Annotated in this window: 54 protein-coding genes (2 of these 54 running past the window's edge); 15 read left to right on the forward strand and 39 right to left on the reverse strand. The window is 72.3% G+C overall.

All coding sequences use genetic code 11. The features are described 5' to 3' along the window. From adhE to OG462_RS11670, 10 genes are all read right to left on the reverse strand, one after another. On the reverse strand, window positions 1–202 hold the 5' portion of the coding sequence (gene adhE, locus OG462_RS11625; RefSeq protein WP_406066479.1) for a bifunctional acetaldehyde-CoA/alcohol dehydrogenase. The gene continues 2378 nt to the left of window position 1, outside the view; only the first 202 of its 2580 coding nucleotides appear in the window; the start codon lies at window positions 200–202; its stop codon lies beyond the left edge, outside the window. A 170-nt stretch (window positions 203–372) separates the two neighbouring features. Beyond that, a complete protein-coding gene (locus OG462_RS11630; protein ID WP_406057054.1) occupies window positions 373–1287 on the reverse strand; it encodes a S1 family peptidase in 915 nt (304 codons plus the stop codon). A 172-nt stretch (window positions 1288–1459) separates the two neighbouring features. Then, complete coding sequence (locus OG462_RS11635) at window positions 1460–2296, reverse strand: DUF1684 domain-containing protein (RefSeq protein WP_406057056.1); 837 nt, start codon at window positions 2294–2296, stop codon at window positions 1460–1462. A gap of 5 nt (window positions 2297–2301) precedes the next feature. Continuing rightward, complete coding sequence (locus OG462_RS11640) at window positions 2302–3609, reverse strand: NtaA/DmoA family FMN-dependent monooxygenase (RefSeq protein WP_406057058.1); 1308 nt, start codon at window positions 3607–3609, stop codon at window positions 2302–2304. Continuing rightward, on the reverse strand, window positions 3606–4673 hold the full coding sequence (locus OG462_RS11645; RefSeq protein ID WP_406057060.1) for an LLM class flavin-dependent oxidoreductase: 1068 nt from the start codon (window positions 4671–4673) through the stop codon (window positions 3606–3608). Before OG462_RS11645 ends, OG462_RS11640 begins: the two co-directional genes overlap by 4 nt. Window positions 4674–4764: 91 nt before the next feature. Next, window positions 4765–5739 (reverse strand): ABC transporter substrate-binding protein, encoded by a 975-nt coding sequence (locus OG462_RS11650; protein ID WP_406057062.1) that lies wholly within the window; start codon window positions 5737–5739, stop codon window positions 4765–4767. A gap of 51 nt (window positions 5740–5790) precedes the next feature. Further along, window positions 5791–6627 carry an amino acid ABC transporter ATP-binding protein gene (locus OG462_RS11655; RefSeq protein WP_406057064.1) on the reverse strand — a complete coding sequence of 279 codons (837 nt, stop codon included), beginning with the start codon at window positions 6625–6627 and terminating at the stop codon, window positions 5791–5793. Continuing rightward, a complete protein-coding gene (locus OG462_RS11660) occupies window positions 6624–7526 on the reverse strand; it encodes an amino acid ABC transporter permease (protein WP_406057066.1) in 903 nt (300 codons plus the stop codon). The genes OG462_RS11655 and OG462_RS11660 overlap by 4 nt, the downstream gene beginning before the upstream one ends. Before the next feature lie 79 nt (window positions 7527–7605). Continuing rightward, window positions 7606–9420, reverse strand: coding sequence for an FAD/NAD(P)-binding protein (locus tag OG462_RS11665; protein WP_406057068.1), 1815 nt, complete (start codon window positions 9418–9420; stop codon window positions 7606–7608). Then, a complete protein-coding gene (locus tag OG462_RS11670; protein ID WP_406057069.1) occupies window positions 9417–10265 on the reverse strand; it encodes an amino acid ABC transporter permease in 849 nt (282 codons plus the stop codon). The genes OG462_RS11665 and OG462_RS11670 overlap by 4 nt, the downstream gene beginning before the upstream one ends. A 432-nt stretch (window positions 10266–10697) precedes the next feature. Here OG462_RS11670 and OG462_RS11675 point away from each other — a divergent pair, with 432 nt between their 5' ends. Continuing rightward, entirely contained in the window at window positions 10698–11177 is a 480-nt protein-coding gene (locus OG462_RS11675) for a GNAT family N-acetyltransferase (RefSeq protein ID WP_187622867.1), read from the forward strand. Beyond that, a complete protein-coding gene (locus OG462_RS11680; protein WP_406057071.1) occupies window positions 11174–12151 on the forward strand; it encodes an ABC transporter substrate-binding protein in 978 nt (325 codons plus the stop codon). The genes OG462_RS11675 and OG462_RS11680 overlap by 4 nt, the downstream gene beginning before the upstream one ends. An 86-nt stretch (window positions 12152–12237) precedes the next feature. Here the strand turns inward: OG462_RS11680 and OG462_RS11685 are convergent, their stop codons facing one another. Further along, complete coding sequence (locus tag OG462_RS11685; RefSeq protein ID WP_406057073.1) at window positions 12238–13476, reverse strand: DUF5685 family protein; 1239 nt, start codon at window positions 13474–13476, stop codon at window positions 12238–12240. A 344-nt stretch (window positions 13477–13820) separates the two neighbouring features. Between OG462_RS11685 and OG462_RS11690 the strand changes: the two genes are divergently transcribed. Continuing rightward, window positions 13821–14255, forward strand: a complete 435-nt coding sequence (locus OG462_RS11690) for a cell division protein SepF (RefSeq protein WP_030315727.1) — start codon at window positions 13821–13823, stop codon at window positions 14253–14255. A 42-nt stretch (window positions 14256–14297) separates the two neighbouring features. Here the strand turns inward: OG462_RS11690 and OG462_RS11695 are convergent, their stop codons facing one another. Continuing rightward, window positions 14298–16007, reverse strand: coding sequence for an MFS transporter (locus OG462_RS11695; RefSeq protein WP_406057075.1), 1710 nt, complete (start codon window positions 16005–16007; stop codon window positions 14298–14300). 471 nt (window positions 16008–16478) lie between these two features. Between OG462_RS11695 and OG462_RS11700 the strand changes: the two genes are divergently transcribed. Continuing rightward, complete coding sequence (locus OG462_RS11700; RefSeq protein ID WP_406057077.1) at window positions 16479–17294, forward strand: phosphatase PAP2 family protein; 816 nt, start codon at window positions 16479–16481, stop codon at window positions 17292–17294. A 106-nt stretch (window positions 17295–17400) separates the two neighbouring features. Here the strand turns inward: OG462_RS11700 and OG462_RS11705 are convergent, their stop codons facing one another. Further along, window positions 17401–17616, reverse strand: a complete 216-nt coding sequence (locus OG462_RS11705; RefSeq protein WP_406057078.1) for an I78 family peptidase inhibitor — start codon at window positions 17614–17616, stop codon at window positions 17401–17403. 311 nt (window positions 17617–17927) lie between these two features. On the opposite strand from OG462_RS11705, the gene ctaD reads away from it, so the two are divergent. Then, window positions 17928–19640 carry a cytochrome c oxidase subunit I gene (gene ctaD, locus OG462_RS11710; protein ID WP_406057080.1) on the forward strand — a complete coding sequence of 571 codons (1713 nt, stop codon included), beginning with the start codon at window positions 17928–17930 and terminating at the stop codon, window positions 19638–19640. Here the strand turns inward: ctaD and OG462_RS11715 are convergent. The 4 genes from OG462_RS11715 to OG462_RS11730 all read right to left on the reverse strand — a co-directional run bounded on the left by OG462_RS11715 (window position 19579) and on the right by OG462_RS11730 (window position 23781). Next, window positions 19579–20565, reverse strand: coding sequence for a helix-turn-helix transcriptional regulator (locus OG462_RS11715; RefSeq protein WP_406057082.1), 987 nt, complete (start codon window positions 20563–20565; stop codon window positions 19579–19581). The two genes, ctaD and OG462_RS11715, sit on opposite strands and share 62 nt — an antisense overlap. Window positions 20566–20632: 67 nt before the next feature. Continuing rightward, window positions 20633–21907, reverse strand: a complete 1275-nt coding sequence (locus tag OG462_RS11720; protein ID WP_406057084.1) for a glycosyltransferase family 4 protein — start codon at window positions 21905–21907, stop codon at window positions 20633–20635. Between the two features lie 91 nt (window positions 21908–21998). Next, window positions 21999–23291, reverse strand: a complete 1293-nt coding sequence (locus OG462_RS11725; RefSeq protein ID WP_406057086.1) for an ABC transporter substrate-binding protein — start codon at window positions 23289–23291, stop codon at window positions 21999–22001. Then, window positions 23269–23781, reverse strand: a complete 513-nt coding sequence (locus OG462_RS11730) for a hypothetical protein (RefSeq protein ID WP_406057088.1) — start codon at window positions 23779–23781, stop codon at window positions 23269–23271. The genes OG462_RS11725 and OG462_RS11730 overlap by 23 nt, the downstream gene beginning before the upstream one ends. A 117-nt stretch (window positions 23782–23898) precedes the next feature. Between OG462_RS11730 and OG462_RS11735 the strand changes: the two genes are divergently transcribed. From OG462_RS11735 to OG462_RS11745, 3 genes are read left to right on the forward strand one after another with little or no spacing between them, the layout of a single operon-like run. After that, complete coding sequence (locus tag OG462_RS11735; protein ID WP_406057090.1) at window positions 23899–24330, forward strand: hypothetical protein; 432 nt, start codon at window positions 23899–23901, stop codon at window positions 24328–24330. After that, window positions 24330–26936 carry an ABC transporter permease subunit gene (locus OG462_RS11740; RefSeq protein WP_406066481.1) on the forward strand — a complete coding sequence of 869 codons (2607 nt, stop codon included), beginning with the start codon at window positions 24330–24332 and terminating at the stop codon, window positions 26934–26936. The genes OG462_RS11735 and OG462_RS11740 overlap by 1 nt, the downstream gene beginning before the upstream one ends. Then, window positions 26933–27589 carry an ATP-binding cassette domain-containing protein gene (locus OG462_RS11745; RefSeq protein ID WP_406057092.1) on the forward strand — a complete coding sequence of 219 codons (657 nt, stop codon included), beginning with the start codon at window positions 26933–26935 and terminating at the stop codon, window positions 27587–27589. The genes OG462_RS11740 and OG462_RS11745 overlap by 4 nt, the downstream gene beginning before the upstream one ends. A gap of 15 nt (window positions 27590–27604) precedes the next feature. Here OG462_RS11745 and OG462_RS11750 read toward each other — a convergent pair whose 3' ends face one another. Then, window positions 27605–28207 (reverse strand): transglycosylase family protein, encoded by a 603-nt coding sequence (locus tag OG462_RS11750; RefSeq protein ID WP_406057093.1) that lies wholly within the window; start codon window positions 28205–28207, stop codon window positions 27605–27607. A gap of 250 nt (window positions 28208–28457) precedes the next feature. Here OG462_RS11750 and OG462_RS11755 point away from each other — a divergent pair, with 250 nt between their 5' ends. Together OG462_RS11755 and OG462_RS11760 are read left to right on the forward strand one after the other, a co-directional pair. Then, the gene (locus OG462_RS11755; RefSeq protein ID WP_406057095.1) at window positions 28458–29240 is read left to right on the forward strand and encodes a hypothetical protein; all 783 of its coding nucleotides are present in this window, start codon (window positions 28458–28460) and stop codon (window positions 29238–29240) included. 164 nt (window positions 29241–29404) lie between these two features. Then, the gene (locus OG462_RS11760) at window positions 29405–29734 is read left to right on the forward strand and encodes a hypothetical protein (protein WP_406057097.1); all 330 of its coding nucleotides are present in this window, start codon (window positions 29405–29407) and stop codon (window positions 29732–29734) included. Between the two features lie 91 nt (window positions 29735–29825). Here the strand turns inward: OG462_RS11760 and der are convergent, their stop codons facing one another. The 6 genes from der to OG462_RS11790 all read right to left on the reverse strand — a co-directional run bounded on the left by der (window position 29826) and on the right by OG462_RS11790 (window position 34826). After that, window positions 29826–31274 (reverse strand): ribosome biogenesis GTPase Der, encoded by a 1449-nt coding sequence (gene der / locus OG462_RS11765; protein ID WP_406057099.1) that lies wholly within the window; start codon window positions 31272–31274, stop codon window positions 29826–29828. Window positions 31275–31344: 70 nt separating this feature from the next. Further along, on the reverse strand, window positions 31345–31989 hold the full coding sequence (locus tag OG462_RS11770) for a lysophospholipid acyltransferase family protein (RefSeq protein WP_406057101.1): 645 nt from the start codon (window positions 31987–31989) through the stop codon (window positions 31345–31347). After that, window positions 31986–32660, reverse strand: coding sequence for a (d)CMP kinase (gene cmk, locus OG462_RS11775; protein WP_406057103.1), 675 nt, complete (start codon window positions 32658–32660; stop codon window positions 31986–31988). Before cmk ends, OG462_RS11770 begins: the two co-directional genes overlap by 4 nt. A 160-nt stretch (window positions 32661–32820) precedes the next feature. Beyond that, window positions 32821–33909, reverse strand: a complete 1089-nt coding sequence (locus tag OG462_RS11780) for a prephenate dehydrogenase (protein ID WP_406057105.1) — start codon at window positions 33907–33909, stop codon at window positions 32821–32823. Further along, window positions 33906–34268 (reverse strand): chorismate mutase, encoded by a 363-nt coding sequence (aroH, locus tag OG462_RS11785; RefSeq protein WP_406057107.1) that lies wholly within the window; start codon window positions 34266–34268, stop codon window positions 33906–33908. The genes OG462_RS11780 and aroH overlap by 4 nt, the downstream gene beginning before the upstream one ends. Window positions 34269–34394: 126 nt before the next feature. Continuing rightward, window positions 34395–34826, reverse strand: a complete 432-nt coding sequence (locus OG462_RS11790) for a YidB family protein (RefSeq protein WP_406057109.1) — start codon at window positions 34824–34826, stop codon at window positions 34395–34397. Between the two features lie 111 nt (window positions 34827–34937). Between OG462_RS11790 and OG462_RS11795 the strand changes: the two genes are divergently transcribed. Genes OG462_RS11795 through OG462_RS11805 form a run of 3 tightly spaced genes read left to right on the forward strand, consistent with a single transcriptional unit; the run spans window position 34938 to window position 36567 of the window. After that, window positions 34938–35273: a DUF952 domain-containing protein gene (locus tag OG462_RS11795; RefSeq protein WP_406057111.1), complete on the forward strand. Its 336-nt coding sequence runs from the start codon at window positions 34938–34940 to the stop codon at window positions 35271–35273. Between the two features lie 44 nt (window positions 35274–35317). Continuing rightward, window positions 35318–35845 (forward strand): Rieske (2Fe-2S) protein, encoded by a 528-nt coding sequence (locus OG462_RS11800; RefSeq protein WP_406057113.1) that lies wholly within the window; start codon window positions 35318–35320, stop codon window positions 35843–35845. A gap of 32 nt (window positions 35846–35877) precedes the next feature. After that, on the forward strand, window positions 35878–36567 hold the full coding sequence (locus OG462_RS11805; protein WP_406057115.1) for a DNA polymerase beta superfamily protein: 690 nt from the start codon (window positions 35878–35880) through the stop codon (window positions 36565–36567). On the opposite strand, the gene OG462_RS11810 is transcribed toward OG462_RS11805, so the two are convergent. From OG462_RS11810 to OG462_RS11835, 6 genes are all read right to left on the reverse strand, one after another. After that, entirely contained in the window at window positions 36564–37334 is a 771-nt protein-coding gene (locus tag OG462_RS11810) for a DNA polymerase beta superfamily protein (RefSeq protein WP_406057117.1), read from the reverse strand. The two genes, OG462_RS11805 and OG462_RS11810, sit on opposite strands and share 4 nt — an antisense overlap. A 3-nt stretch (window positions 37335–37337) precedes the next feature. Next, a complete protein-coding gene (locus OG462_RS11815) occupies window positions 37338–38369 on the reverse strand; it encodes an ADP-ribosylglycohydrolase family protein (RefSeq protein WP_406057119.1) in 1032 nt (343 codons plus the stop codon). Further along, window positions 38366–39100 (reverse strand): NUDIX hydrolase, encoded by a 735-nt coding sequence (locus tag OG462_RS11820; protein ID WP_406066483.1) that lies wholly within the window; start codon window positions 39098–39100, stop codon window positions 38366–38368. The genes OG462_RS11815 and OG462_RS11820 overlap by 4 nt, the downstream gene beginning before the upstream one ends. A gap of 77 nt (window positions 39101–39177) precedes the next feature. After that, window positions 39178–40257 carry an AAA family ATPase gene (locus tag OG462_RS11825; RefSeq protein ID WP_406057121.1) on the reverse strand — a complete coding sequence of 360 codons (1080 nt, stop codon included), beginning with the start codon at window positions 40255–40257 and terminating at the stop codon, window positions 39178–39180. Beyond that, entirely contained in the window at window positions 40254–40907 is a 654-nt protein-coding gene (gene pnuC / locus OG462_RS11830; RefSeq protein ID WP_406057122.1) for a nicotinamide riboside transporter PnuC, read from the reverse strand. The genes OG462_RS11825 and pnuC overlap by 4 nt, the downstream gene beginning before the upstream one ends. 184 nt (window positions 40908–41091) lie before the next feature. Beyond that, window positions 41092–41715 (reverse strand): TetR/AcrR family transcriptional regulator, encoded by a 624-nt coding sequence (locus OG462_RS11835; RefSeq protein WP_406057124.1) that lies wholly within the window; start codon window positions 41713–41715, stop codon window positions 41092–41094. Window positions 41716–41828: 113 nt separating this feature from the next. Between OG462_RS11835 and OG462_RS11840 the strand changes: the two genes are divergently transcribed. Then, entirely contained in the window at window positions 41829–42854 is a 1026-nt protein-coding gene (locus OG462_RS11840) for a hypothetical protein (protein ID WP_406057126.1), read from the forward strand. A 118-nt stretch (window positions 42855–42972) separates the two neighbouring features. Here the strand turns inward: OG462_RS11840 and OG462_RS11845 are convergent, their stop codons facing one another. From OG462_RS11845 to OG462_RS11885, 9 genes are all read right to left on the reverse strand, one after another. Beyond that, a complete protein-coding gene (locus tag OG462_RS11845) occupies window positions 42973–44307 on the reverse strand; it encodes a pseudouridine synthase (protein WP_406057128.1) in 1335 nt (444 codons plus the stop codon). Next, a complete protein-coding gene (gene scpB / locus OG462_RS11850) occupies window positions 44307–44912 on the reverse strand; it encodes an SMC-Scp complex subunit ScpB (protein WP_327161256.1) in 606 nt (201 codons plus the stop codon). The genes OG462_RS11845 and scpB overlap by 1 nt, the downstream gene beginning before the upstream one ends. Continuing rightward, window positions 44909–46237, reverse strand: coding sequence for a segregation and condensation protein A (locus OG462_RS11855; protein WP_406057130.1), 1329 nt, complete (start codon window positions 46235–46237; stop codon window positions 44909–44911). Before OG462_RS11855 ends, scpB begins: the two co-directional genes overlap by 4 nt. A 44-nt stretch (window positions 46238–46281) precedes the next feature. Further along, window positions 46282–46782 carry a hypothetical protein gene (locus OG462_RS11860; protein WP_406057132.1) on the reverse strand — a complete coding sequence of 167 codons (501 nt, stop codon included), beginning with the start codon at window positions 46780–46782 and terminating at the stop codon, window positions 46282–46284. Beyond that, window positions 46767–47792 (reverse strand): ParA family protein, encoded by a 1026-nt coding sequence (locus tag OG462_RS11865; RefSeq protein WP_037631020.1) that lies wholly within the window; start codon window positions 47790–47792, stop codon window positions 46767–46769. The genes OG462_RS11860 and OG462_RS11865 overlap by 16 nt, the downstream gene beginning before the upstream one ends. A gap of 449 nt (window positions 47793–48241) precedes the next feature. Then, window positions 48242–49357, reverse strand: a complete 1116-nt coding sequence (ald, locus tag OG462_RS11870; protein ID WP_406057134.1) for an alanine dehydrogenase — start codon at window positions 49355–49357, stop codon at window positions 48242–48244. Between the two features lie 147 nt (window positions 49358–49504). Further along, window positions 49505–51490: a tetratricopeptide repeat protein gene (locus OG462_RS11875; RefSeq protein WP_406057136.1), complete on the reverse strand. Its 1986-nt coding sequence runs from the start codon at window positions 51488–51490 to the stop codon at window positions 49505–49507. Between the two features lie 590 nt (window positions 51491–52080). Continuing rightward, window positions 52081–52707: an NUDIX domain-containing protein gene (locus tag OG462_RS11880; RefSeq protein WP_406057138.1), complete on the reverse strand. Its 627-nt coding sequence runs from the start codon at window positions 52705–52707 to the stop codon at window positions 52081–52083. 75 nt (window positions 52708–52782) lie between these two features. Continuing rightward, the gene (locus OG462_RS11885; RefSeq protein WP_406057140.1) at window positions 52783–54441 is read right to left on the reverse strand and encodes a CTP synthase; all 1659 of its coding nucleotides are present in this window, start codon (window positions 54439–54441) and stop codon (window positions 52783–52785) included. Between the two features lie 601 nt (window positions 54442–55042). Here OG462_RS11885 and OG462_RS11890 point away from each other — a divergent pair. Then, on the forward strand, window positions 55043–55902 hold the beginning of the coding sequence (locus tag OG462_RS11890) for a glycoside hydrolase family 15 protein (RefSeq protein ID WP_406057142.1). It continues 943 nt past the right edge of the window; 860 of the gene's 1803 nt are visible here — the first part of the coding sequence; the start codon lies at window positions 55043–55045; the stop codon falls past the right edge of the window.

Raw genomic sequence — 55902 nt, forward strand, 5'->3', positions numbered from 1 at the left:
GTTCGCAGGCGAAGAGGTTCTTGACGGCCTTGTCCTCGAAGAGGCCGCGCCCGGTCTCCTCGACGGCGAGCTCGGCCAGGTCGCCGTGCGCGCTCAGTGCGGCGAGCGAGGCCTTCTTGACGATGTGGTCGACCTGCTCCTGGTCGAAGGTCTCGAACCGGTCGAGCGCCCCGAGGGCTTCCCGCACCAGTCCGTCCACCATCTCCTTGGCCTCCACGGCAGGCTCTCCTTCTTCGGTCCCTTTTCTCTGATGTCTCCATTCGACACCCGATGACCTGCGAGAAGGGGCGGAAAAGGGCCTGGAGGGAGGGGCCGGAAGTCCCTTTGTGAACGCATTCACAAAGGGACTCCGGTGCCTGTGACCCGGGTCGGCTAGAAGACGCTGACCCCGTAGGCGCTCAGCGCCTCCGTCACGGGCTGGAAGAAGGTCGTCCCACCCGTGGAGCAGTTGCCGCTGCCGCCCGAGGTGAGGCCGACCGCCCGGCTGCCCGAGTAGAGCGGGCCGCCGGAGTCGCCGGGCTCGGCGCAGACGTTCGTGCGGATCAGGCCGGAGACGATGTCGCCGCCGCCGTAGTTCACGGTGGCGTTGAGGCCCGTCACGGAGCCGCTGTGGATGCCGGTGGTGGAGCCGCGGCGGGTGACGGACATGCCGACCGTGGCGTTGACCGCGCTCGTGATGTCCACGCTGCCGACCGTGCCGGACTTGGTGACGGAGCTGTTGGTGTAGCGCACCAGGCCGTAGTCGTTGCCCGGGAAGCTGGACCCGGCGGTGGTCCCGAGGACGGTGGTCCGGGAGGAGTTGGAGTACCAGGTGCCCGCGCCGTCGGTGCAGTGGCCGGCGGTCAGGAAGAAGTAGTTGCCCGCGCTGTCCCGGACGTTGAAGCCCAGCGAGCAGCGCCAGCTGTCGGCGTAGATCGCGTCACCGCCGGATATCAGCTTGTTGAACGTTCCGGGGGTGCGCTCGACCCGGAGGGCGTCCGCGTTCGCGCCCGCCTGCCGCTTGATCTTGGCGATCTCGGCCGGGGTGACGGTGGAGTCGACGGTGACGACCAGCTTGCCGGTGGCGGTGTCGGCGTGCCAGGCGGTGCCGGCCACGTCGGCGGCGCGGACGGCGTCACCGGTCGCCGAGAGGGCGGCGGCGTCGAAGGTGCGGGTGCTCGGTGCGGTGCCGGCGGTAGCGGTGCCGGCGCTCGCGGTGGGGACGGCGAGCGCCGCGGCGGCGGCGAGGCCTGCCGTGACGGCGAGCAGCCGGACGGTTCTCGTGGGGGTGGTGCGCATGATCCTCACTTCTGTTCCTCCCGAGGGGAATCGGGGGCCCGCCGTGGGGTGCCGGGCCCGTGAGGCGCGGCCTGGGGCCGGCGCTGTGGGGGAGTCTCGGGCCGTACGACTTCACGCCGCAAGGGCGCCTTTCGGCCGTACAGCCCTCAACTACCGCACACATCACACGAGTTGAGAGGGGTCAGATCTCGTTCAGCCGCCGCTCCCCCGCCGCGACGGCGGTGTCGAGCGTGTTTCCCGGCGGCGGGAACGGGCAGATGAAGTGGTCGGCGAAGGCGCACGGCGGCAGCAGCGCGCGGTTGAGGTCGACCGTCACCGAGCCGTCCGCCGCCGGGGCCGCCGGGCGCAGGAAGCGGAAACGGTAGCTGTCCCGGCCGCTGGTGGCGTCCGCGAAGACCGCCCACAGCGAACCGTCGTCCTCGACGGCCACCTGGAGGGTGTGCTCTCCGCCGTGCAGTTCGAAGACCAGCTCCCCGGCGAGCCCGAGACCGCGCTCCCGGCCGTCGGCGTTCTCCACCCGTACGCTGCGCGTCTCCTCGTACGGCCGGAAGACGCCGGGCACCACCCAGCGCTCGTCGTACGGGGTGGCCTCGATGCCCCGGAAGGCGGTACGGGCCGCGGAGCCGGGGTCGAAGTCCCGCACGGCCCAGAGCCCTTCGCGCCGCAGCACCACGAGCCGCCGGCCCGCCGACTCGACCCGGGACTCGTGGATCGGGCCGTGGTCGGCGGACAGCCGGACCGTGCCGGTGAACGGCTTGCCGTCGACGGTGAGCCCGCCCTCGGCTCCCGCACTGAGGAGCACCTCGTCGCCGTCCTCCCGCCACTCCCCCGGAACGGCCGGAATTCGCCCCTCCGGGAAGTCCGAGAGCCAGTGGGTGCCCGTGAGGGAGAGCGGACCGTACGAGGAGGAGACCGCGGCCTCCCGCTGCCCGTGCCAGTGCTGCCACTCCTGCCGGGGGTCCGCACCCGCGTCTGTCCCCGCGCCCGTGCCGCTGTCCGTGTCGTTGTCCGTGCTCATGGTGCTCAACCTTTCCATACGGGCTCGGGAAGCCCGAGGTGCGACCGGAGCGTCGTGCCGGAGTACTCCGTACGGAAGACGCCCCGCTCCTGGAGCAGCGGGACGACCCGGTCGACGAAGTCGTCGAGGCCGCCCGGGGTGAGGTGCGGGACGAGGATGAAGCCGTCGGCGGCGTCCGTGGCGACGAACTCCTCCAGGGCCGCCGCCACCGTCGCCGGGCTGCCGACGAAGGACTGGCGACCGGAGGACTCGATGACCGTCTGACGGATCGACAGGCCCTTGGCCTCGGAGAGCGCCCGCCACTTCCGGGCCACCGCGACCGGGTCGGCGACCCTCACCCGGCCCTGGACGAGCGTCGAGTCGGGGTCGGGGTCGACGTCCGGGAGCGGTCCGTCGGGGTCGTAGCCCGACAGGTCGCGGCCCCAGATCTGCTCCAGGGCGAGGATCGCGTTCTGCGGGGAGACCTGCTGCCGGCGGATCCCGGCCGCGTGCTCCTGCGCCTCGGCGTCGGTGTCCCCGAGGACGTACGTCACTCCGGGCATGATCTTCAGATCGCCCGGCTCCCTCCCGTACCGGGCGAGCCGCCCCTTGACGTCGGCGTAGAACTCCCGGCCGGCCTCCACCGTGGAGTGCCGGGTGAAGATCACGTCGGCGGCCGAGGCGGCGAACTCCCGGCCCTCGGCGGAGTCCCCGGCCTGGATGACGACCGGATGCCCCTGCGGGGAGCGCGGGACGGTGAACTCGCCCTCGATCCCGAACTGCGGCCCGCTGTGGGCGAAGCGATGCCGCTCCCCGTCCGGGGTCCAGGAGTCCCACAGCTCCCGGGCGGTGGCGAGGAACTCGGCGGCCCGCGTGTACCGGTCGGACCGGTCCAGATAGCCGCCGCGCCGGAAGTTCTCGCCGGTGAAGGCGTCCGAGGAGGTGACGACGTTCCAGGCGGCCCGGCCCGCGCTGAGATGGTCGAGCGAGGCGAGCCGCCGGGCCAGTTCGTACGGCTCGTTGAAGGTGGCGTTGACCGTACCGGCCAGGCCGAGCCGGTCGGTGACGGCGGCGAGCGCGTTCAGGACGGTGATCGACTCGGGCCGGCCGACGACGTCGAGGTCGTGGATGCGCCCGTTGTGCTCGCGCAGCCGCAGCCCCTCGGCCAGGAAGAAGAAGTCGAAGAGCCCGCGCTCCGCGGTTCTGGCGAGATGCTCGAAGGAGGAGAAGTCGATCTGCGACCCGGAGCGCGGATCGGCCCAGACGGTGGTGGAGTTGACGCCGGGGAAGTGCGCGGCGAGATGGATCTGCTTGCGGCCCTCGTGGCTGCTCATACGCCCGCTCCCGTCGTCACGCGGGTGGGGGCCGCGTACGTTCCGCGTGCCTGGTCCGCGTACTGGCTGACCGGGCGGGCCAGCCCCAGGTGGTCGCGGAGGGTGGCGCCCTCGTAGGCCGTACGGAAGAGCCCGCGGCCCCGCAGCCGGGTCACGGTGTCGGCGGTGAACCGCTCCAGGTCCCGCTCGGGAACGGCCGGCACGAGGTGGAAGCCGTCGACCGCCCCGCCGCCGTGCCAGCCCGCGATCAGTTCGGCGAGCGCCCCGGGCCCGCCCTCGTACGCGTCGAGGTCGACGGTCGCCGAGAGCAGGACGCGCAGTTGCCCGGGGTCCCGGCCGTGGGCGCGTGCCCCCTGGCGCAGTTCGGCGCGCAGGGCCGCGGCCTCCTCCGCGGAGGAGGCCCGGATCAGGGCCACGTCGGCGTGGTGGGCGGCGGTGTCCCGGGCGGCGGGCCGGGTGGCGTCGACGACGGTCACCGGGTTGCCCTGCGGGGGCCGGGGGACGATCGAGGGACCCTTGACCGAGAAGGTCGCGCCCTGGAAGTTCACGTGGTGCAGCTTGCGACGGTCGATGAACCGCCCGGTCGCCACGTCCCGTATCTCGGCGTCGTCCTCCCAGCTGTCCCACAGCCTGCGGGAGACCTCGGCGACCTCGCCCGCCTCCTGCCACAGCTCGGCGGTGGACGGGGCCGGGCGGCGGCCGAAGAGCCTGGCCTCGGCCCCGGTCGGGGAGACCGCGATCCGCCAGCCCGCCCGGCCCCGGCTCACCCAGTCGAGGGTGGCGACGGCGGCCTGCACGTGGAAGGGCTCGGTGTGGGTGGTGGTCACGGTCGGGACGAGGCCGACGGACCGGGTCTCGGGGGCGACCCGGGCGAGGACGGCGAGCGCGTCGAGGCCGGGCCGGGCGAAGGAGTCGTCGTGGGTGAGGAAGTCGAGCGCGGCGGCCTCGGCGAGCCGGGCGAGCGCGACGGTACGCGAGGCGGCGGAGGACGCGGCGGTGCTCGGGAAGTCGCCCGGGCCCGGCGCGAGTTCGGCTGCCAGGTGGAGGGTTCGGGTGCTGGTCATGCGGTCTCTCTCGGTACGGGTACGGGCGCGGGTACGGGGACGGGTCTCGTTCCGGACCCGGTGCGGCTCTTTCGGTACGGAGCGGGCTCGGTCAGTTCTTGGTGCGGGGCAGCCCGGGCGGGTTGATCTCCGACTTCGTCACGGCCTCGCTGTCGAGGCCCCAGCGCTTGAGGACCTGGGCGTAGGTGCCGTTCTCGACGATGTGGTCGATCGCGGCCGCGTACGCGGCGACGAGGCCGCTGTCCTTCTTCGTGGTGGCCGCGATCTTGCCCTGGAGTCCGGCGCCCGCACCGGAGAACTTGCCGACGATCTCGGTCTGTCCGGCGGAGAGCACGTGGTAGGCGGCGACGGGGTTGGGGCCGAGATAGCCGTCGATCCGGCCGGACTGGAGCGCCAGGTAGTAGTCCGAGGTGTTCTGGTAGTACTTGATGTCGACCGGCTTGCGGCCGGCCTTCTCGTTCTGCGCGGACCAGTCGACGAGGATCTTCTCCTGGTTGGTGCCGGAGCCGACGGCGATCGCCTTCCCCGCCACGTCCTCGGGACCCTTCACCGTCCAGCCGGAGCCCTTCTTCGCCTCGAAGGCGAGGTCGTCCAGGCGGTAGGTGGCGAAGTCGTACTTGTCCTTGCGCTCCTCGGTGACGGTCACGTTGGAGAAGACGGCGTCGTACTTGCCGCTGTCGAGGCCGACGAAGAGGTTCTCCCAGGAGACCGGGTTGAACTCGGGCTTCAGACCGAGGGCGTCGGCGACCAGGGTGGCGAGGTCGACCTCGACGCCGATCAGCGTCCTGTCGTCGGTGGCGTGGAAGGCGAGCGGCGGATTGCTGGTGGCGGAGACACCGAGGACGAGCGTGCCTCTCTTGCGGACGGCCTCGGGCAGCTGGGCCGAGAGGGCGTCGACCTTGGGGGTGTGGACGCGGTTCTGCTCGGGGCTCAGGTTGATGCCGTTGCCCTTCTTCCCCTCCGGCTTGATCGTTTCCGTGGCGGCGTCACCGGCGCCGCAGGCCGTGAGGACCCCGAGGGCGGTGAGCGAGGCGAGGGCGGTGAGAACGGTGCGACGGGTCTTCATGGCAGTACTCCTGAAAGGGAAGGGCAGGGAACGGGAGGGAAGGGGTGGTGGTCAGAGGACCTTGGAGAGGAAGGCGCGGGTGCGTTCGTGGCGCGGGCTGTCGAGCACCTCGGCCGGCGGTCCCTGCTCGACGATCCGGCCCTCGTCCATGAAGACCACGGTGTCGGCGACCTCGCGGGCGAAGCCGATCTCATGGGTGACGACGATCATGGTCGTGCCGGAGGCGGCCAGGTCCTTGATGACGTCGAGGACCTCACCGACCAGCTCGGGGTCGAGCGCGGAGGTCGGCTCGTCGAAGAGGAGCAGGCCGGGTTCGAGGGCGAGCGCGCGGGCGATGGCGACCCGCTGCTGCTGTCCGCCGGAGAGCTGCTTGGGGTACGCCTCCGCCTTGTCGGCGAGGCCGACGCGTTCGAGCAGGCTCCGGGCCGCGGCCTCGGCCTCCTTGCGGGGGCGCTTCAGGGCCGAGACGGGGGCCTCGACGATGTTCTCCAGGACGGTGAGGTGCGGGAAGAGGTGGAAGTTCTGGAAGACGAAGCCGATCCGGGTGCGCTGCTTGAGGATGTCCCGCTCGCGCAGCTCGTAGAGCTTGTTGCCGGAGCGGCGGTAGCCGACGAGGGTGCCGTCGACGCTGACGGTGCCGCTGTCGACCTTCTCCAGGTGGTTGATGGTCCGCAGGAGGGTGGACTTGCCGGAGCCCGAGGGGCCGAGGACGACGGTGACCTCGCCGGCGCGGACGTCGAGGTCGATGCCGCGCAGGACGTGGAGGGGACCGAAGGTCTTGTGGACGGCCCGGATCTCGACCTTGGCGGTGGTCGCGGCGGTGGACCCGGCGGCCTTGGCGGTGGTGGTGCCGGTGGCGGTGCTGTCGGCGGTGGTGACGGAGCTCATCGGACGCTCCCCTTCGCGTAGTGGCGTTCGACGTAGTGCTGGACGACGGAGAGCGCGGTGGTGAGCAGGACGTACCAGGCGGTGGCGACCATCAGGAGCGGGACGACCCGTCCGTTGCGGCCGTAGACGACCTGCACCTGGTAGAAGAGTTCGCCGATCGCCATGACCGAGACGATCGAGGTGCCCTTGAAGAGCGAGATGATCTCGTTGGCGGCGTTGGGCAGGATCGAGCGCATGGCCTGCGGCAGGACGATCCGCCGCACCTGCCGGAGCCTCGGGATGCCGAGGGAGGCGGCGGCCTGCAACTGGCCCTCGTCCACGGCGAGTACACCGCCGCGGACGATCTCCGCCGCGTAGGCCGCCTGGTGCAGGGCGAGCCCGAGAACGGCGGCACTCATCTCGCCGACCAGGCCCATGGTGTCGAAGGAGAGGAAGCTCGGCCCGAAGGGGATGCCGATGCTCAACTCCTTGTAGAGGTAGGCGAGGTTGAACCAGAAGAGCAGCTGGACGATGAGCGGGATCGAGCGGAAGGCCCAGATGTAGCCGAAGGCGACGGACCGCAGGAACGGGCTGGCCGACAGGCGCATGAAGGCGAGCACGATGCCGATCGCGAAGCCGAGCGCGGTGCCGTAGAACGTGAGCTGGAGGGTGACCCAGACGGCCCGGAGGATCGTCTCGGTGGTGAAGAACGCGGCGAAGACGTCCCACTCCCAGCCGGGGTTGGTGACGAGCCCGTGGAGGAACTGCGTGAGGAGCACGGCGGTGACGGCGACGGCCACCCAGCGCCAGGGGTGGCGCACGGGGACGACCACGAGTTCGGCGGGCGCCGACGGCGTGGTGGTGGTGTCCGGTTCCTTCGCGAGGCTCGGTGCGGCGGGCGGATCGCTGGTGAGAGACATGGCGGTTCCTCGGAAAAGGGCAGGAGAGAGGCGGGAGGGGCGCGGGAGGACGCGGGGGCGGCGCGGAAGAGGTGAGGGATCAGGCGCTCAGCGGGGCGGGGATCCGACACGCCAGGTCGCGCAGGAACGTCAGCGCGGCCCGCGCGGTGACGTCGTTCTGCCGGAAGGGAACCCCTCCGGTACGGGGCCGGGTGAAGGCGCTGTCGGTGCGGGCGGCGGTGTGCGGACCGAGCGCGAAGCGGCGCGGGTGCGGGCGTCCGTCGTGCCCCAGGACCCGGCCGTCGACGGGGTCGACGACGAGGAGGCCGCTGGTGGTGGCCCGGGCCCCCTCCTCGTACAGGGCACGGAGCAGCGGGCTGCCGGTGAGTTCGAGGGTCGGGTCGGGGAGTCGGGCCTCGACCAGGGCGCGTGCCTCGGTCCACTCCCCCGGTACGGCGGCGGACGCGGCCCGGAAGAGTCCGCGTGCCTCGTCGGTCTCGACGGTGACCTGGGGGCCGAGGAAGCGGACGACGCCGGCACGGGAGAGGGCGAGGAGCTGGCGCAGCCGGGGTCCGGGCGGCCCGGAGGCGAGGTAGCTGAAGAAGCCGTGCCACCAGTCGCCGGTGTCGATGCGGTTTCCGAGCCGCAGGAGTTGTCCGTAGACGGAGAGCAGGCCGGCGAAGACGGCGGCGTCGGAGCTGTGGGCCGGGTCGTGACGGCGGTCCAGGTCGTCGGTGATGTAGTCGCGCAGACCGTTCTGGAGGGCTTCCGTCGAGGCGAAGCGGATCCCGTCCAGGGGGTGGTCGAGGGCGTCCAGGTCGAGCCGGTCGGCGGGGTCGGGGACGGCCGCGGCGACGACGGCGGCGAGTTCGGCCCCGCGCGGCGGCGCTTGCGCGTAGGCCCGCTCGAAGTCGCTCCAGGCGAGCGCGGTCCGCTCGGGGTGGGTGGAGAAGAGCCGGTGGTAGTGGGCCCAGCCGAGTTCCTTGTCGACGAGGGGCCACACGTCGCGCCGGAAGTCGATCGGCCCGGTCCTCCGCAGCAGGGCGTCGGTCTGCTCGGGACCGAAGAAGCGGGGCAGCGGGGGCCGTTCGCCGTCGAGTGCGTAGCCGATCTTGGAGTGGTACGGGACTCCCCGCCGCGATCCGACGTGCAGCACCGGTTCCTTGCCGGAGGGTACGTAGACGAGCGCGTCGCCCTCGTCCTCGTACCGGCCGCCGCGGCCCTCGGTGAGCAGCACCATGAGGTCGACGAAGGCGAGTCCGAAGCCGCGGACGAGGACGGGTTCGCCGGCGGGCAGGGCGGTGAGGTCGGTGTCGGCGGTGAAGTCGGGCGGCAGGTGGACGAGGCCGTGGCGGGCGGCGAAGCCGGCGAGGGCCCGCTGCTCCGGGTCGGGTTCGGCGTCGAGGTGGCCGACGGTGATGACGACGAGGTCGGCCAGGAGGGGCGCGGCGTCGCCCTCCAGCCAGACCCGCTGGCGTCCCTCGCGGGGGCCGCCGATCCGCAGGGCGCTTGTGCGGTGTTCGTGGACGGTGACGGAGGCGGGCAGGGCGGCGCGGGCCCGCTCGTACACCCAGCGCAGATAGGCGCCCTGCTGGGGGCGGGTGGGGAAGGTCCGGCCGTCGATGCCGGCCCATTCGGCGACCGTGGGTCCGGGGCGGACGGGGCCCGCCAGGTCCACGGTCTCGTCGGTGAACATGGTGACGTCCTCGGCCCGGGAGTTCATCCAGAGCAGCGGGGACTGCGCGGTGCGCCAGATCCGGCCGGGGCCCGGCGGGTGCGGGTCGACGAGGTGGAGGTCGAGGGGGCCGTCGCCGTACAGCTCGGGCAGGTTGGCGGCGAGCCGTTCGAGGAGGCCGGTCCCCCGCGGCCCGGCGCCCACGATCACGAGCGAGGGCGTCGAGGGGTGGGGGCTCATCGCGCACCGGCCGTACCGCGGGCGTAGTGCCGCTCGACGTAGTACTGGCCGAGGCTGAGGACCGAGGTGACGGCGACGTACCAGAGCGTGGCGACGAGGAGCAGCGGGATGACCTCGTACGTGCGGTGGTAGACGAGCTGGGTCGAGTAGAGCAGGTCCTGGACGGCGATCACGGAGACGATGGAGGTGCCCTTGAGGGTGCCGATCAGCATGTTCCCGGCCGGCGGGACGATGGCGCGCATGGCCTGCGGCAGCACGATCCGGGAGAGCCGGCGCCACCGGCCGAGTCCGAGGGACTGGGCGGCCTCGAGCTGGCCCCGGTCGACGGAGAGGATGCCGCCGCGCACGACCTCGGCGGCGTAGGCGGCCTCGTGCAGGGTGAGGCCGATGACGGCGACGGAGACGGGGCCGAGGAGGTTGACCGTGTTCACGCCGAGGATCTGCGGGTAGAGCGCGCCGATGTTGAACCAGAAGAGCAGCTGGACCAGGATCGGGGTGGACCGGAAGAACCAGACGTATCCCCAACTCACCGCGCGCAGCACGGGGTTGGCGGAGAGTCTGAGCACGGCGAGCAGGGTGCCGAGGACGAAGCCGAGCGCCATGACGAGGGCGGTCAGCCACAGGGTGAGGCCGAGTCCGCGCAGGACGGACGCGGAGGTGAAGTACTCGGCGACCACGTCCCACTGGAAGGCCTTGTTGCGGACGACCGAGACGAGGCCGAGCGCGAGCAGGGCGAGGACGAGGCCCGCGGCGGTCCACTGCCCGGCGCGGCGGGCGGGGACGATGCGGGGCGGTGGTTCGGCCGGCGGGGCCGTGGAAGGGGTTTTGACCAGGGTCGCGGACATGCGAAGACTCCGTGGATGCCAGAGGCGGATCGAACACGGGGGTGCGCCTTCACACGCACTGAGCACGGAGCCGGGCCCCTCAGCCCGATCCGCCCTTCGAGGCTATGCGGTCAACACGCCCCACTGTCAAGGGTGTCCGCACTGTGAGCTGTACGTCTCATCGTGGTTGACGCGGGAACGGATGCCTGTTCCACTGAGGCCATGCATTCGCAGCAGCTGGTCACGCGCTCCCACATCGACTTCGGTCGCGTGTGGTCCTCTTCCTGTTGAGCCGACCCTCTGCTCTCTGAGCCGTCCCGCCCGCGTGCTGTTTTCCGCGGCGCCTTCACACACAGGCCCCTCGTGGATGCCTGAGCTCTCCCCTCCCCTCGCTCTGCCGCGCCGCCCTCCTTCGTTCTGAAGGGCTGCCCTCCTTCGCCCTGAAGGACCGTCATGACCTTCGCGTTGTCCGTTCACCGGACCACGACCACCGACCCTTTGGCGCGCCCGCTCCTCGACGAGCTGGCGCACGAGTACACGACCCGGTACGGCTCCGCGCACGATCTGAGCCGCTACCCGGCGGAGGAGTTCGCCCCGCCCCACGGTGCCTTCCTGCTCCTGCTGGAGCAGGGCCGGCCCGTGGCGGGCGGCGCCTACCGCCGTTACGACGACGACACCGCCGAGCTGAAGCGGATCTGGACCCACTCGGCGCACCGCAGGCGCGGACTCGCCCGGCGGGTCCTGACCGTGCTCGAACGGGAGGCCGCCGCCCGCGGCTACTCCCGCCTCTACCTCACGACCGGACCGCGCCAGCCGGAGGCCAGGGGCCTCTATCTGGCGAGCGGCTACCGCCCGCTCTTCGACGTGTCCGCCGATCCCGAGTCGATCGGCCCGCTGCCGTTCGAGAAATTCCTGGAGAACCCGAAGCCATGACCACGCGCACGCGTCCCGGCACCGCACGCACCACCATCGCCTTCGCCCTCATCACCGGCGCCGCACTCGCCCTCACCGCCTGCGCGGGAGGCGATCCCGCGACCGCCCCGGCGGGTGCCTCGGGTGCGCCGGGCGCCGCGAAGGGCGCGCTCCCGACCGAGGACGTGGTGTCGGCGGTGAAGAGGAACGAGGCCGCGGCGAAGCTCCTCCCCGCCGACGTACGGCAGCGGGGCAGCTTCACGATCGCCTCCTCCGTCGCCACCCCGCCCAGCTCGGCGTATCTGGCCGACGGCAGGACCGTCGTGGGGGTCGACGCCGACTTCGCCGCGGCCGTGGCGAAGGCCCTCGGCCTGGAGCTGAAGCGCGAGGTGGTGGGGTTCGAGGCGATCCTGCCGGCACTCGGCAGCGGCAAGTACGACGTGGGCACCGGGAACTTCGGCGTGACCGAGGAGCGGCGCAAGGCCATCGACTTCGTGACGTACATCAACGACGGCCAGGGCTTCGCGAGCCGGGCGGACAGCCCGCTGAAGGCGGTCACCGACCTCACCCAGCTGTGCGGCCTGAAGGTGGCCGTGAACGCGGGCACCACCTTCGAACGGACCCTGGAGCAGAACAAGGGCCGGTGCGCGGAGGCCGGCAAGGAGCCGTACGAGGTGAACGTCTACAGCGAGACCGGGGCGATCTGGATGTCGCTCCAGCAGGGCCGCAGCGATGTCGTGATGAACACGATCAACGGGGTGCGGTACGCGGTGACGCAGCAGAAGAACGTGAAGTTCCTCAACGAGTACCGGCGGCTCGACGTCGGCTTCGCCTTCAAGAAGGGCACCCCGCTCGCGCCCGCCTTCCAGGCCGCGGTGAACGGCCTGAAGGCGGACGGGACGTACGACCGGATCCTGAAGAAGTGGGGGGTGACGGGGTCGGGCATCGCCACGTCGCAGATCTCCCCGCCGGAGCTCCCGGCGCCCAAGAAGTAGCGGCGCGGGGGATCTCCGGCGGTCCGTCCGGCGCGGGTCCCCCGCCCGGTGCGCTCCGGCGATCGGGGGCGGGGGCCGACGGGTCGTCAGCAGCCGTCGCAGGGGCAGCAGCAGTCGCAGCCGGAGCAGTCGGGGCAGTCGCAGTCCCGGCAGCAGCCCTCGCGCTTCTTGCGGGACCAGGGGCCCTCGTACTCCTTGGCGCAGCAGATCTGGCAGGTGCAGAACAGCCAGGTGAAGGCGGCACACCCCGCGAGGAAACCGCGCGGCTTGGGCGCCTGCGGGGCGCCGCCGCCGAACTGCGGCGGCAGCCCGCCAGGCCCTCCGGGACCCATGGGTCCGCCCGGCCCTCCCGGTCCGCCACCGTAGGGGTTCCCGCCGCCCCCATAGGGGTTGTACGGGCCCGAGGCCCCGCCCGCGTACGGATTGCCCGGCACCGGACCCTGGCCGGGTCCCGGCGTCCCGTGGGCGCAGGTCACGCCGAAGGCGCGGTCCACCGAGCTGCGCAGCTCGTGGGCGAGGAGGACGTGGACCAGCCTGCCGTCCGTGAACTCGGCGTCCCGCAGGGCGAGGCGGATGCCGTGCAGGGCGTCGTCGGCGAGCCGGCGGGCCTCCTCGCGGGAGGTGCCGGTCGCGGTGAGCGGATTCCAGGCGCCGCTCGCCGCGTCGGCGGTCTGGTCCTCGACGGCGTCGAGGAGGTGGGCGAGCCGGCCGAAGAGCCGGCCCGCCTCGGCGAGCGGCCCCGCGTTGTCCGGCCGTCCGGCGAGGACGGCGGTGTGCGCGAAGGCGGCGGCGGTCGCGGTCTCGGTCGGTTCGGTGACGGCGAGCAGGGAGGTACCGGGTCCGGCGAGGGCCTCGATCCCGGTCTGGCGGTCGACGGCGTCGACGAGGACGGCGGTGTCGAAGCCGAGGGCGCGGCCGGTCCTGGCCCCGGCCTTGTCCCAGGAGCGGGCGACCCGGCGGGCCGCGGCGGCGACGGGTCGCCGGGCCAACAGCCCGTCCCGGTCGGCGACGTGGTCCCGGACCTTCGCGGAGGCGAGGACGAGCGAGACGGCTGCGGCGAGCCGGGCGCCCTCGCCCCGCGCCACGGGTGCGGTCCGCATCCCGCGCAGCGGGCAGGGGCCCGCGGTGCGTCGGCCGCTCGCCACCGCACCGGTCTGAGCCTCCGTCAGAACCGAGACGATGAGCCCGTCGTAGTTGGTGACGACCCGGGCGAACTGGCCGTGGTCGGCGCGAAGTGCCAGGCAGAGGCCGCAGAGGTGGGCCATCCACTCGACCTTGAGACCCTCGGTGAGCCGATGGGTGCAGGGCCTGACGATTCCGAACAAGGACTCCCCCGTGAGTCATGGGCCCGGGCCGGGCCTGAGCCTGGGCCGAGCCGAGCGTGGGCCGCCGTAGGGCCTCGCGGCATCGTAGCGAGCGGCTCCGTTCACCCGTACGCGCCCATCGTCACCCTTCCGGCACGACTTTCATATTTTCAGCTACATGGCCCTCCCTCAGGCCCCGCATACCGCAAGTTTCCTGACGATTCGCCAGGAAACGGTGCTCACGTTCTGCACCAGTACCGTCACGAATCCTCTGCGCGCCGACTATCCACTTGGCGCGCGATCCGCATCATGAAGGACGATAGGGATTGCGGAACCACAAGTGACCGCGCTGAAAGGAGGCGTCCATGGGATCGGTGCGCAAGGCGAGTGCCTGGCTGGGACTCGTCGAGGACAACGACGAGCGTTACTACGACGACGAGTACGCCGACGGTGCCGAGGGCGGCGACGCCTGGGTGACGGACCCCCGCGTCCGGGTGGCCACGGACACCGCCGAGGATCGGGGCCGCCGGATCGCCACCGTCTCCCCGGACGGCTTCCGGGACGCCCGGGGCATCGGCGAGCTCTTCCGGGACGGCGTTCCGGTGATCGTGAACCTGACCGCGATGGAGCCGAACGACGCGAAGCGCGTCGTCGACTTCGCCGCCGGTCTCGCCTTCGGCCTGCGCGGTTCGATCGAGCGTGTGGCGACGCGGGTCTTCCTGCTGACCCCCGCCGACACCCAGATCGTCACCGGCGAGACGGGCCGGCGTCAGCAGGACGGTTTCTTCAACCAGAGCTGAGCGGGTCCGCCGGTCCGGCCGGGCACCACCCGAGAGATCGGGTCAGTGCGCCGGACGTCCCGAGCCGGCGGGCTCGATCGCTTCCCGGGTCGCGGGCACCACCGGCTTCGACGTGACCGGCTTCGACGCGACGGGCTTCGGCAGCGTCGGCTTCGACAGCACCGGCGCCTCGGCCTCCGACCCGCCGACGGACACCGTCCCGTCCGGATCCACCGGGCACTCCATCACCCGGGGCAGGCGCCGGGCCATCGCCGCGCCGAGCAGCAGAAACGCCGCGCTCACGAAGAGCGTGATGTGCAGCCCGTCCACGAAGGCGTGCCGGGCGGCCTGGTGCAGCGCGTCACCGGCCACGCCGCCGAGCTGGTCGGCGACCTGGTAGGCCTCGCCGAGCGAGTTCGCGGCGGCCCGGCTCGCCTCCGCGGGCACCCCGGGGAGCGCGGCGAGCCCGGGGGCGTACGCCGCGTTCATCACGCTGCCGAGCAGGGCGGTGCCCATGCCCGCGCCGAGCTGGTACGAGGTCTCGCCGATCGAGGCCGCGGCGCCCGCGCTCCGCTGCGGCGCCTCACTGAGCATCGACTCGTACGCCGAGAAGAGCGTGGTCTGCAGACCGAAGCCGAGCAGCACGAAGCCCACCGTGAGCAGCAGCGGCCGGTCGTGCTGCCCCATGAAGGTGAGCAGCAGCACGGCGGCGGCGGTGAGGACGAAGCCCCAGCCGACCATCCGGCGCGGTCCGATCCTGCGCAGCGTGTACGAGCCGGTGGCACCGGCGGCCATGGCGGCGAAGGTGAGCGGGAGGAGCCGCAGCCCGGTCTCCAGGGGGCTGAGACCCAGGACCAGCTGGAGGTACTGGACGGCGATGAGCTGCAGGCCGACCAGGGCCAGCATGGCGAGCACGATGCAGCCGACCGAGGTGGTGAAGGCAGCGCGGGAGAAGAGCCGCATGTCGATCAGCGGGTGGGGCCGCCGCTTCTGGCGCCGTACGAAGAGGACGAGGAGCGTGGCGCCGAGCAGCAGCGGCCCCGCGGTCGGGAGCGCGAGGAGCGGTTCGCCGGCCCCGGCGCGCTTCACCCCGAGGACGCAGCCGAGCACACCGGCGGCGGCCATGAGCGCGCCGAGGACGTCCCAGGGTCCGTCGGCGGCGCCCCGTGACTCGGGGAGGAGACGGCGGCCGAGCGGCAGGATCAGCGCCATCAGCGGAATGTTGATGAGGAAGACGGAGCCCCACCAGTAGTTCTCGACGAGGAAGCCGCCGAGCACGGGTCCGGTGGCGGCCCCGATCGCGGCGACCGCCGTCCAGACGCCGATGGCGGTGGCGCGCTCCCTCCGGTCGGGGAAGACCGCCCGGAGGATGGAGAGCGTGGCGGGCATGATCATGGCGCCGCCGACGCCGAGGAGCACACGGGCCCCGATGAGGACCGAGGGTTCGGTGGCGAGCGCGGCGACCGCCGAGGCGATGCCGAAGAGCGCGTATCCGAGGAGGAGGATCCTTCGCCGTCCGACCCGGTCCCCGAGGGTGCCGAAGAGGATCAGGAGCGAGGCGCAGATCAGGGGGTAGGCGTCGACGATCCAGAGCAGCGCGGTGGAGCTGGGGTGCAGGTCCTCGGTGAGGGAGGGGATCGCGACGTGAAGGATGGTCGCGTCGAGGGCGACCACGAGAAGGCTGACGCAGAGGACGACGAGGACGACCCACCGGTTGGCTCCGCCACCGGCGGCGGAGTGCGGTCGTGCTGGGGCCGTGTTCGTCCGCGACATGTACGTACCTCCCAGTGAAGCTCTCGCGCTCGGCGGCCCCCGACCAGGGCTTATGCCCCTGGGGCGGCCCGGCATCGACGGGCGAGTGAGCCGTCAGCGTACGCGAGTTCAAGGCCCGAGCGCGTGGTGCAGCTCTCACCCCGGCGGGCCTCGCGGTGTGGCGTACGCCACTCGGGGCGGCCCGCGCGTCGCATGGAATTCCGTACGGACGTCCGTTTGAAGCAATTCCCGCGCGTTCAAACACTCTTCCGGAATCGACCCCGGGACAATAGGGCGGAAGGTCATCGGATTTCCCGACGGACGCCGGGAATGGGACGCCGACTGAGACCTACTCCACATCACATCAACATCACGAACAGACCGGATCGACCGGGTCGGCTTCTCACTCCCTGTAACGTCGATTGGGTGCGTACCGACATCTTTGCCCGGCTGGACCGGGAGCCGGAACCGCCGAAGATAGAGGTCCCGCGGATGACCCGCACGCGTCTCGCCCTCTTCGGCGGGACGTCGGCGTTCTATCTCGCCATGGTCGTCGCCGTGCTGCTCTCGACGTGGCTGGTGACCCTCGACTGGAAGATCATGCTCTTCCGGCCCTACCAGCAGTGGCCGGAGATCCACGGCTTCCTCGACTACTACGTCGTCCTCGGCCAGCGCGGCCCCACGGCCGTCATGGTGGCCGCCTGGCTGGGCTGGCGCTCCTGGCGCCAGCACACCCTCCGGCCCCTGCTCTGCCTCGGCGCCGCCCTGCTGCTGCTCAACGTGACGGTCGGTGCGGTCAAGCTCGGACTCGGCCGCCTCGGGCCCCACTACGCGACCGAGATCGGCTCCGCCGAGCTCTTCGCGGGCGGCGACATATTCCCCTCGGGTCACACCGCCAACGCGGTCGTGACCTGGGGCATCCTCGCCTATCTGGCGACCACTCCGAGGGCCCGGCGCTATCTGTCGGCGCTCTCCGCCGTGGTCGCACTCGGGGTCGGACTCACCACCGTCTATCTGGGCACGCACTGGCTGAGCGACGTCCTCCTCGGCTGGGCCGCCGGGCTCCTGATCCTGCTCGCCCTGCCCTGGTGCGAGCCGGTCCTCGCCGTGGTGGAGTCGTGGATCCTCGCCGCGCGCGACCGGGTACGGGAGCGGCTGCGGGACCGTCGCCGTCTGGTGCCCTCGCTGCCCGTGGCCTCCGGAGGCCCTCGCCCGGGGTACTTCCCGCAGCGTCCCCCAGGGTCCGAGGAGCCGGTCCGGGGAACCGCGGGAGTGGCCGCCGGCCGCGCCCCGGCGACCCGCGGCTGATCGCGAGCACACCGCTCACACGTACGGGAAAGGGCCCCGGCCGCCATCGGCCGGGGCCCTTCCGCGTGTCCGGACCCGGCGCGCCCGATGCGCCGGCGGCGGTCTCTCAGCCGACCCAGCAGCGGGTGACCGTGCCGTCCTCGACCTCGAAGTTGATGCGTCCGGCGAGGTACTCCATGGTGATGATCGAGCCGGGCGGGAGCGACCTGACGGTGCTCCAGCCCCGCGTCCTGGCGAGCCGTGCGGCGCCTTCCGCGTCGAGGCCCACATAGGACTCGGGGGCGTCGCGGGGCGGTTCGGGAGTGCGCGATGTGGGTGCCATGGCCCTCACGTTAGTCCCTTGGCGGTCACGCTTGTGTCACAAGTTCTCGACATATGTTTGGCATGACCCCAGTCACTCGATGGGGCAGCTTCGGGCCGTTTCTCCAGTAATTCCGAAGGACATCCAGTAGTTCGCACGAACGCCCCTGAAGTGTCGATAGAACGCGGGTAATTCCCGCTTCCCGCGCCGCCCGACCCGAATTGTCTCGGCGACGCGCACGCGAGCCGCTCACTCTTCCCTTACACAATGCTTACGCTGTCCGAACGCCCGGAGACGCGGAGCCGGGACGACGGCGAGGCGGAGGCAGCGGGATGGGCAACGGGACAGCGACCGCGACCGTCGAATCGCCCCCACAACGGCACGGCCGGGTGCTCATCGACTGGCTGACCACCACCGATCACAAGAAGATCGGCCACCTCTACCTGGTGACCGCGTTCGTCTTCTTCCTCGTGGCCGGCCTGATGGCGATGCTGATGCGGGCCGAACTGGCCCGCCCCGGGATGCAGCTGCTCACGAACCAGGAGTTCAACCAGGCCTTCACCCTGCACGGCACGATCATGCTGCTGCTCTTCGCGACGCCCACCTTCGCCGGCTTCGCCAACGAGCTGGTGCCGCTGCAGATCGGCTCGCCTGACGTCGCCTTCCCGCGGCTGAACATGTTCTCGTACTGGCTGTTCCTCTTCGGCAGCCTGATGGTGATCGGCTCGCTGCTCACCCCGGGCGGCCCGGCCGCCTTCGGCTGGACCGCCTACGCCCCGCTCAACAGCCTGGAGCGCTCCCCCGGCGTGGGCGTCGACCTGTGGATCATGGGGCTCGCGCTCTCCGGCTTCGGCACCATCCTGACCTCGGTCAACTTCCTCGCGACCATCGTCGGGATGCGGGCGCCCGGCATGACCATGTTCCGGATGCCGATCTTCACCTGGAACGTGCTCTTCACGGCGGTCCTGGTGATCGTCGCTTTCCCCGTGCTCGCCGCGGCCCTGCTCGTCCTGGAGGCGGACCGGCGCCTCGGCTCGGTGGTCTTCCAGCCCGAGAACGGCGGCGCGCTGCTCTGGCAGCACCTCTTCTGGTTCTTCGGGCACCCCGAGGTGTACATCATCGCGCTGCCGTTCTTCGGAATCGTCAGCGAGATCATCCCGGTCTTCGCCCGCAAGCCGATCTTCGGCTACACCACGCTGATCGCCGCCACCATGGCGATCACCGGCCTGTCGGTGGTCGTCTGGGCCCACCACATGTTCGCGACGGGCGCCGTGCTGCTGCCGTTCTTCTCGCTGCTCTCGTTCCTCATCGCGGTGCCCACCGGGGTGAAGTTCTTCAACTGGACCGGGACGATGCTGCGGGGCTCGCTCTCCTTCGAGACCCCGATGCTGTGGTCCGTCGGCTTCCTGGTGTCCTTCCTCTTCGGCGGCCTCACCGGGGTGATCCTCGCCTCGCCGCCGATGGACTTCCAGGTCACCGACTCGTACTTCGTCGTCGCCCACTTCCACTACACGGTCTTCGGGACGGTCGTCTTCGCGACCTTCGCCGGCTTCTACTTCTGGTGGCCCAAGTTCACCGGCCGGATGCTCGACGAGCGGCTCGGGAAGATCCACTTCTGGACCCTCTTCGTCGGCTTCCACCTGACCTTCCTGGTGCAGCACTGGCTCGGCGCCGAGGGCATGCCCCGGCGGTACGCGGACTACCTGGAGGCGGACGGCTTCACCGCCCTCAACACCGTGTCGACCATCGGCGCCTTCCTGCTCGGCGCCTCCACACTGCCCTTCCTCTACAACGTGTGGCGGACCACGCTGTACGCGCCCGAGGTCGACGTCGACGACCCGTGGGGCTTCGGGCGCTCCCTCGAGTGGGCGACCTCCTGCCCGCCGCCCCGGCACAACTTCGACGCCGTGCCCCGGATCCGCTCCGAGTCGCCGGCCTTCGACCTGCACCACCCGGAGTTCGCGGCCTACGAGCGGATGAGGATCACGAGCCCTCCGCCGGAGCGCCGGCCGATCGGTCGAGAGCGCGGGACAACAGATCTCTGAGCGCCCGCACCCGGTCGACCAGCTCCGGCGGGTCGAGCACCTCGAACTCGAAGCCGATCAGCGACACGTGGATCACCATCACGTCGAGGCTGTGGGCCCCGGTGCGCAGCAGGCAGGCGTTCTCCCCGTCCGCCGTCAGGACACCGTCGGCGGCGCCGACGGCCGCGGCGGCCTCGTCGAGCGGCACGTGCAGCCGGATCGTCGCCGACGTCGCGTACGCGGCGGTGGACACGCCCTTCGCCACGTAGGCGGCCAAGTCCTCGGCGGGCGGCTCGCGGGGCGGGAAGCGGGGTCCGTGCGGCAGTGTCGGCACGATCCGGTCGGCGCGGAAGGTGCGCCAGTCGGCCCGGTCGACGTCCCAGGCGACCAGGTACCAGCGCCGCTCGCTGCACACCAGGCGGTGCGGCTCGACGGTCCTGCGGGTGGCGGTCCCGCCGTGGTCCCGGTACTCGAAGCGGAGCCGCTCGGTGTCCCGGCACGCGTTGGCGAGCTCGGTGAGGACGGCCGGGTCGATCCGCTCGCGCGGGGTGCGCAGCATGGGAACGGTGAAGGCGTTCAGGGCACTCACCCGGCGCCGCAGCCGCCCGGGAAGCACCTGCTCCAGTTTGGCGAGAGCGCGTACGGAGCTCTCCCCGATCCCCTCGACGCCCTGTCCGGCGGCGGCGCGCAGGCCGACCGCGACCGCCACGGCCTCCTCGTCGTCGAGGAGCAGCGGCGGCAGCTCGGCCCCGGCGCCCAGTTGGTACCCGCCGCCGGTCCCGGGGCTCGCGTTGACCGGATAGCCGAGCTCGCGGAGCCGGTCGACGTCCCGCCGTACGGTGCGGGGCGTCACCCCGAGCCGGTCGGCGAGGTCGGCACCGGACCACTCGCGGTGGGCCTGGAGCAACGAGAGCAGACGCAAGAGCCGTGCGGAGGTCTCCAACATGGCCCCGAGTCTGCCAGCCCTCGCGGACGACTTCTGTCCTCAATGGACGGGGAACGCCGTCGTCCCGTCAGCGGAAACGACGGACCAGCCGGCCGGCCTTCGCCTTCAGACCGTAGACCGCGTCGATCGCCCGGCCGGCCCCGCGGTGCAGCGTCGCCCTTCCCTGCGGGTGGGTGCGCCGGCGCGCGCCCCGCTCGACGAGCTCCGTCCAGAGCGCCTCGTGCCGGGCGGCGATCCGGGCCGGGTCGAAGCGCTCGGAGGCGCCGAGCGCCGCCCGTGCCGTCTTGGCGCGCAGCTCGTCGTCCTCGACGAGCCGGCGCAGCGCCCGCGCGAACGCGGCCACGTCGTCGACCGGCGTCAGGAAGCCGTCGACCCCGTCCTCGATGATCTCGCGCGGCCCGTGCGGGCAGTCGGTGGACACGACCGGGAGTCCGCAGCGCATCGCCTCGACGATGGTCATGCCGAAGGACTCGCGCTGCGAGGTCACGGCGGCGATCGAGCCCTTGGCCAGTTCGGGCTCCAGCGGGGTCACCGAGCCCATGAGGAAGACCTGCTCGCCGAGGCCCCGGTCCTTGATCTGCCGGGTCAGCGGCGCCTTGAGGTCCTGGACCGCGTCGCCGCTGCCGTAGATCCGCAGCTTCCAGTCGGGGTGGTCGGCGGCCACCTCGGCGAAGGCGTCGATCAGCACGTCGTACCGCTTGACGCGGGTGAGCCGGCCCGCCGCGACGACGGTCCTCGCCGCGGGGTCGGCGGGCGGCACCGGGGGCGCGGGCACGCTGTTGGGCACGGACTCGATCCGTACGCCGGGCAGTCCGAGCTTCCGGTAGGCGCGGGCGTCCGCCTCCGTCACGGTGGTGACGGCGTCGAGGAGCGCGTACTCGTGGCCGATGTCCCGGCGCAGCCGGAAGCTGTGACCGTCGAGGATCAGGTGCTCCTGGCCGACGAGGACGGGACCCCGCCGGGCCTGCCGGACGAGCTGCACGTTCAGCCCGGGGCGGGTGCCGACGAGGACGTCGGTCTCGACGCCGCGCAGGTGCTCCCCGATCCGGGCGTCGGTGAGCGCGCTGTACTGCTTCCAGCGTCCGTCGCCGCGCGGGAAGGCCTCGGCGGGCCGGTGGAAGTCGGGGTGGTCGCCGTCGTATCCGGGGCTGTCCTTGCGCAGGTCGACGAGGTGGCGCAGGGTCACCCCGGAGGGCAGGCCGAGGAGCGGGCGGTCGCGGTGGCGGAACACCGAGACGATTTCGACCTCGTGACGTTCCGCCAGTTCCTCGGCGAGCGTGAACGTCGTCCGGATCGTGCCGCCGTAGTGGTAGCCGTTGTGGAGCAGAAAGGAGATTCGCATCGCGCCGCCGGTTCCCCCCGGTCAGTTGATCGGTCGCTCGACTGTACTGCCGGTGAAGCCCCGGTGTTCACGGGCGGTAGCCGTGGAGGGGTCACGGGCGGTAGCCGAGCTGGGGAACTGTCGCGCAGTTCTTCGTCATCTCGCCCTGGCTCACCCAGCCCCGGCCGTCCTGCCAACGGGCCACGGACAGACAGGTGTTCCGGGTCGCGGGCGGTCGCGCGAGGTGCTCGTAGCGGACGGGAAGGAGCAGCCCCCGTGCGGTGTACGCCTCAGGACGGTTCAGATAGGTCTCCACGCACGCACGAGTGAGTCCGCCGTCGGCGAGGCAGGAGCGGGCCGCGTCGGTGAACCACATCGCGGCCGCCCAGCCCTCCAGTTGCCACTGGGACAGCGGCCGGTCCCCCATCGCCGCCCGGAACTCGCGGACCGCCGGATGTCCGGTGTCCTGGTGGTTGCGGCTGGAGCCGGTCACCCAGAGGGCGTCCCGGCAGCCGGGGGCGCGGGCGTAGTCGCGGGCGACGGACGAGGACCAGTTCTGCACGTTGGTGACCTTCGCGTCGACCCGTACCCCGAGGGTCTCCATCGCCTCGCACAGGCGCACGTTGCCGTGGGTGTCCATGGCGTCGAAGAGGACGTCGACGTGCTGGGCCCGCAGATCGGCGGCGACCGCGCGGAAGTTGGGCAGGGCGAAGTCCACCTGTTCCTCGACGACCCGGTAGCCCTCGGCGCGCAGCCCACGGGTGACCAGCCGGGCGTACGCGGCGGACGCGGCCTGGTTGTAGGAGACGACGCCGGCGGTCCTGGCACCCCGCTCCTTCGCGAACCAGCGGTAGACCTCGGTCCCGCCGTACAGGACCCCGCCCCAGCCGGGTTCCTTCCCGGTGCGCGGGGCGGAGCTGCCGTAGATCCCGTAGAGGTGCGGATACGTGTCGTACGCGGGAGTGAGGGGCTGGCCCCCGACATCGGGCACGCCGGCGCGGGCGACGAGGGGCGCGCCCGCGTAGTTCAGGGCGGTGGTGGCGACGAGGGCGAAGACCCGGCGCTCGTCGATCAGCCGGTGCACGCACGCATTGTTGCCGACACCGCTGCCGCCGTCGTCGCAGGTCTCGACCTCGATCCGGCGCCCGTCCAGGCCTCCGCGCGCGTTGAGGGCGTCGAAGTAGGCGCGGGCTCCGTCACGCGTGCCCGTGAACGCCTGCCCGCCGACCGGGCTGGTGACGCTGGTGACGATCCCGACCCGGAGCGGCTCACCGCCGGAGGGGTTGGCGGTGGGCCGCGTCTCGAAGGCGCGCTCCGGGAGCCGGCTGCCGCAGGCCGTGAGGAGAAGCAGCAGCAGGGCCAGGAGCAGCGCCGCTCCCGCCTCAGCAGCCCGGAACGGTGACACCGCTCAGCTGGACCAGGCCGCACAGTGTCTTCACGGTGACCTTCCAGGTGTCGTTCTGGAGGACGGAGGTGCCCTGCGCGTCGGGCAGGACGGGGGCTCCGCCGACCAGCAGGTCGTACGTCACGTCGGCCTCGGTGGCGGAGGTGAACTCGACGCCGGTGACCTTCGCCGAGGTCATGGCCGCGTTCTTGTCGCCGCCGAAGGCGCCGAGGACCTCCTGCATGCGCTCCCCGTTCTCCAGGAGCTTCACCCGCTCGGCGGCGGGGGTCTTCGGGTCGAAGAACGCCGTCCAGTTCTCGGTGATCTCCGCCCGGGCGGCGGCGGGGTCGTCGGGCTCGTCGGCCCCCGTGGACGGGGCCGAGGTCTCGGTGCCGTCGTAGCGGCCCTGTCCGTCGTCGGAGCAGCCGGCGACGGCGGGGGTGAGCACGAGGACGGCGGCGGCCGCGAGGGCGGCGAGCCGGGGGCGTCGGCCGAGTCGTGCGAAAACCATCTGGCTCACCACCGGGTGTCCCTCCGGGCCGTACGGCCCGATGCTTCCAGGGTGGGACGGATCGGGGCATAGTGCAAGATCAGGGCATAGCGTGAGGAAGAGACGAGGGAGGTCGCCGTGCCGGCATCCCGGATCCTGCTGTGGAGCGGTCTCGTGGCGGCCGCCGGGGGCGCGGTGCTGTGCGTGCTCGGCTGGTACGGGATCTCCGGCGAGCGGTTCGCGGAGCGGCAGCTGCCCTATCTGGCCTCGTGCACGGTGCCGGGGGCGGCGCTGATCGTGGCGGGCGCGGTGCTCGTGGTGGCGGCTCACGCGCTGCCCGTACGCCCTCCCGAAGCGCGCGGCCCGGGGGCGGCACCGGGGACGGAGGAGAACCCCGTCGCGTCGGAGGAGAGCGCCCCGCCCTCCTCCGACGGCCCACTCCTCCGGGTCCCGGGCGGGACCCTCGCCCACCGGCCCGACTGCCCGCTGATCGCGGGCAAGCCGGCGGCGGTGGACGTGGGAGAGGCGTCGCTGGCCCCCTGTCCCGTCTGTGAGCCGTGGCCCCCCTGATGGCCTCCCTGACGTACGAGCTGACGCTCGCCGGCCTCGCGGTCGGCAGCGCCGCCGCGCTCACCGGCATCGGACTGGTCGTCACCTACCGGGCGACCGGCGTCCTGAACCTGGCGCACGGCGCCGTGGCCATGATCTGCGCGTACGTGCTGCGCCAGCTGGTGGTGGTGTGGGGCTGGCCGCTGCCGGCGGGCGCCCTGGTCACCCTCCTCGTCGTCGCCCCCGGCATCGGGCTCGTTCTGGACCTTGGGGTGTTCCGGCCCCTCGCACGGCGCGAGGCGAACCCGGCGCAGTCCCTGGTGGCCTCCATCGGCGTCTTCGTCCTGCTCGTGGGCGCGGCGGTGCTGCTGTGGGGTCCCGGGGCGCGCGACGACGTGCCCGTGCTCCTCGGCGACGACCCCTGGGCCCAGCTCGGTGCGGTGGTGGCGCTCGCCTGCCTGGTGGGGGCGGTCACCCGGTGGACCCGGTTCGGGCGGGAGCTGCGGGCCGTGATCGACAACCGGCAGCTCGCGGTGCTCTCCGGAATCGACGCGGACCGGGTCGCGGCGGCCGGCTGGGCCTTCGGCTCGTTCACGGCGGGGCTCACCGGGGTCCTCCTCGCCCCTTACGTACGGCTCGACCCGTACGGGATGCCGCTGCTGGTCGTCGAGGTGATCGCGGTCGCGGTCATCGCCCGCATGCGGTCCCTGCCGGTCGCGGTGGTGGCCGCGCTCGCGATCGGCGTGGCCCAGGCCCAGCTGACCCGGCTGCACCCGGAGGGCTGGGCCGGGCCGCTGCTCCAGGCCGTCGGAGCGAACCTGTTCGTGGTGGCGCTGCTGGTCGCCGCGCTCGTCCTGCCGGGGATCGGCGGCAGGGGCCGGGACGCGCTGCCGCCGCCGGTGCGTCCGGGGCGGGTGCCGGGGGCCGTGTGGCTCGTCGTGGGCGTCCTCTTCCTCCTCCCGCTCGGCTTCGCGGGCTCGGACCTCCACACGGCGATCCAGGTCCCGGCCCTGTCCGTGATCCTGCTGTCCCTGGTCGTGGTGGCGGGGCGCGGCGGCCAGATCGCGCTCGGACAGGCGGCGTACGCGGGTCTGGGCGCCCTGTTCACGGCGCTGCTCACGGCACGCGGGGTCCCGGGCCTCCTGGCCCTGGGCCTCGCGGTGCCACTGGTCGGAGTGGTGGGTCTGCTCACGGGCTGGCCGGCGATCCGCCGGCACGGCCTGGCGCTCGCGCTCGTGACCCTGGCGACCGGGGTGGCGGCGAGCCGCTTCGTCCTCACCCAGCCGTACGCGACGGCGGGCCTCTCCCTCGGCCGCCCCGCGGGCTTCTCCGACGACCGCGCCTTCTACGCCCTCGAAATCGTCGTCCTCGCGGGCTGTCTGGCCCTGGTGGCTGCCCTCCGCCGGGGCCGCACGGGCCGGGCGCTCGCCGCGCTGCGGGACCACGAGCCGGGCGCGGAGGCGGCGGGCGTCGCCGTCCCCCGCCTGAAGCTCCTCGCCTTCGTCCTGGGCGCGGCCCTGGCGGCGCTGGGCGGCGGCCTGCTCGGCATGGGACTGCGCGCCTTCGACGCGGAGGCGTACGACCCGGTCCGCGGCCTGCTCTGGTTCGCCGCGGTCCTGGTCCTGGGCGCCGACAGCCTCCTCACCCCCCTGGCGGCGGCGGCCGTCCTGACCACCCTGGACGCGGGCGCGTACGCGGGCACGGCAGCGCTGGCCCTGGGCCTCCTGGCGGCCTTCACGGGCCGGGTAGGCCCCCTGACCACCCTGCTCCCCCGGAAAGCCCCGGCCCCGAAGGCCGCCGACGGCGCGCCACCCCCCGCGCGAAGACCCACACCACACTCGACAAGCGTCACGGGCGAGCGGAGCGAGAGCGGGGCACCCCCGGGCGAAGCTCTGGGGGCGGGTGGGAACCCCGGTCCGGCCGAAGGCCGGACGCACCCCCACCGCCCCGCACCCGCCGACGCACCCCACAGCGCCCCCGCGAGGCTCCGCGCCCACGGCCTCACCCTCACCTACCCCGGAGGGGTCACCGCCCTCGACCGCGTCACCCTCGACCTCGCCCCCTCCCGCATCACCGCGCTCGTCGGCCCCAACGGCGCCGGAAAAAGCACCCTCTTCGACTGCCTCGCCGGCACCCTCCGCCCCCGCGCGGGCCGGATCACCCTCGACGGCTCCGACATCACCCACCGCTCGGCCCACGCCCGTACCCGGCTCGGCGTCGCACGGACCTTCCAGCGCCTCGCCGTCTTCCCGTCCCTCACCGTCGAGGAGAACGTCCGCCTCGGCGAGGAGCAGGGCCACGTCCGGAGAGACCCCGCCGCGGTCGAGCGGAGCCTCCGTCTCCTCGGCCTCGCCGGACCCCTACGGCACGCGCCGGCGGCGGACCTGCCCACCGGGACCCTGCGCCGGGTCGAGCTGGCCCGCGCGCTGGCCGGGCAGCCGCACACCCTGCTCCTCGACGAGCCCGCCGCCGGTCTCGACGCCGCCGAGACGGCCACCCTCGGCCGGGTCCTCGCCGCGCTGGCCGCCGACGGCCTGACCGTCCTCGTCGTCGAGCACGACCCGGATCTCGTCGCGGGGATCGCCCACACGGTGCACACCATGGAAGGCGGCCGGATCGTGTCATGAGCGTCGAGATCGCCCTGCGCGCCGCACGGGTCCGTTACGGCCCCCTGGAGGCCCTGCACGGCCTGGACCTGCCCGTCCCGGCCGGCACGGTCACCGTGCTCCTGGGCCGCAACGGGTCGGGACGCACGACGGCTCTGCGCGCGCTCGCCGGCACGGTACGGCTCTCCGCCGGCCGGGTCCTGTGGCAGGGCACCGACGTGACCCGCCTGTCGGCGCACGAGCGGGCGCGCCGTGGGCTGTGCTTCGTACCGGACCGGCAGGCGGTGTACGCGAGCCTCACCGTCGCCGAGAACCTCGCGCTCACCGCACCCGGGGCACGCCCCCCGTATCCCGAGCTCGTCCCCCTCCTGGACCGCACCGCCGGAACCCTCTCGGGCGGTGAGCGCCGCATGCTGGCCCTCTCCCGCGCCCTGCTCGCGGCACGCGCGAGCGCGAGCGCCCGCGTGGTGCTGGTCGACGAGCCGTCGCTCGGCCTGGCCCCGCCGGTCGCGGCCCGTACGTACCGAAGGCTCGCGGCGCTCGCGGTGAGGGGCGGCGCGGCCGTGGTCCTCGCGGAGCAGCGCGTACCGGACGGGCTGCCGCCCGGGACGCTCGTACACGAGCTGCGGCGCGGCTCCCTCGCGTTCAGCGGGGAGCCGCCCGAGCTGGACTGACGGCGGCGAGCGGGCTCAGAGCGGGGCGATCCGCAGCATCGTGCCGTCGACGACCCGGTTCGGATCCGGCCCGATGAGGCTCCGGTTCGCCTGGTACAGCGCCCGCCAGCCGCCCTTGATCCCGAAGCGGTGGGCGATGGAGCTGAGGGTGTCGCCGCTCTGGACGGTGTGGACGCGCCCGCTCAGCCCGTACCGCCGGGAGCAGACGGGCCAGGCTCCCCACCCCTGGGTGCGGAGCACCTCCTCCGCGACGGCGATCTGCTGGGGGCGGGTCGCCAGGTCGGCGCGCGGGGCGTACCGGAGTCCGCCGTGCTCGACCCAGGTCGGGTGCCAGAACTGCAGCCCGCCGTAGAAGCCGTTCCCGGTGTTGATGTGCCAGTCCCCGCTGCTCTCGCACTCGGCGACACAACCCCACGGCCACTGGTCATCGGCGCAGGCGTACGCGGGCACCGCGGCGGCCGCGCGAAGCCCTTCGGACACGTCCCGGAGCACGGCGGACGTGTTCGTGGGCCCGTCCGGCACGTCCCTGGCCTCGGCGGGTGCCGGGGCCAGGGACAGCAGCGCGGCAGCGGACGCCGCCACGAGAGAACCGGTCGTCCAAAATCGGATCTTCGACATCGGGGCAGGCTAGGCAGCGCCCCGCCGCCCCCGGCCCGTGCCGCGCGGAACACTGTTCACACCCCACCCGGTCGGAGTCACCCGCCTTCTCACCCCTCTTCCCGACGCCCGCTCACCCGCTTCCGCACGAGCCGGCGGCAAGTTGCCTCGCTTCCGCGCGTGACCCCGGCCGAGCCTGACCCGTTGAACTCGGCATGAGACGCCCGGGAACGGCCCGGCGTCCCCCCGTACCGAGTCCAGGGAGCCCCCCGTGCCGCGCATGCTCGACGTCAGCGAGGACGTACGCGCCGAGATCGGCGACGAAGAAGCGGACCGGCTGCTCGCCGGCGACAACGCCCCGGGCAGCTACGACTGCACCTCCTGCCGCACGCCGGGGGACTCCGAGCAGGAGCGCACCAGCACGGTGCTGTTCGTCGGCGACGAGACCGCGGTCCTCGCGTTCGCCCACGCCAGCTGCATTCCGTCGCAGGTCGTCCGGGTCGCCGAGGAGCAGCTCCAGGGCGCCGTCGCCTCCATCACGGCCTCGGACACCGCCGACGCACTGTCCGCCGCCCACCCCGAGCAGGCCGTGCTCGGCGTCACCAGCGGTCTCGTCCTGATCGAGGGCGAGCTGCACCCGGCCCTTGTCGTGGAGCCGACCGCCCCGGTGGCCCGTCCGGGTTCCGACGGTCTCACCGACGAGTTCCTGCCGCTCCTGGCCGACCAGGGCTTCCACCAGGTCATGAACCTGGACGAGAAGCCGGCGGCGCTGCCGGGCTGGTCGGTCCTGGTCGCCATGGGCCAGCTGCACTCCGTCCTCCAGCCGGGCCCCGGCGGCGCCGGGCAGGCCGCCTGGTGGCAGGCGCACCAGCCGCTGCAGGTCACCGAGGGCTGGCGTGCGGCGGCCAACAAGTCGCACACGGTGCTGGTCTTCGCCGCGCCGGTGGGTTCGATCGGCCAGCAGCCGCGCGAGGACCTGCTGCGTGACGCGCTGGAGAAGGCCGCGGCGAACGGGCGTCTGGTCGCCGCCGCGATGCCGCTGGCCGGTACCTGATGGAGGGCGGCCGGCCGGGCATAGGGTGGGCGCGGGTCCCCGGCGTACCGACGGGGCCCACGGGCTCCGCGGGGCCCGCGGTCCCGACCGTGCCACGCCCCCGGCCTGCGCCTCTTTCGGAGAGCCGCCCGCATCCGACGGGCGGCGGGGTCGTTGGCACCTACGTGCACGCATACGACCCCTTCCTCCAGCCGTATCCGAGTCAGATCCCTTCGATGCGCCCTGCGCAGGACGTGACGGCGGGGGCCTCGCCCACACCGATCTACGACGCCCTGTACTCGGAGTACCGCAGGTCGTTCCGCACGCTGCCGGGTGATCGCAGCGGCGAGGAGGAGCTGACGTTCCGGGCCTTCGGTACGGCGGTGAGCACGGGCGTGTACGGACACGGGCAGAACCACCGGTACGCCTCGGCGTATCCGACGGCGTGGTCGACGCCGTACCCGCCGACGCATACGCAGGCGGCGCTGCCACCGGGGCCCCGCAGGGGCGTCTAGGGAGCACACCGGGGAAACGGCGGAGGGCCGGGGCGATCGCCCCGGCCCTCCGCCGTGTGTCACCGCCCGGAGCGGTGCGTTCTCGCGTCGACTACTTCTTGCGGCCGCGCTTCTCGCGCACGCGGACCGAGATGTGGATCGGGGTGCCCTCGAAGCCGAACTCCTCGCGGAGACGGCGCTCGATGAAGCGGCGGTAGCCGGCCTCCAGGAAGCCCGAGGCGAAGAGCACGAAGCGGGGCGGCTTGGTGCCCGCCTGCGTACCGAAGAGGATGCGGGGCTGCTTGCCGCCGCGGATCGGGTGCGGGTGGGCCGCGACGATCTCACCGAGGAAGGCGTTGAGCCGCCCGGTGGGGACGCGGGTCTCCCAGCCGGCGAGGGCGGTCTCGATGGCCGGGACCAGCTTCTCCATGTGGCGGCCGGTCTTGGCGGAGACGTTGACCCGCGGCGCCCAGGCGACCTGCTGCATCTCGGTCTCGATCTCGCGCTCGAGGTAGTAGCGGCGCTCCTCGTCGAGCTCGTCCCACTTGTTGTAGGCGATGACGATGGCGCGGCCCGACTCGACCGCCATCGTGATGATGCGCTGGTCCTGGACCGAGATGTTGTCGGTGGTGTCGATGAGGATGACGGCCACCTCGGCCTTCTCGACGGCGGCGGCCGTCCGCAGGGAGGCGTAGTAGTCCGCGCCCTCCTGGAGGTGGACCTTCTTGCGGATGCCGGCCGTGTCGACGAACTTCCACGTCACGCCGCCGAGCTCGATCAGCTCGTCGACCGGGTCGCGGGTGGTGCCGGCCAGCTCGTTGACGACGACGCGGTCCTCGTTCGCCACCTTGTTGAGCAGCGAGGACTTGCCGACGTTCGGGCGGCCGATGAGGGCGATGCGGCGGGGGCCGCCGACGGCGTTGCCGAAGCGCTGCTCGGGGGCCTCGGGCAGCTTCTTCAGGACCTCGTCGAGGAGGTCGCCGGTGCCGCGGCCGTGCAGCGACGAGACGGGGAACGGCTCGCCGAGGCCCAGGGACCAGAGCGTGGAGGCGTCGGCCTCGCCGGACTGTCCGTCGACCTTGTTGGCGGCGAGGACGACCGGCTTCCCGGCGCGGCGCAGCAGCCGGACGACGGCCTCGTCCGTGTCGGTGGCGCCGACGGTGGCGTCCACGACGAAGAGACAGGCGTCGGCGGCCTCGATGGCGAACTCGGCCTGGGCGGCGACGGAGGCGTCGATGCCGAGGACGTCCTGCTCCCAGCCGCCGGTGTCGACGATCTTGAAGCGGCGCCCGGCCCATTCGGCCTCGTAGGTGACGCGGTCGCGGGTGACGCCCGGCTTGTCCTCGACGACGGCCTCACGGCGGCCGATGATGCGGTTCACCAGGGTCGACTTGCCGACGTTCGGGCGGCCGACGACGGCGAGGACGGGGAGGGGGCCGTGGCCTGCCTCCTCGATCGCGCCCTCGACCTCTTCGGCGTCGAAGCCTTCTTCGGAGGCGAGCTCCATGAACTCCGCGTACTCGGCGTCGCCAAGTGCCCCGTGGTCGTGCTGGTCGTTCATGAAGTCCGTTCCTTGATCATTCGTGGTCGGTGGGTCCCCGGGCCGCGGGGCCCACTACTGAAAGTCTCGCTCAGCGCCCGGTGAGGCGCCTGGCGTTTTCCAGGTGGTCGGTGAGCTTCCCCTGGATCCGTACGGTGGCCTCGTCGAGCGCCTTGCGGGTGCGCCGGCCGGAGCCGTCCCCCGCGTCGAAGGCGTCACCGAAGACGACGTCGACGCGGCCGCGCAGCGGAGGCAGTGCCTTGACCAACCGTCCGCGGCGCTCGGTGCTTCCCAGCACGGCGACCGGGACGATCGGCGCGCCGCTGCGGACGGCGAAGTACGCGAGGCCCGCGCGGAGCGAGGCGAAGTCGCCGTCGCCCCGGGTGCCCTCGGGGAAGATCCCGAGGATGCCGCCCTGCTCCAGGACGCCCAGGGCGTTGCCTATCGCCTTGCGGTCGGTGCTGTCGCGGTCCACCTTGAGCTGCCCGATGCCTTCCAGGAAGCTGCCGAGCGGTCCGACGAACGCCTCCTTCTTGATGAGGAAGTGCACGGGGCGCGGGGCGGTGCCCATGAGCATGGGGCCGTCGATGTTGTGAGCGTGGTTGACGGCGAGGATGGCGGGGCCGGAGGCCGGCACCCGCCAGGCGCCGAGGACGCGCGGCTTCCAGAAGCCGTACATCAGCCCGATGCCGATGCGTCGGCCGACGGCGGCGCCCTTCTCGGAGGGCACGGTCACTTCGCGGCCGCCCTCTTCTCGTCCACCAGGGTGACGACGCACTCGATGACCTGGTCGAGGGTGAGCTCGGTGGTGTCGACCTCGACGGCGTCGTCGGCCTTGGCGAGCGGCGAGGTCTTACGGCTGGAGTCGGCCGCGTCCCGCTTGATCAGTGCTTCCTTCGTCGCGTGCACGTCGACGCCCTTGAGCTCGCCGGAGCGGCGGGCGGCGCGGGCCTCGGGCGAGGCGGTGAGGAAGATCTTGAGGTCGGCGTCGGGGAGGACGGTGGTGCCGATGTCCCGGCCCTCGACGACGATGCCGTGCTCGGCGCCCTTGGCGATGGTCCGCTGGAGCTCGGTGATGAGCTCCCGCACCTCGGGGACGGCGCTGACGGCGCTGACCTTGGAGGTGACCTCTTCGGTACGGATGGGGCCGGCGGCGTCGGCTCCGTCGACGGTGATGGTGGGCCGCGCCGGGTCGGTGCCGGAGACGATGACCGGCTTGGCGGCGGCGTTGGCGACGGCCTCGGCGTCGTGGACGTCCACACCGTTGCTGATCATCCACCAGGTGATCGCCCGGTACTGGGCGCCGGTGTCGAGGTAGCTCAGACCCAGCTTGGCGGCGACCGCCTTCGAGGTGCTGGACTTGCCCGTGCCGGAGGGCCCGTCGATGGCGACGATCACGGATTCCACGGTGGGAACACCTTCCTGGGGTGAGCGGCAGGACCCGGCGGAGATGCAAGGGACCTCCCCAAGGTTACCGAGTCCCACGCACCCGTTCGGCCCAGCCCGTGCCGGGGCCGGGGCGGAGGCGCCCCCGGGGGCGCTCCTCGCCCCGGCCGGGGCCCCGCCGTCAGCCCGCCCGCAGTGCCCAGCCCCGCTCCTGCAGGGCCGCGCCGAGGACCGGGGCCGCCGAGGGCTCCACCATGAGCTGGACCAGACCCGCCTGCTGGCCGGTCGCGTGCTCGATGCGGACGTCCTCGATGTTGACCCCCGCACGGCCCGCGTCGGCGAAGATGCGGGCCAGCTCGCCCGGCTGGTCGCTGATGAGGACGGCGACCGTCTCGTACGTCGCGGGCGCGGCGCCGTGCTTGCCGGGGACGCGGGCGCGGCCGGCGTTGCCGCGGCGCAGGACGTCCTCGACGCCCGAGGCGCCGTCGCGGCGCTTGGCGTCGTCGCCGGACTCCAGCGAGCGCAGCGCCCGTACCGTCTCGTCCAGGTCCGCCGCGACGCCCGCGAGGACGTCGGCGACCGGGCCCGGGTTGGCGGAGAGGATCTCGATCCACATCCGCGGGTCGGAGGCGGCGATCCGGGTGACGTCGCGGATGCCCTGCCCGCAGAGCCGTACCGCCGTCTCGTCGGCCTCCTCCAGGCGCGCGGCGACCATCGACGACACGAGCTGCGGGGTGTGGGAGACCAGGGCGACCGCCCGGTCGTGGGCGTCGGCGTCCATGACGACGGGGACGGCCCGGCAGAGGGCGACGAGCTCCAGGGCGAGGTTGAGGACCTCGGTGTCGGTGCCCCGGGTCGGGGTGAGGACCCAGGGCCGCCCCTCGAAGAGGTCGGCGGTCGCGGCGAGCGGGCCCGAGCGCTCCTTGCCGGACATGGGGTGCGTACCGATGTACAGGGTGAGGTCGAGGCCCAGGGCCTCCAGCTCCCGCTTGGGGCCGCCCTTGACGCTTGCCACGTCGAGGTAGCCACGGCCGAGCCCGGCGGTCATGGCCGCGGCGAGGGTGGCGGCCACGTGTGCCGGGGGTACGGCGACGATGACGAGGTCCACGGGCCTCTCGGGCGCCTCGTCGGTGCCGGCGCCGAGCGCGGCGGCCGTGCTGGCGCGCGCCGGGTCGTGGTCGCGCAGATGGACGGTGACGCCCCGGCTCGCGAGGGCGAGCGCGGCGGAGGTGCCGATCAGTCCGGTGCCGATGACGAGCGCTGTTCTCACTGGGCGATGTCCTTGCGCAGAGCGGCCGCGGCGCCGAGGTAGACGTGCGCGATCCGGGACTTGGGAAGATCGGTCTCGACATGGGCGAGGAGCCGGACGACCCTCGGCATCGCCCCTTCGATGTCGAGCTCCTGCGCGCAGATCAGGGGTACGTCGACGATGCCGATGCGGCGGGCCGCGGCGGCGGGGAAGTCGCTGTGGAGGTCGGGGGTGGCCGTGAACCAGATGCTGATGAGGTCGTCGGCGTCGAGCCCGTTGCGCTCGAGGACGGCGGTGAGCAGCGCCTCGACCTGCTCGCTCATGTGTCCGGCCTCGTCCCGCTCCAGCTGGACGGCTCCTCGGACCGCTCGTACCGCCACGTCGTGCTCCTTCGCCTGCGTCAGTGCTCCGTTCAGCCTAGTCAGGCGCCGGGAGGGCGCGTCGCGGCGCCCGCCCTCCGAGACGGAGGGCGGGCGCCGCGGGAGCCGTCGGTGCCCCTGGAGCCGTCAGAGCTGCTGCGCGCGGATGAGGTCCTCCAGGGAGCCCTGGGGCACCGAGCCGTCCGGGGTCAGCTTGTCGACGGCCTGCGGCAGCGACTGCGCGATCTGGTCGGCGGCCTCCTGCGGGCTGACGCCGGCGTCCTGGGCGACCTTCTGCAGGGTGTCGTCCGGGAGGGCCTCGGCGATCTGTGCGCCGCTGACGGACTGGTTCTCACCGGTGCCGACCCAGGACTGGGCCTGGTCGGTGAGGCCGGACTTGGTGAGCATGTCGAGGAGTCCGCCGAGCGGGTTCGACCCGTCCGCACCGCCGGCGCCCTTGCCGCCGGAGAGGGCGCCGATCAGGGAGCCGAGGATGCCGCCGGCGCCGCCGCTGCCGCTCTGTCCGCCCGCGCCTCCGAGGAGGCTCCCGAGGAGACTGCCGAGGTCGTTTCCCGCCATGATTCTGCCTTTCGTCCGGTTCGGAACACGCCCAATGTCACCTGAACCGGGGTGTTCCGCCACTCGGGGTAAAGGCCTCGCCCACGAGATCCGCACGGTAGAACTGTCGCCATGCTCCTGCACGTCGTACCGCTGGCCGACTGGTCGGCCGCTCCCGATGCCCCGTACGCCCCGGCGTCCCTCGCCGCCGAGGGCTTCGTCCACTGCTCGCCGGACGAGGCCGCGGCCCTGGTGATCGCCGGGGACCGCTACCGGGATGTGGCCGGCCCGCTCCTGGTGCTGCTGATCGACGAGGACCGGCTGGCCGGGGAGATCCGTTGGGAGGGTTCGGGAGGGACGCTCTTCCCGCACGTGTACGGGCCGATCGAGCGGGAGGCGGTGACCTCGGTCCTGGAGGTACGGCGGGACGCGGACGGCCGTGCGAGGGAGCTGACCCCCTGGCTGTAGGCGTGTTGCGGGACCCTGCGGCTCCCCGGCGCCAAGGTGGCCGTATGACTTCACGCGCCACCAACCTGACTTCACGCGCCACGAGCCGCCGTACCGTCCTGGTCGCCGCCGCGGCCCTGACGGCGGGCTGCGGCTCGGACGACGGAGGCGACGGCGGTACGACCACCAGCGCCCCGGCCACCCCCGACACGAGCGCCCCGGCCACCCCGAGCACGCCCGGCACGAGTGCTCCGGCCACCACGGGCACCACCAGCGCGGCTCCGAGCGGCTCCGCGTCCCCCGTCGGCCGCGCCCTGGCCAAGACCTCCGACATCCCGGTCGGCGGGGGCACGGTCTTCGACGAGGAGAAGGTGGTCGTCACCCAGCCCACGGCCGGGGAGTTCAAGGCGTTCTCGGCCATCTGCACCCACCAGGGCTGTCTGGTGAACAAGGTCGCGGACGGCACCATCGACTGCCCCTGCCACGGCTCCAAGTACCGCATCACCGACGCGGCGGTGGTGGCGGGACCGGCTCCCCGCCCGCTGCCGGCCGAGCAGATCACCGTCTCGGGGGACTCGATCACCCTGACATAGCCCTGTCACTGCGCTGCCGTAGCCTGACCGGCATGACTCCGGACGAGCTGGTGCGCGAACACACGATCTACTCCTGTGTCATGGGCTCGCGCGCCTTCGGCCTCGCGACCGAGGGCAGCGACACGGACGTCCGGGGCGTGTACCTCGCCCCGACGCCGCTGTTCTGGCACTTCGACAAGCCCCCCGCGCATGTGGAGGGGCCGGCCGAGGAGCAGTTCAGCTGGGAGCTGGAACGGTTCTGCGAGCTGGCCCTGCGCAACAACCCGAACGTCCTGGAGTGCCTCCACTCCCCCGTCGTCGAGCACGTCGACGACCTCGGCCGTGAACTGCTCTCGCTGCGCGGCGCCTTCCTCTCCCGGCAGGCCCATCAGACCTTCGTCCGCTACGCGGGCGGGCAGCGCCGCAAGCTCGACGCGGACGTGCGCCAGTACGGTCACCCCCGCTGGAAGCACGCCATGCATCTGCTGCGGCTGCTGACCAGCTGCCGGGACCTCCTGCGCTCGGGCGAGCTTCGGATCGACGTCGGCGAGGAACGCGAACGCCTCCTGGCGGTCAAGCGCGGCGAGGTGTCCTGGCCCGAGGTCGAGTCCTGGATGAACCGACTCCAGGAGGAGGCCGACCGCGCCCTCGACTCGACCCCGCTCCCGGCGACACCGGACCACGCGCGCGTGCAGGACTTCCTGATCCGCGCGCGCCGCGCCTCGGCCACGGACGTGCTCTAACAGCTCTTCGGCCGGGCCCGTACGACGAGATCGTGCAGCAGGTCGTGGGCGCGTACCGCCGTCTCCCCCAGAGCGGACGCGGCCTGCGCCTCGTCCAGGACCCCGTGCAGGACCTCGGTCTCCGCCCGCACGTCCTCGATCGCCACGTCCGCGAGCCCGTGCTCCGCCGCCGCCTTCGCCGCGACGAGGTCGGGCAGCCGGGCGGGCGCCTCGGCGACCTCCTCGACCAGGGTCGGGAGATGGGCCTGCACCTCGCCCGACCGCATCAGGTGGATGCCGGTGAGCAGCGCCCGGTAGGTGTAGAGCAGCGGCTTGAGCTCACCGCCGCCCTCGAAGAGCCGCCACTGCGTCCCGGCGAAGCCCCGGTAGTGGTGGGCGTGGTGAGAGGTGAGCACCTCGGGCACGAGGGAGACCAGCTCCGCGTGGGTCTCCGTGGTGTGCGCGACGAGCGGGGAGGTGAGCTGCTCCAGGACGTAGCCGTTGCGGCGCAACATCAGCCGGGCGAACTTCCGCAGGTCGTGCGTGACGAGGTCCATCTCGACGCCGTCCCGGTCCCACATCCGGCTGCGGGTCTCCTCCGGCTCGCGCAGCCCGATCAGCGCCTCCACGGGCAGCAGGTGCGCCCCGCGCAGGTCCACGTCCGAGTCGCGGGACGGGAATCCGTACAGGTGCGCGCCGGAGACCGTCGCGAAGAGCAGGGGGTCGGGCTGTTCGGCCACGACGGCGGTGAGGTCCACGTCCTGCGAGGGGTCGAGAGTGAGCGTCATGGATCAAGCGTCCCAGAGCGCGCCGAAGGTCAGCAGGTCGCTCCGGTACTCGATGTGCTCCTCCCACTCCTTCGGCCAGGCGTCGGCGCCGAGATGGGCGCCGGCGAAGGCGCCCGCGAGGGCGGCGATCGAGTCGGAGTCACCCCGGGTGCAGGCGGCCCGGCGCAGGGCGGTGAGGGGCTCGTCGGGGAAGAGGAGGAAGCTGAGGAGCCCGGTGGCGAGGGCCTCCTCCGCGATCCAGCCGTCGCCGGTGTACGTACAGGGGTCGAGCTCCGGGTCCGCCGTGCGCTGGACGGCGTCCAGGCGCTCCAGGACGGCCAGGCACTCGTCCCAGCCGCGCCGGATGAAGGAGAGCGCGGAGGGGTCCTGGGAGCGGGTCCAGAGGTCGCCGAGCCAGTGCTCGTGGTAGCGGGAGCGGTTCTCGTACGCGTACGAGCGCAGCTGCCCGACGAGTCCGGCCGGGTCCACGCCCTGGGCGAGGAGGTACACGGCGCGGCCGGTGAGGTCGGAGGCGGCGAGCGCGGTGGGGTGACCGTGGGTCAGGGCCGCCTGGAGCTGCGCGGCGCCCGCCCGCTGCTCGTCACTGAGCCCGGGGACGAGCCCGATGGGCGCGACGCGCATGTTGGCGCCGCAGCCCTTGGAGCCGATCTGGCTGGCGTCCTGCCAGGGCCGGTCGCCGTCGAGGAGCATGCAGGCGCGGAGGCAGGTGTTGCCGGGGGCTCGGTTGTTCTCCGGGGAGTGGTACCAGTCGACGAACTCGTCCCGTACGGGCCTGGCCAGGCGCAGCGGGGCGAGCACCCCGCGGTCCATGGCGGTGCGGATGCCCCGGGCGAAGGCGAGGGTCATCTGGGTGTCGTCGGTGACGTACGCCTTCCCGCCCCTGACGGGCAGCGGCATCTCACGCCAGGGCCCGAACGAGGCCAGGATCGACGGCACGTCCTTGAACTCGGTCGGGAAGCCCAGGGCGTCGCCGAGCGCCAGCCCGATCAGGGAGCCGGTCGCGGCCTGCTTGGTGGCGGTGCGGGTGAGGTTCACGCGGATCGTCCTTCCGGTCGCAGCAGGGGCGGGTGGAGCGTGGTGGCCTCGCCCGCCCGGTAGAGAGCGGCCGGTTTCCCCCGTCCGCCGGTGAGGCGCGGCGGTCCTTCCACGGCCTGGACGAAGCCGGGCGTGGTGAGGACCTTGCGCCGGAAGTTGGGGCGGTCGAGCTCGACGCCCCAGACCGTCTCGTAGACCTGCCGCAGCTCGCCGAGGGTGAACTCGGGCGGGCAGAAGGCGGTCGCGAGACAGGTGTACTCCAGCTTGGCGCCGACCCGTTCGTGGGCGTCGGCGAGGATGCGGTCGTGGTCGAAGGCGAGCGGCCCGTGCTTCCCGTACGGCATCCACCGGGCCTGCGCCGCGTCTCCGCCACCGCGCGGTTCGGGTGCGTCGGGCACGAGCGCGGCGAAGGCGACGGAGACGACCCGCATCCTCGGGTCGCGGTCCGGATCGCTGTAGGTGCGGAGCTGTTCGAGGTGGAGTCCGGCGACGGTGGTCTCGGACAGTCCGGTCTCCTCGGCGAGTTCGCGGCGGGCGGCCCGCTCGGCGGACTCGCGGGGCAGGACGAAGCCGCCGGGGAGCGCCCAGGTTCCGGCGTACGGCTCCTGGCCGCGCTCGACGAGCAGGACGTGGAGGCGCTCCTCGCGGAGGGTGAGGACGGCGAGGTCGACGGTGACGGCGAACGGCTCGAAGGCGTACGGGTCGTAGCCCTCGGGCGCACTCGCCGGCACCCGGCCGTCGCTCTCGGGCACGCCGCCCGGCACCCCGGCGTCGCCCTCGGGCACACCCCCTGGGGTCCGGTGGCCGTTCATCGGCGCTCCGGCAGCGGGTCGGCGAGGTTCCAGCCCTCGGCGAGCAGCCCGTCCACGGCGGCGACCGCCGCCGCCAGCCGCTCCTCGTGGGGGCCGCTGAGGACGGCCGTGCGGCGGTCGCTGTGGGCGAGCTGGGTGAGGAAGCGCGCGGTCATCCAGGGCCGCAGGTGCTCCCCGTCGCGCAGTCCGTCGTCCTCGAAGTCGACGCCCCGGTGGTCGGTCAGCAGCCAGAGGTGCTGCCGGCCGTGGGCGGCGATCTCGCCGGTCGCGGGGCTGGCGGTGCCCATGTACCGCTCGTGCCAGATGGTGGTGGCGAAGGCGTCGGTGTCGCAGATGAGCACGGGTGAGCCGTCGCGGGCCGCCTCCTCCTCCAGTTCGGCCTGGCGCTGGGCGATGACGGGGAAGTCGGAGGAGTGGAAGGTGACGTCGGCCCAGTCGGCACCGGGGCGTTCGGCGCGGAGTTCGGCGAGCTTGAGTTCGCTGTACTCGCGCCCGTACTCCGGTACGTACCGGGTGCGGGCCCAGACGCCACCGCGCCGCCGGTAGTGGTCGGCCAGGGCGAGGGCCATGGTGGTCGTGCCGGTGGACTCGGCGCCGAGGACGACGACGCGCCGGGTGAGCGCGGACCGCACGGGCGGCTCCAGGTAGTCCCAGCAGCCGACGGGGTCCGCGCGGACGGCGGTCCCGGAGACGGGGAAGCGGATGCGCTCGGGGTCGACGCAGACGGGCTCGGCGCCGAAGCGGCGGGCGAGCTCCTCCCCGTACGGCTCCGAGGTGAAGACGGCGTCGACCTGCTCGGGCACGGCGGCCCGGAAGACGGCCATGTGGGCGTCCCACACGTCGGGGTCGTGGAGGTCGACGGGGGTGTCGTCGACGGCTCCGACGACGAGGGCGTCGGGGTGGATCTCGCGCATCCAGGCGACGCGCTCGTCGAGCGGAACGGACTCCACGGACGAGGCACAGACGAGCACGGTGAGGCGCTCGCAGCGGTCGAGGGCCGTGCGGACGAGATGGTGGTGGCCGGCGTGCGGCGGATAGAACTTGCCGAGGACGAGGCCGTGTCCGTAGCGCTTCATGCCGTCGCCCCCACCGGGAGGGCGCGCCGGGTGGTGAGGTCCCTGGTCCAGCCGCGCAGGCCGAGGACGCAGAGCGTCATGAAGCCGACGTACAGCAGGGAGGTCAGGTACAGCTCCTTGTACGCGTACAGCGGTACGTAGACCACGTCGGCGGCGATCCACAGCCACCAGGACTCCAGGCGCTTGCGGCACTGGCCGTAGGTCGCCATGAGGGAGAGCGCGGTCGTCAGGGCGTCCCAGAAGGGGACGGTCGAGTCGGTGGCGCGGTCGAGCAGCAGGGTGAGCGCAAGGGTCCCCACCACCCCCGCCGTGAGCAGCCACGTCCACTCGGTGCGCGTGGTGCGGCGCACCGGGAGGGCGTCGGAGCCTGGTCCACCCCCGTGGGTCCAGGTCCACCAGCCGTACACGGCGAGGGTGATGAAGACGATCTGGAGGCCGGCGTCGGCGTAGAGCCCCGCCTGCGTGAAGAGCAGGACGAAGAACAGGTTGTTGGCGATGCCGATGGGCCAGTTGGCGAGGTGCTGCCGGGCGACGAGCCATACGCAGAGCGCCCCGCTGCCGAATCCCAGGACCTCGGTCCAGCTGACCGGGGTGTCCAGGACGGTGAAGAGCGGCTGCTGCAGCGGTTCGAGCATGCTTGCGAGGCTCACGCCCGCCTCCTTAAGAGTCATGTTGACTATAAAGGGGGACGGGCTCCGGCCACAAGGCCGAAAAACCCGGGGAGAGCCGGGGCGACCCGGGAAGAGCCGGGGAACGCCGGGGAACGCCGGGGAGAGCGCGGAGCCTCAGAAAGGCCTGGGAGCGCCAGGGAGCACCGGGGGTGAGCGTGGAGCCTCAGCCGGTCGCCGCCCCGCGCTTCCGGACCAGGGGCAGATAGACCTCGTCGACGATCTCGACGAGGACCTCGTCGGGCGCGGTGGGGACCCCCCGCACCACGAACTCGTTGCGGAGCAGCACGACGGCGACCGTGGCGACCCGCGGATGCAGCGCCTCCGGCGAGGCCTCACCGCGCGCGACCGCACGCCCCAGGACGGTCAGCCAGGCGGCGGCCACGGAATCCGTGGACTGCTCGGGCAGCTGGGCCAGGAACTCGGAAGCACCCCCGGCCGCGGCCATCAGCTCACGCAGGACCGTGCCGAGCGGGGAGCTCCAGTGCCGGTTCGCGCCACGGAGCAGCTCCAGGACGTCGGCGCGCAGCTCCCCGGTGTCGGGCGGCTGGACCGAGGTGGCCAGCTGCCGGTAGCCGGCGATGCCGAGCGCGAGCCGGTTGGGCCAGCGGCGGTAGAGGGCGTTCTTGTTGGTGCCGGCGCGCCGCGCGACCCGGTCCATGGTCAGCCCGGCGTACCCGGACTCGGTGAGCTCCTCGGCGGCGGCGCGCAGGATCGCCTCCTCCAGAGCCGCACCCCGTCGCCGGGCCTGCCCGCCGGCAGCAGCCTGCTTCGTCGGTTCGTCCGCCATGCCCTCGTCCCGTGTTCGGTACCGCTCGTTCCTCTCCATGGTGGGCTTGACCGTTCATCACCGGCAAGTAAGGTACTCCGCGTACCTTAAAGGCCTCCGGAGGGACACGACACATGCGCGCCAAGGGCATCACGTACGACACCGGATTCGTCCGTGGGAGCGCGATCTCCCGCGAGCGCTTCGATCCCGTGACCGTCGAGCGCGAGCTCCGCGTCATCCGGGACGACCTGCACTGCACCGCGGTCCGCGTCACGGGCGGTGATCCCGAGCGGATCGAGCTCGCCGCGACGTTCGCCCTCGATCTGGGTCTCGAGGTCTGGTTCTCGCCGTACCCGCTCGAACTGACCGCCGACGAGATGCTGCCGCTGTTCGCCGACTGCGCCGAGCGGGCCGAGCGGCTCCGGCGGCGCGGCGGCGAGGTCGTCCTCGTCACCGGCGCCGAGCTGAGTCTGATGAACAAGGGGTTCCTGCCCGGCGACTCGATCGACGAGCGGGTCGCGTTCCTGCTCGCGCCGGACCGCCCGGCCGAGCGGATCGCGGAGGCCGCGGCCCGGGTCGACGCGTTCCTCGGCAGGGCCGTGGCCGTCGTCCGCGAACGGTTCCACGGCAGGATCACCTACGCCTCCGTACCGCTGGAGCGCATCGACTGGACGCCCTTCGACTTCCTGTCCGTGGATCTCTACCGGTCGGCCGAGATCGCCGACGCGTTCGACGCGGGCGTCCGGGGGCTCGTCGCGCAGGGAAAGCCGGTCGCGATCACCGAGTTCGGTTCCGCGACCTTCCGCGGCGCGGGCGACATGGGTGCGCGCGGCCTCGAGATCGTCGAATACGACAAGGAGAACGGGCGTCCGGTGCGCCTGAACGGGGAGTACGCGCGCGACGAGGCCGGCCAGGCCGCCTCCGTACGCGAACTCCTGGAGACCTTCGACGCCGCGGGCGTCGACAGCACCTTCGTGTTCGTCTTCGCCCTCCACGACCACGTACATCGCCCGGACGGCGATCCTCGCGACGACCTGGACCTGGCGAGCTACGGCATCGTGAAGGTCTTCGAGGACCGCAAGGGGGACACGTACCCCGACATGGAGTGGGAGCCGAAGGCCGCGTTCGCCGCCGTCGCCCGGCACCATCGGGAGAACTGAAGCGAGAACCGACGCGAGGATCGACGCGAGGACCGAGCGCTGTCGGAAGAGCGGGGGAACGGAGAAGCCCGTGACCGGCGGGCGGTCACGGGCTTCTCTCGTACAGCAGGCCTGGGCCTTACATGCCGACTTCCTTCATCAGCATGCCGACCTCGGTGTTGGTGAGCCGGCGCAGCCAGCCCGACTTCTGGTCGCCCAGACCGATCGGGCCGAAGGCCGTACGGACCAGCTTCTCGACCGGGAAGCCCGCCTCGGCCAGCATGCGGCGCACGATGTGCTTGCGGCCCTCGTGCAGCGTGACCTCGACCAGGTAGTTCTTGCCGGTCTGCTCGACCACGCGGAAGTGGTCGGCCTTGGCGTAGCCGTCCTCCAGCTGGATGCCGTCCTTGAGCCGCTTGCCGACCTCGCGGGGCAGCGGGCCGGTGATGGCGGCCAGGTAGGTCTTCTTCACGCCGTACTTCGGGTGCGTGAGGCGGTGGGCCAGCTCACCGTGGTTGGTGAGCAGGATGATGCCCTCGGTCTCCGTGTCGAGCCTGCCGACGTGGAAGAGGCGCGTCTCGCGGTTGTTGACGTAGTCGCCGAGGCACTGGCGGCCGTCCGGGTCCTCCATGGTGGAGACGACACCGGCGGGCTTGTTCAGCGCGAAGAAGATGTGCGACTGGGTGGCGACGGTCAGGCCGTCCACCTTGATCTCGTCCTTCTCCGGATCGACGCGCTTGCCCTGCTCCAGGACGATCTCGCCGTTGACCTCGACGCGGGCCTGCTCGATGAGCTCCTCGCAGGCGCGTCGCGAGCCCATGCCGGCGCGGGCGAGGACCTTCTGCAGCCGCTCGCCCTCCTGCTCGGCGCCGGGGAAGGTCTTCGGGGTCTTGATCTCCGGCCGGTTCTCGTACCGTTCCCGGTTGCGCTGCTCGATCTTGGCCTCGAGCTCGCGCGAGCGGGCCGGGGCCTGCCGCTGCCCGTGCGGGCCGCGACGGGGCGGCATACCGCCCTGAGGGGCCTTGGGGCCGCCCTTGGCGCCACCGCGGGCCGCGGAGCCGCGACCCTTCTTCGGGGCCTCGGCGGGGGGGCTCACGTCGTAGGAGCGCTCCTCGGGACGAGGCCGGCGCGGGTTGCTCGGGCTCTTCTGGCCGTCACGGCCGCCGCCACCCTGGTAGCCGCCACCGCCGCCACCCTGGTAGCCGCCGCTGCCACCGCGACCGCCACCGCCGCCGCCCTGGTAACCACCGCCACCGGAGCCACCACGGCCACCGCCGCTGCCACCGGAGCCGCTGCCGCCGCGGTAGCCACCGCCACCGCCGCTGCCACTGCCGCCACCGGAGCCCCGGTAGCCGCCACCGCCGGCGCCGCTGCCACCACGGCCGCCACCGCTGCTGCCGCCGCGGCCGCCGCTGTTGCCACCACGGCTCCCGCCGTTGTTTCCGCTGCTGTTCCTGCCGCTGCTGCTTCGCATCAAACTTCCGTCTTGTCGTCGTCGTCCTCACGATCCGGTGCATCCGGATCGAACGACGGGACCCCTTCCAGTGAGTCCGGCTCGACCGCCTCCGCCTCGGGGAGGAAGGGCGCGAGCTCGGGGAGCTCGTCCAGGCCGCGCAGGCCCATCCGCTCCAGGAAGTAGTTCGTCGTCCTGTACAGGATCGCACCTGTTTCGGGTTCCGCGCCCGTCTCCTCCACCAGACCCCTCTGGAGGAGGGTCCGCATCACGCCGTCACAGTTGACCCCGCGGACCGCGGAGACCCGGGAACGGCTGACCGGCTGGCGGTACGCGACGACCGCCAGCGTCTCCAGGGCCGCCTGGGTGAGCCGGGCCTGCTGGCCCTCCAGGACGAAGGCCTCGACGGCCGCGGCGTGCTCGGCGCGGGTGTAGTAGCGCCAGCCCCCGGCCACCTGCCGCAGCTCGAAACCGCGGCCCTGGACGGTGTACTCGTCGGCCAGCTCGCGCAGGGCGTCGGCCACCTCGCGGGGGGTGCGCTCCAGGACCTTGGCGAGGTGCGCCTCGGTGGCGGGCTCGTCGACGACCATGAGGACGGCTTCGAGGGCGGGCTTGAGGTCGCTCATGCGGTGGTCTCCTGATCGAACTCGTCGGTGACGCGAGGCGTCCCGTCCCCGTCCCCGCCGGTCCAGGAGACCGTGAGGTCCCCCAGGGCGGTCTCCTGGTCCAGGGCGACGGCCTTCTCCCGGTAGAGCTCCAGGAGGGCCAGGAAGCGGGCGACGACGGTGAGGGTGTCGTCGCCGACGTCCTCGATGAGCTCCCGGAAGAGCGCCGTCCCGCGCTCCCGCAGCAGCGAGACGACCACGGCGGCCTGCTCCCGGACGCTGACCAGCGGGGCGTGGATGTGGTCGACGTACACCTGGGGCTCGGGCTTGGGCTGCATGGCCTTGACGGCCAGTCTGGCGAAGCCCTCGGCGCCGATGGAGATGACGACCTCGGGGAGCAGCTCGGCGTGGTGCGGTTCGAGTCCGACGGTACGGGGATGGCGGCGGCCCTCGACCTCCCAGCGCTCCTCGAAGATCGTCGCGATGCGCTTGTACGCGCGGTACTGGAGGAGCCGGGCGAAGAGCAGGTCGCGGGCCTCGAGGAGCGCGAGATCGGCCTCGTCCTCGACCTCGGCGGCCGGCAGCAGCCGGGCGGCCTTGAGGTCGAGCAGGGTGGCTGCGACGACGAGGAACTCGGTGGTCTGGTCGAGATCCCCGTCGGGGCCGAGGGCGCGCAGGTGCGCCATGAACTCGTCGGTGACCTGGGAGAGGGCGACCTCGGTGACGTCGAGCTTGTGCTTGGTGATCAGCTGGAGCAGCAGATCGAAGGGCCCCTCGAAGTTCGCGAGCCGCACGGTGAACCGCCCGTCCCCGACCTCACCGGCCGGAGGCTCGGACTCAACGTCGGGTGCGGCCCCAGGCCCGGCCCCGGGCTCCGGTCCGGCCGCGGGCTCGAGCCCGGCCCCGGGCTCCGGTCCGGCCGCGGGCTCGGGCTCCGGCTCGGCCTCGGGTGCGGCCCCAAGCCCGACCCCGGGCTCCGGCCCGGCCGCGGGCTCGGGCTCCAGCTCGGCCTCGGGCTCCGGTCCGGCCGCGGGCTCGGTCCCGGCCCCGTGGTCCGCCCCGGCATCGCCGGCGGCCTCCGGTCCTGGCTCATCGCTCGCCCCGGGCCGCGCGGAGCCGTCGGCCTCGGCGCCGACACGGTCGTCCGCCCCCGCCCCGTCCTCCTCCGCGACCGCGAGGTCGGCAGGAGGGGTGGGAGCCCGCTCCTCCCCCACCCCCGCGACGGGAGCGGCGGCGGGCGGGGCCGGAGGCGGTGGGACGACGGCTGCCCCCTCCGCCTCGACCGGGCCACGCCCCAGGAGGCGGCGGCGTGGCGGGCGGGACGTTTCGTCAGAGGCGTGGTGCATGGAGGTCCAGGAGAACGGGGAGCGCGGCAGCCCGCAGGCTATCGTCAGCGGCCGCGCAGGCGGCGGACGAGGATGCTCGCGTCGCCGCGGGACTCCAGGTCCGCCAGGACGACCGCGACGGCCTCCCGGACGATCCGGCCCCGGTCCACGGCGAGACCGTGCTCGCCCCGGAGAACGAGCCGGGCGTGCTCCAGGTCCATCAGCTCCTCGGCGGAGACGTAGACCGTGATCTTCTCGTCGTGGCGCTCACGGCCGCTGGGCCGCCGGTTCGGGGCCCGGCCGCCGCGCCGTCGCGCCGCCGGGGCGGGCACCGCGGCGGAGGGCGCGGACTTTGGAGCGGCGCTCTCGGGCTCCGAAGTCCGGGCGCGGGGCTCCGTCGCCTCGGAGTCCGCCGCCGTGTGCTCCGCGGAGCCCTCGGCCGCCGTCGTGTCGCTCTCGCCCGCGGGTGCCGGGACGGCCCGGCGGGGCGCGGACGCCTGGAGCGCCGTCCCCCCGGTCGTACGGAAGAGTTCGTCGGCGCCGGGCAGACTCACTCGGCGTGACACCGGGCGAGCACCTCCCTGGCGAGCTGACGGTAGGCGGCGGCGCCCACGGAGTTGGAGGCGTACGTGGTGATGGGCTCGCCGGCGACCGTGGTCTCCGGGAAGCGCACGGTCCGCCCGATGACCGTGTGGTACACGTGGTCGTCGAAGGCCTCGACGACGCGCGCGAGGACCTCACGGCTGTGCACGGTACGGGAGTCGTACATCGTGGCGAGGATGCCGTCGAGCTCCAGGTCGGGGTTGAGCCGCTCCTGGACCTTCTCGATGGTCTCGGTCAGCAGCGCCACTCCGCGCAGCGCGAAGAACTCGCATTCCAGCGGCACGATGACCTTGTGAGCCGCCGTCAGGGCGTTCACGGTCAGCAGGCCGAGCGAGGGCTGACAGTCGATCACGATGTAGTCGTAGTCGTTCATCAGCGGCTTCAGGGCGCGCTGGAGCGTCGACTCGCGCGCGACCTCGCTCACGAGCTGGACTTCGGCGGCCGAGAGGTCGATGTTGCTCGGCAGCAGGTCCATGTTGGGTACGGCGGTCTTGAGGAGGACCTCGTCCGCCGACATGCCCCGCTCCATGAGCAGGTTGTAGACGGTGAGGTCGAGCTCCATCGGGTTCACGCCGAGGCCGACCGACAGGGCTCCCTGCGGGTCGAAGTCGACGAGCAGCACCCGTCGTCCGTACTCCGCGAGCGCGGCACCCAGGTTGATGGTCGACGTGGTCTTGCCGACGCCGCCCTTCTGGTTGCACATCGCGATGATCTTCGCGGGTCCGTGGTCCGTCAGCGGACCGGGGATCGGGAAGTACGGCAGGGGCCGTCCGGTCGGGCCGATCCGCTCGCGGCGCTGGCGGGCAGCGTCGGGTGCGAGGGTGGCCGCGTACTCCGGGTCGGGCTCGTACTCGGCGTCGGGGTCGTAGAAGTGCCCCTCGGGCACCTCGTCAAAGGCGGCGAAGTGGGTGGACTCTCGGCCCATCTCGTTGCCGGCCGTGGCGTTCACGTGTAGGCCGTCCATCGTCTTCATCGTGTGGGCTGTCGTCATGGGCTGGTGCGTCGCGAAGGTCCGCACCGCGACGGAGCCGATCGGAGCACCTGGCGCACCGCTCCCGGGAGTAATTGTCGACTCATTCACAAGTCGTCTTACCTCCTTGGATGTCACCAGGAACATTTATCGATAGGTCAGCGTGGCACCATGCCGACGGTTGGCGACTCTATGGCGTGTCACCGCTCCGCAGCAACACAATCCGCCGGACCCGGCCCGATGTGTCGGCAACCGAACACCTCTCTGTCAAGGGTGCGCAGGCATGCATCCACACGTTTCAGGGGTGTGCGAAACGGTTAAAGGGTTACGTTCGAGGCGAGTTGACCGAACGTTCCGGCGGGTCCGGACACACATCCGGCCGGACCTTGTCGAACAAGGTCCGGCCGGGTGTGTGGCATTGACGGCACGCGTTGACGGCGGTGCCGCGAGGGTCAGCCCAGGAGGGTGCTCAGCTCGACGTGCTCGAGGCCGTGCGCCTCGGCGACCTCCTTGTAAACCACCTTGCCGTCATGGGTGTTGAGGCCCAGACCGAGCGCGGCGTCGCGGCGCAGCGCCTCGACCCAGCCGTTGTTCGCCAGCGACACGATGTAGGGCAGCGTGGCGTTGGTGAGGGCGTAGGTGGAGGTGTTCGGGACCGCGCCCGGCATGTTGGCGACGCAGTAGAAGACCGAGTTGTGGACCTGGAAGGTCGGCTCGGCGTGGGTGGTCGGGTGCGAGTCCTCGAAGCAGCCGCCCTGGTCGATCGCAATGTCGACAAGGACACTTCCGGGCTTCATCTTGGCGACGAGCTCGTTGGTGACCAGCTTCGGGGCCTTGGCACCCGGGATGAGGACGGCGCCGATGACGAGGTCGGCCTCGACGACGGCCTTCTCCAGCTCGTAGGCGTTGGAGACGATCGTCTTCACCTTGGTGCCGAAGATCTTGTCGGCCTCGCGGAGCTTGTTGATGTCCCTGTCGAGCAGGGTCACGTGGAAGCCCATGCCGACGGCGATCTGCGTGGCGTTCCAGCCGGAGACGCCGCCGCCGATGACGACGCACTCGCCGGCGTGGGTGCCGGGGACGCCGCCGGGGAGGACGCCGCGGCCACCGACGGAGCGCATCAGGTGGTACGCGCCGACCTGCGGGGCCAGGCGGCCCGCGACCTCGGACATCGGGGCGAGCAGCGGGAGCGCGCGACCGGCGGTCTCCACGGTCTCGTACGCGATGGCGGTGGTGCCGGACTCCAGGAGCGCGTCCGTGCACTCCTTGGAGGCGGCGAGGTGCAGGTAGGTGAAGAGCGTCTGGTCCTTGCGGAGGCGGTGGTACTCCTCCGCGATGGGCTCCTTGACCTTGAGCAGCAGGTCGGCGGTGGCCCAGACCTCGTCGGCGGTGGGGAGGATCTCGGCGCCGGCGCCGACGTACTCCTCGTCCGTGATCGAGGAGCCGACACCGGCGTTCTGCTCGACGAAGACCTGGTGGCCGTGGCGGACGAGCTCGTGGACACCGGCAGGGGTGATGGCCACGCGGAACTCGTTGTTCTTGACCTCGCGGGGGATGCCGACCTTCATCGTCGATCACGGTCCTTGAATCAGGGGGGATACATGGGGCACTGCGATACATACCCGGATGCACTGCGGCGCACCGGGGCAGACCACGTTCGAACGCGGCGGACCCAGTCTAATGAAGGAGTTCCCGCTGTCTAGCCTTTCAAAGTACTAATCTTCGATCGAGCCACTGCGGATTTCGTAGGCAGATGATTCCGTTTCCAGCAGCCTTTCGGCCGCGGACCGGTGCAGCCGGGCCGCCGCGGGGTCGCCGAGCCGGTCGAGGGTGTCCGCGAGCCGCAGCTGGAGCGCGGCCTGGAGCCGGGTGTCCTGGGCGCGCCGGGCCCACTCGACCGCCTCCTCGCAGGTCCGCAGGGATTCCTCGGGCCGTCCGGCGTACTCCTGGACCCGGGCGGCCTCGCTCAACGCCCGCGCGTAGCCCGGGAGATCGTCGAGCCTCCGGTAGCCGGCCGCGGCGGCTCGCCAGTTCCGCAGCGCCTCGCCGTACCGGCCCGCATAGGTCTGTACGGCGCCGAGGCGGGCGTACAGCCGGGCCTGATCGGGCCGCTCGTCCCGGGCGAGGCGCTGGGCGAGCGCCCGCCCGTACCAGTCACCGGCCCGCTGCCAGTCCCCCAGCTCCTGGTAGGAACCACCTACGGATTCCATCGCGCGGCCGGTCGCGTACGGGTCATTTGCTGCGCGCCCGGCATCCAAAGCCGACCGATATCGCAGCAGAGCGTCTTTCGTCCTGCCGGTGCGGGCGTCGAGATCGGCCAGATTCAGCAGGGCCGCGGCCTGCTCCCGGTGCAGTCCACGCCGCTCGGCCACGTCCAGGACCAGCTGGTGGAGCCCGTACAGCTCGGGCGCGGTCGCCTCGGCTCCCCGGTGCGCGGCGAGCGCCCTGACCAGGGAGGCGACCAGCCGGCGGGCGAGGGTGTCGAGCTCCCCGTCGGCGACGGCGAGCCGGGCGGAGGCGAGCAGGAAGGACTGCCGGGTGCGCAGCCAGAGGGCCCCGGCGGCGGCGTTCGGGAAACGCAGGGCACGCGGCAGACCGGCCAGTTTGCTGCGGGCCGGCGAGCCCTCGGGTTCGGTGACCGCACGGCAGGACTGGAGGAGCCGTACGGTCCGCTCCAGCATCCGGGCCCGGGCGAGCTGCACCTCGGCGGGCCGGTCGCGCTCCTCCAGCTGAGCGCGAAGGAGGGGGACGAGATGGCCGGGCACCTCGTACTGCCCGTCCTCCCCCGCCGAGACGAGCCCCAGTGCGGCGAAGTCCGCGAGGGTCGTCGCCGCGGCCGAGACGGAGCAGCCGGCCAGCGCGGAGGCGGTGTGGGCGTCGGCCCGGCCCAGCGGGGCGAGCACGAGGAATCGCAGTATCCGGGCGGCCGTCGCGGGCAGCGCCTCGTGGGCGAGCAGGAAGGCCCGGGTGAGCGGGTCGCCGCTGAGCGCGCGGAGCCGCTTGGCCAGATCGGCGACGGAGGCCTTGGGCTGGGTGGAGAGCCAGCCGCCGGCGAGGACGACCGCGGCGGGCAGCCCGCCGCACTCCTCGACGAGAGTCTCGGCGGCCTGCGGGTCGACCGTGATGCGTACGGAGCCGGTGAAGGCGGTGAGCAGCTCGATGGCCGACTTGGGGTCGAGCCCGCCGAGGGTGCAGGGCCGTACGTCGGGAATGCCGGTGAGCGGTCCCCGGGAGACGCCCACCACCAGGGTGTCGGGGTTGTCGGGGATCAGCGGGTCGGCCTGTTCGGCGTCGACGGCGTCGTCGAGGACCAGGACGGACCGGCGCTCGCCGAGCGCCTTGCGGACCAGTTCGGTCAGCTCGTCCTCGGCGGCGCCGGGGGGTTCGGCGACCCCGAGCGCGGCGAGAAGTTCCTGGGCGACGCGGGCGGTGGGGACGGGGTCGCCGCCGGGCTCGGTGAGCCGGGCGCGGAAGATCCCGTCGGGGTACTGGCCGGAGAGTCCGGCGGCGAGTTCCTCGGCGAGCGCGGTACGCCCGGAGCCGGGCTTGCCGGCGATGAGGAGGACGCGGGCCCGGGGCGCCTTGCGGCCGGTGAGGGTGTCGAGGCCGGTCCGTTCGATGTCGGCGAGCAGGGCCTTCAACTCCCGCTGCCGGCCGAAGAACTGCCGGCGGCCGGCCGCCGCCACCGCCTGATCCGTCACGGGCCACGCTCCCGTCCACCTGCGCACGAGCCGATCCCGCGGGGGTCTCCGCACGGGCGATTCCGAGCGTAGTTCAGGGCGTGTACCGGACTTGGCGGAGCGCGGCGGGCACATCCCCCGATCGGATCAGCGGATGGTCACACCACCACACCTCCGCCACGCACCCACCAACCCGTCGAGCGCTCACCCATCCCGCCGTTGTGGGCAACTGGGTCCACCCCGTTGTGGGCATTCGTTCCGCAGGGGCGGAACGGGTGGGCACAACGGACGGCGCCCCTTGCCGGGCCCAGGCTTCCGCGCCTGAACCCGCACCACAGGTGCGCCGCGCTTGCTGGTGCGGGTCCAGACACAAGGAGCGGAGGCGCCGCCAAGCGCGGCGTCCCGTGTGCCCACCCGTCCCGCCCCAGCGGGACGATTGCCCACACGGCGGGTGGGTGACGGCGGCACGCATACCCGAGCGGGCACAGGTCAGGCAGGGCTCAGGCCCACAGCGGCACGGGCCCAGGCCCGGGCGGGTGCAGGCCCGAGCGGGTGCAGGCCCGCACGGGCACAGGCCCGGGCAGGGCACAGGCCACGACGGCCGGCAGTCGCTACGCCTCGAAGGGCCTCGCCGGCCACGCCGCATCCGCCGGACGCAACGCCCCGACCCCCTCCCCCGTCCGCGCCGCAGCCAGCGCGAGCACCCCCGCCACGAGGCACATGTTGTGCAGATCCCCCGCGAGAACCCCCCGTACGAGATCCCCGAGAGGCACCCGCGCCAGCTCCATGTCCGCCTCCTCCTCGGAGACTTCGTAGCGCTGCCCCTCCGCCTCCGAGAGACCGCGCGCGAGGAAGATCCGTACGGCCTCGTCGCAGCCGCCCGGGGTCGGGTAGACGTCGGTCAGGACCCGCCAGTCCTCGGCCTTGACGTGCGCCTCCTCGTACAGCTCGCGCTGGGCGGCGTGCAGCGGGTTCTCACCGGGCACGTCGAGGAGTCCCGCCGGGATCTCCCAGAGCTTCTGCCGCACCGGGTGCCGGTACTGCTTGAGCAGCAGGACCCGGTCCTGCTCGTCGAGGGCCAGGACGGCCACCGAGCCGGGGTGGACCTGGTAGTCGCGGCGCGCGACCGTGCCGTCCGGCATGACCACGTCGTCCGTGCGGACACTCGTCTTCTTTCCCTGGAACGGGGTCGTCGTCGCGACGACCCGCCACTCCTCAGGGGTGTCCTGCAACTCCATCTGGTCCTCCCACATACGAAAGCCGGGGTACGCGTCCGTGAGGACCCGTACCCCGGCAACGTTAACGCCCGGCGGCTACTTGGCCGGCTTGCCCGTCTTGCGCTCCACGGCCGCCTTCACCAGGCCCGCGAAGAGCGGGTGCGGACGCGTCGGACGCGAGCGCAGCTCCGGGTGCGCCTGCGTGGCGACCAGGTAGGGGTGGATCTCTCGCGGGTACTCGACGTACTCGACGAGCTTGTTGTCCGGGGAGGTGCCGGAGAAGACCAGACCGGCCTTCTTCTCCAGCTCCGCGCGGTAGGCGTTGTTCACCTCGTAGCGGTGACGGTGACGCTCGTCGACGTACGGCTGGTCGTCGTAGACCTCACGGACGATCGAGCCCTCGGCGAGCTTCGCCGGGTACAGACCCAGGCGCATCGTTCCTCCCAGGTCGCCGGCGCCCTCGACGAACGCCAGCTGCTCCTCCATCGTCGAGACGACGGGGTGCGCGGTGGCCGGGTCGAACTCGGTGGAGTTGGCCTCGGGGATGTCGGCCAGGTTCCGGGCCGCCTCGATGACGATGCACTGGAGACCGAGGCAGATGCCGAGCAGCGGCACCTTGTTCTCGCGGGCGTACTGGATCGCGCCGACCTTGCCGCTCACACCGCGGTCGCCGAAACCACCGGGGATGAGGACGGCGTCGACGTCGCCGAGCTGCTTCTTGGCCCCGGCCGGGGTCTTGCAGTCGTCGGAGGTGACCCACTTGACCTTGACGCGCGCCTTGTTGGCGAAGCCGCCGGCCCGCATGGCCTCGGTGACCGAGAGGTACGCGTCGGGCAGGTCGATGTACTTGCCGACGAGCGCGACGGTGACCTCGTGGTCGGGGTTGTGGACGCGGTCGAGCAGGTCGTCCCACGTCGACCAGTCCACGTCACGGAAGGGCAGGTCGAGCTTGCGGACGACGTAGGCGTCCAGGCCCTCGGTGTGGAGCACCTTGGGGATGTCGTAGATCGACTTGGCGTCGATCGCGGCGACGACCGCGGCCTCGTCGACGTCGCACATCAGCGAGATCTTGCGCTTGATGGAGGTCGGGACCTCGCGGTCGGCGCGCAGCACGATCGCGTCCGGCTGGATGCCGATGTTGCGCAGCGCGGCGACGGAGTGCTGGGTCGGCTTGGTCTTCAGCTCGCCGGAGGGGCCGATGTAGGGCAGCAGCGAGATGTGCACGACGAAGACGTTGTCGCGGCCGACCTCGTGGCGGACCTGGCGGACGGTCTCCAGGAACGGCAGCGACTCGATGTCTCCGACCGTGCCGCCGACCTCGGTGATGACGACGTCGACGTCGTCGGTCGCCATGCGGCGGATCCGGGACTTGATCTCGTTGGTGATGTGCGGGATGACCTGCACGGTGTCACCGAGGTACTCGCCGCGCCGCTCCTTGGCGATGACCTGCGAGTAGACCTGGCCGGTGGTGACGTTGGCCGAGCCGTCGAGGTCGACGTCGAGGAAGCGCTCGTAGTGGCCGATGTCCAGGTCGGTCTCGGCGCCGTCGTTGGTGACGAACACCTCGCCGTGCTGGAAGGGGTTCATCGTGCCCGGGTCGACGTTGAGGTACGGGTCGAGCTTCTGCATCGTGACCCGCAGGCCCCGGGCCTTGAGGAGCGCACCCAGGCTGGAGGCGGTCAGGCCCTTGCCGAGGCTGGAGGCGACACCCCCGGTGACGAAGATGTGCTTGGTCGTCGTGGTTTTGGGCGGCATCGCCAAGAGGGGGCTCCCGTGGTCGCGTTCTGGAGGTGCGTACCGGCGTCCCCTCCGGAAGAATCGGGGGGTGCCGTCGCTGCGGTTTCGGGGTCCTCGGCTGTCGCCGTTTCCCACCGGTCCACGGGGTACCAGGGTATCAGCGACATCGGGAGGCCGCTTCCGGCCACACGCGGCAGTCGGGTGTACACGGACGGCGACGTGAGGGAGGGCGGACCCTCCCGACGGGCGGGGGAAGGACCCCCGCGGGGCGGGGGGATCGGCCTCCCACCGGGCGAAGGGAGGTTCTCTCACCTGCGACGGACGGGATCTCCCAGCCGTGACGGAAGGACCTTCCACCGGCGAACGGGACCCGTTCACCTGATCGGAGCAACGCTGTTACCGGCGTGATCACCGGGTCACTAGGGTGCGAAGTATCCTGCTCGGAACATTGCCCGCCGAGCCGGCCGGCCAGCGGCACCACCCCGCCCGTCACCCGGACCCAAGTGCTCGTCGAAGATCCCTTGACCGCTGACACACGCAGACCCGGCTGACACCCAGCCGGCGCATCTGAGCAAGCGCCCCGCGGGGCGGACGTGGCCGTTCGACTGGAGTGAAGCACGTGGCCGGGCGCATCGAGGATTACGCACTCATCGGAGACATGCAGACCGCCGCCCTGGTCTGCCGGGACGGCAGCGTCGACTGGCTGTGTCTCCCCCGATTCGACTCCCACGCGATCTTCGCCGGGCTGCTGGGCACCGAGGAACACGGATTCTGGCGGGTGGGCCCCGCCGGGCCCGCCGACGCCGAGCCGCCCCCGGCCGACCGGCGCCGCTACCGGGGCGACTCGCTGATCCTGGAATCCGAGTGGGACACGCCGCGCGGCACGGTCCGGGTGACCGACTTCATGCCGCCGCGCGACGGCGCCCCGCAGCTCATCCGGATCGTGGAGGGCGTCTCCGGCCGGGTCCGGATGCGTTCCTCGCTGCGGATGCGGTTCAGTTACGGCCGGATCGTGCCGTGGGTCCACAAGGTCGGGGACCGTACGGTCGCCGTCGCGGGACCGGACTCCGTGTGGCTGGACACCGACGCCGAGACCCACGGCAAGGACCTCACGACGTACTCCGACTTCACCGTGAACCCCGGTGACCGGATCACCTTCACCCTCTCCTGGCAGCCCTCCCACAAGGAGCCGCCGGCGCTTCCGGACCCCGAGGGCTCCCTGGAGGCGACCGCCGACTTCTGGCGCGAATGGGTCGAGCACTGCACGTACCACGGCCCCTACCGGGAGGCCGTGATCCGCTCCCTGATCACTCTGAAGGCGCTGACGTACGCGCCGACCGGCGGGATCGTGGCCGCGCCGACCACCTCGCTGCCCGAGGAGATCGGCGGTGTCCGCAACTGGGACTACCGCTACACCTGGCTCCGCGACGCGGCGATCACCCTCTCCTCCATGCTGCGCACGGGCTACCGCGAGGAGGC

It is taken from the genome of Streptomyces sp. NBC_01077 (assembly GCF_045162855.1).
In the GTDB taxonomy this organism is placed as follows: Bacteria; Actinomycetota; Actinomycetes; order Streptomycetales; family Streptomycetaceae; genus Streptomyces.

Bases quoted from the DNA above. Each gene is read 5' to 3' on its own strand.
- OG462_RS11635 (WP_406057056.1), bottom strand. From the start codon at position 2,296: ATGAGCACGGACAACGACACGGACAGCGGCACGGGCGCGGGGACAGAC.
- OG462_RS11640 (WP_406057058.1), bottom strand. From the start codon at position 3,609: ATGAGCAGCCACGAGGGCCGCAAGCAGATCCATCTCGCCGCGCACTTC.
- OG462_RS11645 (WP_406057060.1), bottom strand. From the start codon at position 4,673: ATGACCAGCACCCGAACCCTCCACCTGGCAGCCGAACTCGCGCCGGGC.
- OG462_RS11650 (WP_406057062.1), bottom strand. From the start codon at position 5,739: ATGAAGACCCGTCGCACCGTTCTCACCGCCCTCGCCTCGCTCACCGCC.
- OG462_RS11655 (WP_406057064.1), bottom strand. From the start codon at position 6,627: ATGAGCTCCGTCACCACCGCCGACAGCACCGCCACCGGCACCACCACC.
- OG462_RS11660 (WP_406057066.1), bottom strand. From the start codon at position 7,526: ATGTCTCTCACCAGCGATCCGCCCGCCGCACCGAGCCTCGCGAAGGAA.
- OG462_RS11665 (WP_406057068.1), bottom strand. From the start codon at position 9,420: ATGAGCCCCCACCCCTCGACGCCCTCGCTCGTGATCGTGGGCGCCGGG.
- OG462_RS11670 (WP_406057069.1), bottom strand. From the start codon at position 10,265: ATGTCCGCGACCCTGGTCAAAACCCCTTCCACGGCCCCGCCGGCCGAA.
- OG462_RS11675 (WP_187622867.1), top strand. From the start codon at position 10,698: ATGACCTTCGCGTTGTCCGTTCACCGGACCACGACCACCGACCCTTTG.
- OG462_RS11680 (WP_406057071.1), top strand. From the start codon at position 11,174: ATGACCACGCGCACGCGTCCCGGCACCGCACGCACCACCATCGCCTTC.
- OG462_RS11690 (WP_030315727.1), top strand. From the start codon at position 13,821: ATGGGATCGGTGCGCAAGGCGAGTGCCTGGCTGGGACTCGTCGAGGAC.
- OG462_RS11695 (WP_406057075.1), bottom strand. From the start codon at position 16,007: ATGTCGCGGACGAACACGGCCCCAGCACGACCGCACTCCGCCGCCGGT.
- OG462_RS11700 (WP_406057077.1), top strand. From the start codon at position 16,479: ATGACCCGCACGCGTCTCGCCCTCTTCGGCGGGACGTCGGCGTTCTAT.
- OG462_RS11705 (WP_406057078.1), bottom strand. From the start codon at position 17,616: ATGGCACCCACATCGCGCACTCCCGAACCGCCCCGCGACGCCCCCGAG.
- ctaD (WP_406057080.1), top strand. From the start codon at position 17,928: ATGGGCAACGGGACAGCGACCGCGACCGTCGAATCGCCCCCACAACGG.
- OG462_RS11715 (WP_406057082.1), bottom strand. From the start codon at position 20,565: ATGTTGGAGACCTCCGCACGGCTCTTGCGTCTGCTCTCGTTGCTCCAG.
- OG462_RS11720 (WP_406057084.1), bottom strand. From the start codon at position 21,907: ATGCGAATCTCCTTTCTGCTCCACAACGGCTACCACTACGGCGGCACG.
- OG462_RS11730 (WP_406057088.1), bottom strand. From the start codon at position 23,781: ATGGTTTTCGCACGACTCGGCCGACGCCCCCGGCTCGCCGCCCTCGCG.
- OG462_RS11740 (WP_406066481.1), top strand. From the start codon at position 24,330: ATGGCCTCCCTGACGTACGAGCTGACGCTCGCCGGCCTCGCGGTCGGC.
- OG462_RS11745 (WP_406057092.1), top strand. From the start codon at position 26,933: ATGAGCGTCGAGATCGCCCTGCGCGCCGCACGGGTCCGTTACGGCCCC.
- OG462_RS11750 (WP_406057093.1), bottom strand. From the start codon at position 28,207: ATGTCGAAGATCCGATTTTGGACGACCGGTTCTCTCGTGGCGGCGTCC.
- der (WP_406057099.1), bottom strand. From the start codon at position 31,274: ATGAACGACCAGCACGACCACGGGGCACTTGGCGACGCCGAGTACGCG.
- OG462_RS11790 (WP_406057109.1), bottom strand. From the start codon at position 34,826: ATGGCGGGAAACGACCTCGGCAGTCTCCTCGGGAGCCTCCTCGGAGGC.
- OG462_RS11795 (WP_406057111.1), top strand. From the start codon at position 34,938: ATGCTCCTGCACGTCGTACCGCTGGCCGACTGGTCGGCCGCTCCCGAT.
- OG462_RS11800 (WP_406057113.1), top strand. From the start codon at position 35,318: ATGACTTCACGCGCCACCAACCTGACTTCACGCGCCACGAGCCGCCGT.
- OG462_RS11805 (WP_406057115.1), top strand. From the start codon at position 35,878: ATGACTCCGGACGAGCTGGTGCGCGAACACACGATCTACTCCTGTGTC.
- OG462_RS11810 (WP_406057117.1), bottom strand. From the start codon at position 37,334: ATGACGCTCACTCTCGACCCCTCGCAGGACGTGGACCTCACCGCCGTC.
- OG462_RS11825 (WP_406057121.1), bottom strand. From the start codon at position 40,257: ATGAAGCGCTACGGACACGGCCTCGTCCTCGGCAAGTTCTATCCGCCG.
- OG462_RS11835 (WP_406057124.1), bottom strand. From the start codon at position 41,715: ATGGCGGACGAACCGACGAAGCAGGCTGCTGCCGGCGGGCAGGCCCGG.
- OG462_RS11840 (WP_406057126.1), top strand. From the start codon at position 41,829: ATGCGCGCCAAGGGCATCACGTACGACACCGGATTCGTCCGTGGGAGC.
- OG462_RS11845 (WP_406057128.1), bottom strand. From the start codon at position 44,307: ATGCGAAGCAGCAGCGGCAGGAACAGCAGCGGAAACAACGGCGGGAGC.
- scpB (WP_327161256.1), bottom strand. From the start codon at position 44,912: ATGAGCGACCTCAAGCCCGCCCTCGAAGCCGTCCTCATGGTCGTCGAC.
- OG462_RS11855 (WP_406057130.1), bottom strand. From the start codon at position 46,237: ATGCACCACGCCTCTGACGAAACGTCCCGCCCGCCACGCCGCCGCCTC.
- OG462_RS11865 (WP_037631020.1), bottom strand. From the start codon at position 47,792: ATGAAGACGATGGACGGCCTACACGTGAACGCCACGGCCGGCAACGAG.
- ald (WP_406057134.1), bottom strand. From the start codon at position 49,357: ATGAAGGTCGGCATCCCCCGCGAGGTCAAGAACAACGAGTTCCGCGTG.
- OG462_RS11880 (WP_406057138.1), bottom strand. From the start codon at position 52,707: ATGGAGTTGCAGGACACCCCTGAGGAGTGGCGGGTCGTCGCGACGACG.
- OG462_RS11885 (WP_406057140.1), bottom strand. From the start codon at position 54,441: ATGCCGCCCAAAACCACGACGACCAAGCACATCTTCGTCACCGGGGGT.